The sequence below is a fragment of the Pseudomonas sp. NFACC46-3 genome, assembly GCF_900114515.1.
In the GTDB taxonomy this organism is placed as follows: Bacteria; Pseudomonadota; Gammaproteobacteria; order Pseudomonadales; family Pseudomonadaceae; genus Aquipseudomonas; species Aquipseudomonas fluorescens_Q.
Genome location: NZ_FOTH01000001.1, coordinates 421,463 through 479,133 on the forward strand (window position 1 = coordinate 421,463; position 57,671 = coordinate 479,133).

The 57,671-nt window shown below is 60.0% G+C and carries 45 protein-coding genes and 6 pseudogenes (1 of these 51 cut by a window edge); 19 read left to right on the forward strand and 32 right to left on the reverse strand.

What is annotated here, in order from left to right; translation table 11 throughout:
- The 5 genes from BM300_RS01735 to BM300_RS01755 form a co-directional block, all read left to right on the forward strand.
- Positions 1-987: the 3' portion of a thiamine pyrophosphate-binding protein gene (locus BM300_RS01735; RefSeq protein WP_092461825.1), read on the forward strand. It extends 705 nt beyond the left edge of the window; 987 of the gene's 1,692 nt are visible here — the last part of the coding sequence; its start codon lies beyond the left edge, outside the window; its stop codon occupies positions 985-987.
- A gap of 221 nt (positions 988-1,208) precedes the next feature.
- Entirely contained in the window at positions 1,209-2,009 is an 801-nt protein-coding gene (locus tag BM300_RS01740; protein ID WP_092142288.1) for a helix-turn-helix domain-containing protein, read from the forward strand.
- 57 nt (positions 2,010-2,066) lie between these two features.
- Positions 2,067-3,491 carry an NAD(P)/FAD-dependent oxidoreductase gene (locus tag BM300_RS01745; RefSeq protein WP_092461827.1) on the forward strand — a complete coding sequence of 475 codons (1,425 nt, stop codon included), beginning with the start codon at positions 2,067-2,069 and terminating at the stop codon, positions 3,489-3,491.
- Complete coding sequence (locus tag BM300_RS01750; protein WP_092142294.1) at positions 3,488-3,829, forward strand: cupin domain-containing protein; 342 nt, start codon at positions 3,488-3,490, stop codon at positions 3,827-3,829. Before BM300_RS01745 ends, BM300_RS01750 begins: the two co-directional genes overlap by 4 nt.
- Before the next feature lie 44 nt (positions 3,830-3,873).
- Positions 3,874-4,947 (forward strand): polyamine ABC transporter substrate-binding protein, encoded by a 1,074-nt coding sequence (locus tag BM300_RS01755; protein ID WP_092221699.1) that lies wholly within the window; start codon positions 3,874-3,876, stop codon positions 4,945-4,947.
- Positions 4,948-5,003: 56 nt separating this feature from the next.
- Here BM300_RS01755 and BM300_RS01760 read toward each other — a convergent pair whose 3' ends face one another.
- Both BM300_RS01760 and BM300_RS01765 read right to left on the reverse strand, forming a co-directional pair.
- Positions 5,004-6,065, reverse strand: coding sequence for an HD-GYP domain-containing protein (locus tag BM300_RS01760; RefSeq protein ID WP_092142299.1), 1,062 nt, complete (start codon positions 6,063-6,065; stop codon positions 5,004-5,006).
- Positions 6,050-8,950 (reverse strand): sensor histidine kinase, encoded by a 2,901-nt coding sequence (locus tag BM300_RS01765; protein WP_092461829.1) that lies wholly within the window; start codon positions 8,948-8,950, stop codon positions 6,050-6,052. Before BM300_RS01765 ends, BM300_RS01760 begins: the two co-directional genes overlap by 16 nt.
- A gap of 203 nt (positions 8,951-9,153) precedes the next feature.
- Between BM300_RS01765 and BM300_RS01770 the strand changes: the two genes are divergently transcribed.
- Entirely contained in the window at positions 9,154-12,150 is a 2,997-nt protein-coding gene (locus tag BM300_RS01770; RefSeq protein WP_256572642.1) for a sensor histidine kinase, read from the forward strand.
- Positions 12,147-12,776, forward strand: coding sequence for a response regulator (locus tag BM300_RS01775; RefSeq protein ID WP_092142311.1), 630 nt, complete (start codon positions 12,147-12,149; stop codon positions 12,774-12,776). The genes BM300_RS01770 and BM300_RS01775 overlap by 4 nt, the downstream gene beginning before the upstream one ends.
- Positions 12,777-12,791: 15 nt before the next feature.
- Here BM300_RS01775 and BM300_RS01780 read toward each other — a convergent pair whose 3' ends face one another.
- From BM300_RS01780 to BM300_RS01835, 13 genes and pseudogenes are all read right to left on the reverse strand, one after another.
- Positions 12,792-13,868 carry a protein-glutamate methylesterase/protein-glutamine glutaminase gene (locus BM300_RS01780; RefSeq protein ID WP_092142314.1) on the reverse strand — a complete coding sequence of 359 codons (1,077 nt, stop codon included), beginning with the start codon at positions 13,866-13,868 and terminating at the stop codon, positions 12,792-12,794.
- On the reverse strand, positions 13,865-14,317 hold the full coding sequence (locus BM300_RS01785) for a chemotaxis protein CheD (RefSeq protein WP_086936772.1): 453 nt from the start codon (positions 14,315-14,317) through the stop codon (positions 13,865-13,867). The genes BM300_RS01780 and BM300_RS01785 overlap by 4 nt, the downstream gene beginning before the upstream one ends.
- A gap of 61 nt (positions 14,318-14,378) precedes the next feature.
- Positions 14,379-15,182 (reverse strand): CheR family methyltransferase, encoded by an 804-nt coding sequence (locus BM300_RS01790; RefSeq protein WP_092142317.1) that lies wholly within the window; start codon positions 15,180-15,182, stop codon positions 14,379-14,381.
- Positions 15,179-15,703, reverse strand: a complete 525-nt coding sequence (locus tag BM300_RS01795; protein ID WP_063321781.1) for a chemotaxis protein CheW — start codon at positions 15,701-15,703, stop codon at positions 15,179-15,181. The genes BM300_RS01790 and BM300_RS01795 overlap by 4 nt, the downstream gene beginning before the upstream one ends.
- A gap of 75 nt (positions 15,704-15,778) precedes the next feature.
- The gene (locus BM300_RS01800) at positions 15,779-16,291 is read right to left on the reverse strand and encodes a chemotaxis protein CheW (RefSeq protein ID WP_063321782.1); all 513 of its coding nucleotides are present in this window, start codon (positions 16,289-16,291) and stop codon (positions 15,779-15,781) included.
- A 3-nt stretch (positions 16,292-16,294) separates the two neighbouring features.
- Positions 16,295-17,131 (reverse strand): annotated as a pseudogene (locus tag BM300_RS31580) (methyl-accepting chemotaxis protein); the annotation flags it as partial.
- A gap of 12 nt (positions 17,132-17,143) precedes the next feature.
- Positions 17,144-18,685, reverse strand: a pseudogene (locus tag BM300_RS31585) (methyl-accepting chemotaxis protein); the annotation flags it as partial.
- 21 nt (positions 18,686-18,706) lie between these two features.
- On the reverse strand, positions 18,707-20,836 hold the full coding sequence (locus BM300_RS01810; RefSeq protein ID WP_092461831.1) for a chemotaxis protein CheA: 2,130 nt from the start codon (positions 20,834-20,836) through the stop codon (positions 18,707-18,709).
- 16 nt (positions 20,837-20,852) lie between these two features.
- A complete protein-coding gene (locus BM300_RS01815; protein WP_092344600.1) occupies positions 20,853-21,170 on the reverse strand; it encodes an STAS domain-containing protein in 318 nt (105 codons plus the stop codon).
- 32 nt (positions 21,171-21,202) lie between these two features.
- Positions 21,203-21,571 carry a response regulator gene (locus BM300_RS01820; protein ID WP_013692986.1) on the reverse strand — a complete coding sequence of 123 codons (369 nt, stop codon included), beginning with the start codon at positions 21,569-21,571 and terminating at the stop codon, positions 21,203-21,205.
- A gap of 11 nt (positions 21,572-21,582) precedes the next feature.
- Positions 21,583-22,191 (reverse strand): annotated as a pseudogene (locus BM300_RS31590) (methyl-accepting chemotaxis protein); the annotation flags it as partial.
- 823 nt (positions 22,192-23,014) lie between these two features.
- The gene (locus tag BM300_RS01830; RefSeq protein ID WP_092461833.1) at positions 23,015-24,256 is read right to left on the reverse strand and encodes a cyclic di-GMP phosphodiesterase; all 1,242 of its coding nucleotides are present in this window, start codon (positions 24,254-24,256) and stop codon (positions 23,015-23,017) included.
- A gap of 194 nt (positions 24,257-24,450) precedes the next feature.
- Positions 24,451-26,442: a sigma-54 interaction domain-containing protein gene (locus tag BM300_RS01835; RefSeq protein ID WP_092461835.1), complete on the reverse strand. Its 1,992-nt coding sequence runs from the start codon at positions 26,440-26,442 to the stop codon at positions 24,451-24,453.
- A 194-nt stretch (positions 26,443-26,636) separates the two neighbouring features.
- On the opposite strand from BM300_RS01835, the gene BM300_RS01840 reads away from it, so the two are divergent.
- The 3 genes from BM300_RS01840 (at position 26,637) to BM300_RS01850 (ending at position 29,454) form a co-directional block, all read left to right on the forward strand.
- Positions 26,637-27,659, forward strand: a complete 1,023-nt coding sequence (locus tag BM300_RS01840) for a Gfo/Idh/MocA family oxidoreductase (protein WP_092461837.1) — start codon at positions 26,637-26,639, stop codon at positions 27,657-27,659.
- A complete protein-coding gene (locus tag BM300_RS01845) occupies positions 27,656-28,447 on the forward strand; it encodes a TIM barrel protein (protein ID WP_092461839.1) in 792 nt (263 codons plus the stop codon). Before BM300_RS01840 ends, BM300_RS01845 begins: the two co-directional genes overlap by 4 nt.
- Positions 28,448-28,527: 80 nt before the next feature.
- Entirely contained in the window at positions 28,528-29,454 is a 927-nt protein-coding gene (locus BM300_RS01850) for a sugar ABC transporter substrate-binding protein (RefSeq protein ID WP_092344590.1), read from the forward strand.
- Between the two features lie 96 nt (positions 29,455-29,550).
- On the opposite strand, the pseudogene BM300_RS01855 reads toward BM300_RS01850, so the two are convergent.
- The 3 genes and pseudogenes from BM300_RS01855 to gcvA all read right to left on the reverse strand — a co-directional run bounded on the left by BM300_RS01855 (position 29,551) and on the right by gcvA (position 32,146).
- Positions 29,551-30,310, reverse strand: a pseudogene (locus BM300_RS01855) (SDR family oxidoreductase).
- 34 nt (positions 30,311-30,344) lie between these two features.
- Complete coding sequence (locus BM300_RS01860; RefSeq protein ID WP_092142376.1) at positions 30,345-31,172, reverse strand: DMT family transporter; 828 nt, start codon at positions 31,170-31,172, stop codon at positions 30,345-30,347.
- Positions 31,173-31,240: 68 nt separating this feature from the next.
- Entirely contained in the window at positions 31,241-32,146 is a 906-nt protein-coding gene (gene gcvA, locus BM300_RS01865; RefSeq protein ID WP_092142379.1) for a transcriptional regulator GcvA, read from the reverse strand.
- A gap of 119 nt (positions 32,147-32,265) precedes the next feature.
- Between gcvA and BM300_RS01870 the strand changes: the two genes are divergently transcribed.
- Entirely contained in the window at positions 32,266-32,466 is a 201-nt protein-coding gene (locus BM300_RS01870; protein WP_256575028.1) for a DUF7737 domain-containing protein, read from the forward strand.
- Between the two features lie 54 nt (positions 32,467-32,520).
- Here the strand turns inward: BM300_RS01870 and BM300_RS01875 are convergent, their stop codons facing one another.
- Positions 32,521-33,435, reverse strand: a complete 915-nt coding sequence (locus BM300_RS01875) for a LysR substrate-binding domain-containing protein (RefSeq protein ID WP_092142397.1) — start codon at positions 33,433-33,435, stop codon at positions 32,521-32,523.
- A 185-nt stretch (positions 33,436-33,620) separates the two neighbouring features.
- Between BM300_RS01875 and BM300_RS01880 the strand changes: the two genes are divergently transcribed.
- The 7 genes from BM300_RS01880 to BM300_RS01910 all read left to right on the forward strand — a co-directional run bounded on the left by BM300_RS01880 (position 33,621) and on the right by BM300_RS01910 (position 41,679).
- Positions 33,621-35,141, forward strand: a complete 1,521-nt coding sequence (locus BM300_RS01880; RefSeq protein ID WP_092142400.1) for an ABC transporter substrate-binding protein — start codon at positions 33,621-33,623, stop codon at positions 35,139-35,141.
- A gap of 102 nt (positions 35,142-35,243) precedes the next feature.
- The gene (locus BM300_RS01885) at positions 35,244-36,161 is read left to right on the forward strand and encodes an ABC transporter permease (RefSeq protein WP_092461841.1); all 918 of its coding nucleotides are present in this window, start codon (positions 35,244-35,246) and stop codon (positions 36,159-36,161) included.
- Between the two features lie 9 nt (positions 36,162-36,170).
- Positions 36,171-37,073 (forward strand): ABC transporter permease, encoded by a 903-nt coding sequence (locus BM300_RS01890; protein ID WP_092344584.1) that lies wholly within the window; start codon positions 36,171-36,173, stop codon positions 37,071-37,073.
- Between the two features lie 31 nt (positions 37,074-37,104).
- A complete protein-coding gene (locus BM300_RS01895; RefSeq protein WP_092221666.1) occupies positions 37,105-38,121 on the forward strand; it encodes an ABC transporter ATP-binding protein in 1,017 nt (338 codons plus the stop codon).
- Positions 38,118-39,107, forward strand: a complete 990-nt coding sequence (locus BM300_RS01900) for an ABC transporter ATP-binding protein (RefSeq protein ID WP_092461843.1) — start codon at positions 38,118-38,120, stop codon at positions 39,105-39,107. The genes BM300_RS01895 and BM300_RS01900 overlap by 4 nt, the downstream gene beginning before the upstream one ends.
- Positions 39,104-40,528 (forward strand): M20 family metallopeptidase, encoded by a 1,425-nt coding sequence (locus tag BM300_RS01905; RefSeq protein ID WP_092461845.1) that lies wholly within the window; start codon positions 39,104-39,106, stop codon positions 40,526-40,528. The genes BM300_RS01900 and BM300_RS01905 overlap by 4 nt, the downstream gene beginning before the upstream one ends.
- A complete protein-coding gene (locus BM300_RS01910; protein ID WP_092461847.1) occupies positions 40,525-41,679 on the forward strand; it encodes a M20 family metallopeptidase in 1,155 nt (384 codons plus the stop codon). The genes BM300_RS01905 and BM300_RS01910 overlap by 4 nt, the downstream gene beginning before the upstream one ends.
- A gap of 375 nt (positions 41,680-42,054) precedes the next feature.
- Here BM300_RS01910 and mdeB read toward each other — a convergent pair whose 3' ends face one another.
- From mdeB to BM300_RS01930, 4 genes are all read right to left on the reverse strand, one after another.
- Complete coding sequence (mdeB, locus tag BM300_RS01915; RefSeq protein WP_092461849.1) at positions 42,055-44,751, reverse strand: alpha-ketoglutarate dehydrogenase; 2,697 nt, start codon at positions 44,749-44,751, stop codon at positions 42,055-42,057.
- Positions 44,748-45,170: a hypothetical protein gene (locus tag BM300_RS01920; protein WP_092142425.1), complete on the reverse strand. Its 423-nt coding sequence runs from the start codon at positions 45,168-45,170 to the stop codon at positions 44,748-44,750. The genes mdeB and BM300_RS01920 overlap by 4 nt, the downstream gene beginning before the upstream one ends.
- Positions 45,171-45,216: 46 nt before the next feature.
- Positions 45,217-45,675: a transketolase gene (locus BM300_RS01925; protein ID WP_092221658.1), complete on the reverse strand. Its 459-nt coding sequence runs from the start codon at positions 45,673-45,675 to the stop codon at positions 45,217-45,219.
- A gap of 124 nt (positions 45,676-45,799) precedes the next feature.
- Positions 45,800-46,816, reverse strand: a complete 1,017-nt coding sequence (locus BM300_RS01930) for a 1-aminocyclopropane-1-carboxylate deaminase (protein ID WP_072405082.1) — start codon at positions 46,814-46,816, stop codon at positions 45,800-45,802.
- 199 nt (positions 46,817-47,015) lie between these two features.
- On the opposite strand from BM300_RS01930, the gene BM300_RS01935 reads away from it, so the two are divergent.
- Positions 47,016-47,525: an Lrp/AsnC family transcriptional regulator gene (locus BM300_RS01935; protein WP_063321819.1), complete on the forward strand. Its 510-nt coding sequence runs from the start codon at positions 47,016-47,018 to the stop codon at positions 47,523-47,525.
- A 25-nt stretch (positions 47,526-47,550) separates the two neighbouring features.
- Here the strand turns inward: BM300_RS01935 and BM300_RS31595 are convergent, their stop codons facing one another.
- The 9 genes and pseudogenes from BM300_RS31595 to BM300_RS01970 all read right to left on the reverse strand — a co-directional run bounded on the left by BM300_RS31595 (position 47,551) and on the right by BM300_RS01970 (position 57,608).
- Positions 47,551-48,411, reverse strand: coding sequence for a sensor histidine kinase (locus tag BM300_RS31595; RefSeq protein WP_371914647.1), 861 nt, complete (start codon positions 48,409-48,411; stop codon positions 47,551-47,553).
- Positions 48,412-48,906, reverse strand: a pseudogene (locus BM300_RS31600) (response regulator transcription factor); the annotation flags it as partial. It abuts the gene before it with no gap.
- Positions 48,907-48,957: 51 nt separating this feature from the next.
- Positions 48,958-51,270: pseudogene (locus BM300_RS31605) on the reverse strand (ATP-binding protein); the annotation flags it as partial.
- 31 nt (positions 51,271-51,301) lie between these two features.
- Positions 51,302-52,474 (reverse strand): ABC transporter substrate-binding protein, encoded by a 1,173-nt coding sequence (locus BM300_RS01945; protein WP_092221654.1) that lies wholly within the window; start codon positions 52,472-52,474, stop codon positions 51,302-51,304.
- 427 nt (positions 52,475-52,901) lie between these two features.
- Positions 52,902-53,387, reverse strand: a complete 486-nt coding sequence (locus BM300_RS01950) for a P-loop nucleotide/nucleoside kinase family protein (protein WP_092461853.1) — start codon at positions 53,385-53,387, stop codon at positions 52,902-52,904.
- A gap of 132 nt (positions 53,388-53,519) precedes the next feature.
- On the reverse strand, positions 53,520-54,296 hold the full coding sequence (locus BM300_RS01955; RefSeq protein ID WP_092461855.1) for an EAL domain-containing protein: 777 nt from the start codon (positions 54,294-54,296) through the stop codon (positions 53,520-53,522).
- Positions 54,297-54,482: 186 nt separating this feature from the next.
- Complete coding sequence (locus BM300_RS01960) at positions 54,483-55,397, reverse strand: efflux RND transporter periplasmic adaptor subunit (RefSeq protein WP_092412205.1); 915 nt, start codon at positions 55,395-55,397, stop codon at positions 54,483-54,485.
- 2 nt (positions 55,398-55,399) lie between these two features.
- Positions 55,400-55,609, reverse strand: coding sequence for a DUF1656 domain-containing protein (locus tag BM300_RS01965; protein ID WP_092461857.1), 210 nt, complete (start codon positions 55,607-55,609; stop codon positions 55,400-55,402).
- Positions 55,599-57,608, reverse strand: a complete 2,010-nt coding sequence (locus BM300_RS01970; protein WP_256575781.1) for an FUSC family protein — start codon at positions 57,606-57,608, stop codon at positions 55,599-55,601. The genes BM300_RS01965 and BM300_RS01970 overlap by 11 nt, the downstream gene beginning before the upstream one ends.
- Between the last annotated feature and the right edge of the window lie 63 nt (positions 57,609-57,671).

A 57,671-nucleotide genomic window follows, 5' to 3' on the forward strand; every position in this document is an offset into this window, starting at 1 on the left:
GAAGCACTTGGCGCGCCGGTCTTCGGGCCATCCTGGCCCGGGCATATCCCCTTCCCCACCGCTCATCCTCAATGGCGCGGAGCCTTGCCACCCAAAGCTGCCGATATCCGCGAAACGTTCGCTGACTTCGATGCGGTCTTGCTTCTCGGCGGCCATTCGCTGATCAGTTACCAATACTCGCAAGGCCCGGCGATCCCCCCTCATTGCCGTCTCATTCAATTGACCGGCGATGGCCACCAACTGGGCAGAGTGCATGGAACGGCGCTGGGATTGATAGGCGACATCAAGCTGTCCTTGCAATTGTTGCTGCCATTACTGGATCAGGCACTGGCCCCGCACAGCCAGGCAATCGCGACGCTGCGAAATGTCGCTGCACGCGAGCGCGGTACCCGCCGAATCGAAGTGGCCGAGCGCGCGAAGCGCGAATTCAATGGGCCCGTGACAACGCCTTTCGTTGCGGCCCATGAAGCTGTCCGGGCAATCGGCCCTGATGTGTGGATCGTCGACGAAGCACCGGTCACCATCGCTCATGTGCGTGCTTGCCTGGATTCGCATTCGGCCCGCCAGTACCTGTTTACGCGCAGCGCCATCCTCGGCTGGGGCATGCCGGCGGCTGTCGGTACTTCCCTTGGCCTGGACCGCACCCCGGTGGTCTGCCTGGTCGGCGATGGCTCGGCGATGTATTCACCCCAAGCGCTTTGGACAGCGGCACACGAGCGTTTGCCCGTCACCTTTGTGGTCATGAACAATGGCGAATACAACATCCTGAAAAACTACGCGCGTAACCAGGCGCACTACCGAAGTGCCGGTACGAACCAGTTCATCGGCATGGACATCCGGGACCCGGCCATCGACTTCCAGGCCCTCGCCTCCTCCCTGGGGGTTACTTCGCGCAGGGTCGAGCGCGCCAGGGATATTGCTGAAGCGGTCGAGGATGGCATTCGCTCAGGTCGCCCCAACCTTATCGAATTACCGATTATGGCTTGAAGCTAACGGGCGTTCACCTTATTGCGGCCCTGCGTCAGGCGACCGTGATCGGCATCATGGGTGATGAGTTTGATTATCCGACGCCTTCATGCCGCCATGGAAATGCACGTGCACTTGCTTGCCTAGCCCTTGGCGGGCTCAGGTATGAGGCGGCTGTATTTGTTCAGTGAGCCACTGCAGGACTAGACTGGCGCCAGCCCAGTCTCTACGCCGGTCAACCAATGCCTCTCCCTCCGCCAGATACCGCCGAACAGACAACGTTGACCCGCGAAGTGGTGCTGCGTTACCACATGGCGTGGAAACGCCGCGATTTGGAGGCGATTCTGGCGATGTATCACCCGCAAGTGCAGTACAACGATTTCTTCCAGAACCGCAGCATGGGCCTGGCCGAGTTGCGCGCTTACATCACCAGCACGTTGCCGCGTCATCCCGATGAGTATCTTGAACACAACGACCGCATCCGTGCAGATGGCTGTACCGCATTCATCCAGTACCAGACAGCGCTGAAAGGCAGTGGCGAGCGGGTGGTTTTTCGCACCAGTGAAGCCATCACGGTATGTGATGGCCTGATCCTTCGTATAAACGAATATGCCTCACTGGTGCGCGACAGCGAGCCCCAGACTGGGCGCCACGCGCCCGCCATCAGTAAACTGGGTCTCTCGGCGCGTCAGCTGACGTTCATGGCGCGAGACTTGGCCGACTATTTTACGCGCCAGCAGCCCTTCCTCGACCCGGATCTGGACCTCGCACGGATTGCCAGCGCCACCGGGTACAGTCGCAATCAGCTGTCTTACCTGCTGAATCAAGTGCTGGGGCAAAGCTTCTATCGCTACGTGACCCAAGCCCGGTTGGCCTACCTGCTTGAGCGCCTCGTCAATCACGGTGAAAACGCGCCCATCGATGCCCTTGCGGCGAGTGCCGGATTCAACTCCACCTCGGCGTTCTACAAGGCCTTCCGCAGTCACACCGGTTGCACACCCAAGGCGTGGTTGAAAGCCAATTGCGCGCGTGCCCGCAGATAACACAGCCCCCGTCACAGCGCATTAATCTCTGTCGGCAATCAACCGATGGAGCATGGGATGTCTGGCTGGGGTGGTGTGAGTTTGTGGATGGAGCAACTCGGCGAGGCGCTGACGCCGCGCCCGGCGTTGCATCAGGATCTGCAAGCAGACGTTGTGATTATCGGCGCCGGTTACAGTGGCCTCTGGGCGGCCTATTACCTTAAACAGCAAGCACCGCACCTGAACATCGTCATCGTTGAAGCACAGATTGCCGGCTTCGGCGCCTCCGGTCGCAATGGCGGCTGGTTGATGGGCAACCTGCTGGGCGAAGACCGGCTCCTGGGCCCACTACCTGCCGCGCAACGTCACGCAGGCTACCAACTGCTGCATGCAATCCCCGACGAGGTGGCGCGCGTGTGCCACCTCGAAGGCATCGATTGCGAACTGCGCAAAGGCGGCGTGCTGTACTGCGCGGCGCGTTATCCCGAGCAAGAACGGCGCCTGCGCGAACAGCTCGATGCAGTCCGCGGGCAAGGCCTGGGTGAAGACGACTACCGCTGGTTGAGCCCCCGGGCCTTGCGTGAACAGTTAAATGTGGCCCAGGCGTACGGCGCCCTGTACTCACCTCACTGCGCGACCATCCAGCCTGCACGGTTGGTACGGGGTCTGGCCGAAGCCGTCGAACGGATGGGTGTACGCATTTACGAGCAAAGCCCAGTGCTCGACTGGAAGCCAGGCCTGGTCCGAACCGAGCACGGTCGGGTGAGCGCCGATTGGGTGGTGCCGGCGGTAGAAGGTTATGCCAGTACCCTGCCCCCGTTGAACAAGCATCAACTGGCCGCGCAAAGCCTGATCGTTGCGACTGAGCCGCTCCCGGCCGATGTATGGGCCGAAATCGGCCTGACCCGTGGCCAGGCGTTCAGCGAAAACAGCCGACAAGTCACCTACGGTCAGCGCAGCCGAGACGATCGCCTGGTGTTTGGCGCCCGCGGTGGTTATCGCTTTGGCGGTCGCCTGCGCAGTGACTTCAACCTCACTCAGGCCGAACGAGCATTGCGGCAACACCTGTTTAGTGAACTCTTTCCGATCTTGCGCAATGTGCGCCTGACCCATGCCTGGGGCGGCAATCTGGGGGTTGCCCGGTCCTTTCACCCGCACATGCTCGCCGACCGTCGCCAGCGGATCGCCCTGGCGGGTGGCTACGGAGGTGAAGGTGTAGGCGCCAGCAATCTGGGCGGCCGAACCGTGGCAGCGTTGATTCTTGGCCAGGACAACGAACTGACTCGCCAGCCCTGGGTGCTGGATGACCGTCCCCTGGCCTCGTTGCCACGATGGGAGCCCGAGCCTCTGCGCTGGCTGGGTTACAACGCCATTATCCAGAGCTTCGTTCACGAGGATCAGGTATTGGCCAACCTCCATGCGCCACGCTGGCGTCGCCGAATGGCTGAAGGGCTGGCCGGTTGCATGGAACGTCTGATGAAGTCCAAGGAGCCGTTTGCATGAAGATCGATCATTTTCGCGACACCGCCCGTTTGCCGCTCGGTGAGCCTGGCGCTGTTGGTGTACCGCTGGGCGAGCCGCTTTCACAGGTTGCCACGGCATGCGTCGAGCGCGACGACGGCGTCGAGGCCGGCGTGTGGGAATGCACCCCCGGCCGCTGGCGGCGCCAGATTGTGCAACAGGAGTTCTGCCATTTCATTCAGGGGCGTTGCACCTTCACCCCGGACGGTGGTGAGGCCCTACATATCCAGGCCGGCGACGCGTTGATGTTCCCTGCGAACACGGCGGGAATCTGGGATGTACAAGAAACCGTTCGCAAGAGCTACGTACTGATTTTCTGAACTGCCTTCATCCATAACGCCTAGAACAAAGGTTGAGGTCTCGCATGTTGAAGTCGATCTTTCCGTTACTGTTGATCGCGTCTACCGCTCAGGCAGCAGACACCGTCAGGATCTACAACTGGAGCAGCTACATCGCTCCAGATACCCTGCAAAACTTTACCACCCAGACCGGGCACCAGACCCAATATGACCTGTACGACAGCAACGAGGTGCTCGACGCCAAACTGATGGCCGGCCATTCAGGCTATGACGTGGTGTTTCCGTCCAACCACTTCATGGCCCGGCAGATCACGGCCGGCGCACTCAAACCGCTGGACCGCAGCAAGCTCCCGAACTGGCACAACCTCAACCCGACGCTGATGAAGGTTCTGGAGGCCAATGACCCTGGTAACCGCTACGGTTTTCCCTACCTGTGGGGCAGCACCGGCATCGGCTACAACGTGGCCAAGGTCAAGGCGGTCCTGGGCGATGTACCGATAGACTCGTGGGACATTGTGTTCAAGCCGGAAAACATGAAGAAACTCGCCCGATGCGGCGTGGCGATGCTCGACAATGGTCCCGAGATCCTTCCCATCGCCTTGAACTACCTTGGCCTGCCGCATCACAGCAAGGACAAGGCCGACTACGAGAAGGCGCAGGCCTTGCTACTCAAGGTGCGCCCCTATGTGAGTTACTTCCACAACTCCAAGTACACCAGTGACCTTGCGACGGGTGACGTGTGTCTGGTCGTAGGATTTTCCGGCGATGTGATGCAGGCCGCAGCGCGAGCCAATGAGGCCGGGAATGGCCAGCAGATCGCCTACGCCATCCCCAAGGAAGGCTCACCGATGTGGTTCGACATGGTCGCCATGCCCGCCGATGCGCCGAATGAAGGCGCCGGCTACGAATTTCTCAACTACCTGCTGGACCCCAGGGTCATGGCTGGCATCAGCAATCATGTGCACTATGCCAACGGCAACACTGCCGCCGAGGGGCTGGTCGACAAGGCCATCCGCAACGACCCGATGGTGTACCCGCCTGACAGCGTGATGAAAAAACTCTTTGTACTGGAGGCAATGCCATTAGAGAACGACCGGCTGCGCACACGGGTCTGGAGCCGGATTAAAAGCGGGCAATGAAACCTGTCGCCGATGAAGCAGACACCCGGATCATCGGCGACATCTCCCGGGTCTCATCAGCCCTCTCGCGCATCGGGCAGGCGCAAGCGATCTATTTCGTCAAAGAGATTACAAAAGACGTCCACCAGGAAAGGATCGAACTGGGTACCGGCTTGATCAGTGATGAAACGCCTTGAGCACTCGACATCCCAAGCCTGCTTATAGGCTCGAGGCATTCTTATGGCGTCATACACATCGCATATCGACACAATCCTTGCCGATAACGGGATTTCCTTGCCCCGCAATCCCTTTGGATAGCCGGTGCCATCCCAACGCTCATGATGCGACAGGGCAATTTCCGCTGCCAGGTCCGTCAACGGCGAACCCTCTGGGTCATGCAGGATTTCATAACCAATGCGGGCATGCTCCTGCATGATCACCCGCTCCTGCGGCGTCAATGCTCCAGGCTTTTGCAGAATGGCATCTACAATGCCAATTTTTCCAACGTCGTGCATCGGTGCAGCCATCCTCATGAGGTCACACCATTGAGCGGGCATGCCGATAGCCTTGGCCAACAAAGCCGCGGACTCGCCAATACGGATAATATGCTGCCCCGTGTCGTCATCACGATAGCTGGCTGCTCGACTCAAGCTGCTGCTGATCGCCTTGTAGCTGGAAGCCAGCTGGGCCGTGCGCAGCTCCACTTTGCGCTCGAGTTCAGCATTGACGTCGCGCAGCAGCTTGGCCGCCTGCGCCAGCTCCAGGCAATTACGCACCCTGAGCAACACTTCAGGAAGATCAATGGGTTTGGAGATGAAGTCGTTGGCGCCCCTTTCCAATCCTTTGCGCCTGTTCTGCTGATCACTCAAGGCCGTCACGATGATGACCGGTGACTCCGTGCGGTCACGTGTATTGAGGCGATCAAGGATCTCGAAGCCGTCGGGTGCGGGCATGTCCAGGTCCAACAACAGCAGGTCCCAGGCGTTCGCAAGCAACCAGTCCAGTCCTTTGGCAGAGTCGCTGAATGTGGTGATGTTCTGCAGGCCCACGGCTCGCAAGCATGAATCCAGAAGCCGGAGATTGGTGGCCACATCGTCGATAATGACGATCCTGCTTTGCGAATTTACTTTGGCAAACATACATCCGCCCTCCCCGTGGCGAGCGTCAAGACCAGACTACGAATACTCTGCCTCTCCAATGGAGAAGCGACGATGGCCTGGCATTCAAGGTGGCCAACCGAAGCGTGATCGACGGCCGCACGGACCACGATGATCGACATTGCAGTCGTTGGGATACTCGTGCGCAAGCCGCTGAAAAAAGTGTTCAGCACGGGTACAGGGTCGGTAGTGGCGACGATCAATACGCTGACCGCCGTGGCATCAAGCACGAGACTGGCATCGGCCAAGGTATTGACCCGATCCAACTCAAAATCGCCGATCAACGCCTCTCGAACCACGTCACCATCCTGAGGGTCGTTACTCACCAACAGGACGCGTGGCAAGGCTATCGTCGACACTTTGGACGCGTTCCCCGGCACAGGAAGCGCCGCCGAGCACATGTCGATCCAGAAAGTCGTCCCCCCTTCGACGTCGCTTTCGAAGCCCATGGTGCCGTGCATCAGGAGCGCCAGGTCTCGGCACAACACCAAGCCAATGCCAGTTCCCGGGATGGACGAGTTCTCTTTTCCCAAACGCTGGAAGGGCCTGAAAAGCTCGCCCTGCAAAGCCGGGGAAATGCCCATCCCGGTATCTGTCACATAAAGACGAAGCCTGGCTCCGTCCTCGACAACCGAAGCCCCCAGAGTGACGTCTCCACCGGGCCGGTTGTACTTGATTGCATTGGATAACAGATTGATCAGGACCTGCTTGAGGCGGCGCTTATCCGCCCAGACATGCCATGTATCCAGAGGAGCATTGATGTGCAAGGTCTGGCCATGCGCTGCGACTTGCTGCTGGACCAGGTCAGCGCAGCTGGATAACAGGCTTGCCACGTGTACGGGCTTGAGATCGAGCAGGGGTTTCTCGGCCTGCAAGCTGGAGAGATCAAGCAGATCGTCCACCAACTGCATGAGGTGCTCACTGGCTTTGATGATCTCCTGCAGGTTGGCCGTCTCTTCCAATGCCGGGGCAGGCGACTGCATGAGCCCCAACTGGGCAAACCCGTAGATCGCATTCAATGGCGTCCGCAGCTCATGGCTCATGCTGGAGATGAATTTGGACTTGGCGGTACTGGCGGCCTCTGCCTCCAGGGTTTTCTCCCGCAGATCCAACTGGGTCTGCTTGAGTGTCGTGATGTCGACACACGCCACGACCACGACACTGGAATCCTCCAGCCGGGAGGATTCCAGCGTACGGCCCCGGCAAAGGATCCAGATCAGCTTTCCATGCACGTCCCTGATCCGGAACTCCACTTCCGGCGCCACGCTTGCACTGCCCCTGGCCTCTTCCAGGAACTGGGTGAAGGTTTGCCGATCCTCAATGGGAATGCTCTGCAGCAATGTCGCCATGGGCACTTCATTGGCGGCAAAACCGAAGCGCTGGCACAGGGCACCCTTGAGAATAAAACGCTGCCGTTTCGGGTAGTACTCCCAGAGCCCTTCGGCAAAACTCTCCATGACCAACTCCAGACGTTGCTGTGTGGAGCTGCGAATGAACTCGGCCTGGGCCAGCTGCCTGCCCATCCCCAGTGCCTGGTTGGACATTGACCACAGTTCGGTGATATCGGAAGGACTTGCCGCTGGTTGCCAGTTACCCCGGCCGATCTCTCGCATCATGCGTGAGACCCCTTGCACCGGTGTGCTCAACTGGCGACTGAGGTCACGCGTACGCCACCACATGAAGGCAAAGAACAAGGCATAGAACACCACCAGCCCCGCGATCAACAAGTACCCCACATCGCGGTAATGACTGGCCAGCAGATTGGTTTCCTGCATGGCCGCGGCTTCGTCCACTACCGCCAACAAGAGCCAGCCGGTGGTGGGGATCCCACTCCAGGCGACCAGATGAGGCCGTCCATTCAACGTCAGCGCAACGATGCCCTCTGGATGGCCCGGCAAGTTCTTATTGAGACTGGCGAGGTCCGGATAACGAGTGAGGTTCAAATCCGGCGATTGCAAGCGCTCGTGATCGACAGGCTCTCCAGCGGGCTGGTTCTCGGCGGCTCGCAGGGAAAAATCACGTTGCCCCGCCTTGGGCACGGCCATGATATCGAGCTTATTGTTGACCAGCATCAGGTAGCCACCCCAAGGCATCTTCAACTGCTCGATTTGCTTCAAGATCCCGTCGACCGTTACATCGACCCCGGCTACGCCCTCCAGGAAGTCGCCGCTGTAGACCGGCGCAATGGCAGACATCATCCACCCCTGGCCGGCGGGATCCAGGTAGACATCCGTCCAGACTACTTTTTTATCAGGATTATGTTTTGCATCGGCCAAGTAGTAGAAGTTGTATTGGGTGATGTCCATATCATGTGGGTACTGCTCAAGCGTATTAAACCAGGGATAAATCCGGTTATAGCTGTCCCACGTATTGAAATAGATGCTGGCAATCAGAGGATCCCCGTCCTTCAACTGCTTCATCATGAAGTCCTGGTTCGCCAGCAGCGATATCTTGTAGAGGTCCTGCTTTTGCAGCGGGGTGACATTCGAATAATACGAGGCGGACGCCCCGTCGTTCGCTGCGCTGTAGCGGACACCATCGGCACTTACTGCAAGCGATGCCGCCACGGGAGGCTGGTTTTCGGTGAGTTCATGCTCAGTGGACTTGGCATAAAGACTGATCGCTTTGTGAACCTGCTCCAATTGTCCTTGCACCAACAGCGCATTCTGCTGAACCGATACCTGTATGTCGCGAGTTGCACTTTGATGCAGGTGCTCGATCTGGGAATTTCGAATGGACTGGTTCGTGATGAAGTAAGTGGTGATCAGCACGCCTTCTACCAAGACGAGCGGCAACAGGCTGGTACTGGCAAATGCCCGCCAGATCCATCTGCGCAAACTGACCCTCTTCTTTGAAGCTGCTTGCATAGGCACGCTCGTTGCGCTGGCCACACGCTCGATATCACAATGACATCATTGTGGTCTCATCCTTGATATCTGTCCAAGGGAACCCTGCTCCTTTCGTCCGCGGACAAAAAACCGTGAGCAGCCTTATGACCATAGTCGAACACTGGATTTTGCTCTCAAGACTTTAAGCTATGCTCAAGAGCGGGTTACCAGAGGATGGACGAATGGATTCAGCCATTGCGGTAGCAACACCGGACACGCAGGGTGCGGATGACGTGGGTGTCTTGTTGCTGGATGCCCAGGGGGCCCTGCTCATTATGGACGACTGCGCCAGCGGATTGCTGGGGCTAAGCGAGACCGCCGCATTCCTGGTTCCCTTGCCTTCCCTGTTTTCCCTCAAGCCGCTGATGTTTGAACAGCACATCACCCATGCCCGACTCAAGGGTAGCTGGCATTTCCAGGGCATGTCGGCCGGTGGCGACACGCTGAGTGTGAAGCTCGACTACAAAGCGCAACAATCCACCTACCTGGTAAAGATCCACCGCGCCGAACACATCCATCTTGCCGAACAGGATTATCGCTTGGCGTTCGACTCCGCCGGCACGGGCCTGGCCTTGTTGCGGATGAGCGGTGAATGGATCGCGGCCAATCGAATGCTGTGCCAGATGCTTGGCTACACCGAAGAAGAACTTCGCGCCACCTCTTTCCAGCGTTTGACGCATCCGGACGACGCCGACCTCAATAAGGAAGAATTGCACAGGCTCATCCAGGGACACCGCGCAAGCCTGACACTGGAAAAACGCTACATCCGTAAGGACGGCAGCACGCTGTGGGCACGCCTGACCGTGGGCATCGCCCGTAACGCTGATGCTGAAGCACTTTACTTCGTATCGCAGCTGGAAGACATCAGTGAACATCTCGCCTTGCGCCAGGCATTGTTCAATAACGAACAGAAGTACCTCTCACTGGCCAAAAGCTCACAAAACATCATCCTTCGCTACAACCGGCTAGGACAACAGATCTATGCCAATCCAGAGCTTGAACGCGCCCGAGGTTTTCCCAACACTCATATCACCGAACGCGCCTCGACGCCCAATCAGCTCGACGAGTACTTTCGCACGCAGGTGGAACTCACGTTATCAACCGGCGTAGCGAACACGTTTCTGCTGGAAAACAAGGACTCGCATTCACGTCGTTCCATGGATTTCCTGTGCAACCTGACCCCGGAGCATGACGAAACAGGCAAGCTGTGCGGGGTGCTGGTCACCGCCCAGGATATCAGTGCGTTGCGCCGGCAGGAGCGCGCCGAGAATGCGCGCTCGGCCATTTTCCAGAAGATGGTCACCCACGACTCTCTCCTGGAGGTGCTGCCCCTGCTCGGCGCCTACCTGGATATTCTGACACCCGAGTTTCACAACGCCATGGCGTTCAAGGCTATCCCTGGCGACGACTCCCCTGGCGCGCCGCCTACGGATACGCCCTCGATTGCAACCTGCCTGGCCGAAGATCTCGATCGACATCCCGAGCTGTTCGAACACCATCGTTTCATCGCCGATTTGAGAAGCGATGCCTCGGGCTTCGCTTTCAGCCAGCCCGCCTTGCAGGCAGGCTACCGGGGTTGCTGGGTAGAACCGGTGATCAATAAGACCGGCGTCACGCTGGGCGCCATCCTGTTGTTCGTCGGTGACGACACCCCACTGAGCGAGCAGGACCGCAAGCATGCGCAAATGGCCAGTCATATCGCTGCCATCGCCTGGGAACGCTGCTCAGCCCACAGCCACCTGGCCCAAAGCGAACGTCGTTACCGCGAAGTCTTCGACCATTCACAAGACATGCTTTGCCTGCTCGCGGTGGATGCCGACCAGCAACTCAGTTGCCTGGAGGCCAATCCGAAGCTGTGCGAGATGCTCGCCAAGAGCCATTCGGACATGATCGGCCAACCGTTGGGCCAATGCTTGGAGCAAGAAGCCGCAAGTATTGTCGAGGCTATCTGTCTGCACTGCATTGCCGTGGGCGCGCCCATCGAACTGGATGCGCATCTGCCTTGCGGTCAGCGCTCACTCGTTGTGCATTTCAATCTGGTGCCCGTCGCCGATTCAAATGGGCACTTGCATCGCCTGGTATGCATTGCTCGCAACATCACCGATATCCGGGAAGCGCAGCGCAACGAACTGGCCCGGCAGCAGGAAATCGGCACACTGGTTGAGAACTCTCCAGATGGTATTGCACGCCTGAGTCGAACGGGTGAACTGTTGTTCATCAATCCGGCGCTGGAAACCTGGTTGGATCGCCCGCAAATCGACTTGCTGCACAAGGACCTGCTCGAAATTCTGCCGAAAAACCTGCAGAGCCAATTGTTCCATGCAGCCGTCATCGAAGCCGTGGAAAAGGGCCAGCCCCTGGAGCATGAGTATGTGCTCACCGAGCAGCATCGACTGCAACGCGTCTATCACATCAGCCTCGTTCCCGAGCAGGACATCCAGGGGAAAATTGCCACCGTGCTGGCGGTCGTTCGCGATATATCACAGCTGCGCCTGGCCGAACTGCGCCTGGCATCGCTCAACAAGCAACTGCGCCAATTGATGTCCAGCCGCGAAAGTGCGCGGGAAGAGGAACGCAAGCTGATCGCCCAGGAGATCCACGATGAGCTCGGGCAACATCTGACCGCAATCCGCATGGGCACTTCGCTGCTGCGCTTCCAGTACGGCGAACAACTGCCCCAGCTCAGTGAACAAGTCGCACGCCTGCTGCAACTGATCGACCAGACGGTGCAGGTGGTGAGAAATATTTCCACCAGCCTGCGCCCTTCCATCCTCAACATGGGTATCGCCGCGTCCCTGGAATGGCTGACCGACACCTTCAAGCAGCAATGGGGCATCGACTGCAACCTGCAGATTCATCCGCCGACAATTCGCCTGGACGATGCCAGCGCAACCGCCGCATTTAGAATCGCCCAGGAGTCGCTGACCAACATTGCCCGGCACGCCGAAGCCACCCGGGTCAATATCACGTTTGAGCAAGGCGACAATGGCTGGTCGCTGGAAATCGCCGACAACGGCAAAGGCTTCGAGCAACGTGAACAATCGTCCAGGACCCTCGGCTTGCTGGGCATGCGCGAACGGGGCCTGACTTTGGGAGGGACCACCACCATCTCCAGCAGCATCGGCAGCGGTACTACCGTTCAATTGCGCGTACCTGTCTCAAGGAGTCACGACTCATGATCCGTTTAATGGTGGCCGACGATCACACGATCATGCGCGAAGGCCTCAAGCAATTGTTCGCGCTGGTAAAGGATATCGCCGTAGTGGCGGAGGCGGAAAATGGTGCCCAGGTCCTGGAGTTGCTGCGCCACACAGACATCGACGTGCTACTGCTCGACATGACCATGCCCGGTTCAAGTGGCGAGGATCTGATCGGCCGTATCCACGCCCATTACCCCAAGCTGCCGATGCTCATCTTGAGCATGCACAATGAAGCCCACATCGCCCAACGTGCGCTACGCGCCGGCGCCTCGGGCTACATGACCAAGGACCGCGACCCGGAAGCGCTGCTGGCAGCGATCCGCAAGGTGAGCACCGGCGCGCGCTATCTCGATCCACAACTGGCCGAGCAGATCGCCCTTCAGAGCAGCGGCGTAACGCCCGAAAACGCTTCGCAGAGCCTGACCTCGCGTGAATTCCAGATCCTGCGCATGCTGGCTCAAGGGCTGAGCGTCAACCAAATCGCCGAACAACTGGTGATCAGCAATAAAACCGTCAGCACCCACAAGACTCGGCTGATGGAGAAGATGTGCTTTGCCACCAGCACAGACCTGGTGCGCTACGCCTTGAACGAAGGACTGGTCTGAAACGACGGCACGATCTCAGGGCTGATGTCCGCGAACGCCAAGGATGGCCGAAGCAATCTGCTCCAGTGGCAACTCGCGCTCGACCGCGCCCAGCTTGAAGGCCTCGCGTGGCATGCCATACACCACACAAGAGTCTTCATCCTGCCCCAGGGTCCTGGCGCCGGCATCGCGCATTTCCTTGAGGCCACGAGCACCATCATCGCCCATGCCCGTCATGATGATTCCAAGGGCATTGCTGCCGGCGCTGCGTGCGACCGAACGGAACAGGACATCCACCGAGGGTCGATGTCGGCTGACGGGAGGTCCCTGGACAATATCCACCTGGTACTGGGCACCGCTGCGCTTGACCAGCATATGGGTGCCACCCGGTGCGATCAGCGCCCGCCCGGGAATGATGCGATCACCCTGTACCGCCTCGCGAACCTCGATTTCGCAAACGTGATTGAGGCGCTCGGCGAATGCGGCGGTAAATTTCTCTGGCATGTGCTGCACCACGACAATGCCCGGACACACCCGCGGCAATCCTTGGAGTACCTGTTCCAGGGCCTGGGTGCCGCCGGTGGAAGTACCGATGGCAACGATACTTTCAGTCGTGCGCACCATGGCCACGGACGCAGGGGGCAGAATCGAGTCGGCACTGAGCCGGGGCGGTACGTCGACAGGCGCCCGGGCGCCCGCTACCCGCCGCAGGTTGGCCTTTGCCGCGGCCCTGACGGCCTGGATCAGATCGTCCGCACTTTCGGTCAGGAACTGTCGAAGGTTGGATTGCGGCTTGGTGACGATACTGACGGCACCAGCCGCCAGTGCCTGCAAGGTGGTCTTGGCGCCCTTCTCGGTCAGCGTCGAACAGATCACCACCGGCGTAGGCTTCTGCGCCATCAGTTTTTTCAGGAAGGTAATGCCGTCCATTCGTGGCATCTCGACGTCCAACACGATGACGTCAGGCCATTGCCTGCTCATCTTCTCCATGGCGTACACCGGATCGGCGGCGACGTCGATAACCTGGATTCCACTGGCCTGGTTCAGGGCTGCACTCAGCACCTGGCGCACCACGGCGGAATCATCCACGATCAAGACCTTGATATCCGTCATATGGCTTTACTCTTGGGCGACTCGAATACTTTGCGTACCGAGTCGGCATGATTGAGTTGAAGGCATCCAGTGCCTACATCGAACACCAGGTGGCGATACCCCTGGCCACCGACGTGATAGGCCCGGCACTGCAACCCATGGTCCTGGATCAGGCTCCTGGCGGCATTGACGTTCTGTTGGCCGATCCCGGTAGCGTCACCGCGATACACCCCGGGAAACATGTCAGCCCCGCCAAAAAGACTCACTTCAAACTGCTCGGGCCGAGCGCCCGCCTGATGAATGCACTCGAACAACAGCAACAACGCATCCGTCGCGTAACGACCGTTCAGGTGTCCCGCGCCGCGCCCGCCCCGACGAGGCAACATGAAATGACACATGCCGCCCAACAAGCGTTGCGGATGCCAAAACACCAGGGCGACACAAGACCCCAGCACGGTACATAAGCGCATTTGGCGTCCTCCGAACGCCACATCACCGGGCTGCAGGAAATATTCGGTCACCTGAACCATCTCAAGCGTCCGGTTTGCGGTAGATAGAGGGTTTGACCAACTGCAATTCATCGCTGATGCCATTCAGGCTTTCCGAATGGCTCACGATGAAGTAGCCGCCTGGCCGCAGGTGTTTGCTCAAGCGCCTCACCACTTCAGACTTGGTCTGGTTATCGAAATAGATCATCACATTGCGCAGGAAGATCACGTCGAACTGCCCTACCGAAGGCAGCGCATTGTTCAAGTTGATCGAAGTGAAGGTAATCCGTGACGCCAACGCGCGGTCGACCATGAAAATGCCGTTGTTGCTGCCCACACCCCTCAGGCAGTACCTGTTCAACAACGCCTCGGGAATGCCGCGGATACCGTCCAGTGGGTAGCGTCCGCTTTGGGCTTTTTCCAACACCCGGCTACTGATATCGGAAGCGAGGATCTCCCATGGCCGGGTGCCCAGGCTGTCGGCCAGCACCATGGCCAGGGTGTAGGGTTCTTCCCCCGTGGAACAGGCACCACTCCAGATACGTACCGGGGCATTGCCACGAAGTTCGGGAAGTACCACGTCGCGCAGAAACTCAAAATGCTTGGGTTCGCGGAAAAAGTAGGTTTCGTTGGTGGTCAGCAAGTCCACTGCCATTTGCAACTCGGTCCGGTCCTTCATCAACAAGCGGTAATAGCTGCCGTAGGTGGTCAAGTTGAAAAACTGCAAGCGCTTGGCCAGGCGGCCGCTGACCAGCTGTTTCTTGGCAACGGATAGGCTGATCCCGGCGATTTCATGAATCATTGCTCGAAACTGCTGGAACTCGTTGTCGGAGAGCACGACGTTCATGGTCTTAGCCCGTCGGCGTTGATGTTCGAAGGGAGCAGCGCCGACCAGTCCTCGCTACTGAGCATGTGCTCGATGTCCAGTAACAAGACGAAACGGTCACTGAGCTTGCCGATTCCCACCACAAATGCAGGACTAAGGCGGCCCTGGAGTGCCGGTGCCGGCTCGATCTGCTCGGCCGGTATCTCCAGCACTTCGCTGACTGCATCCACGATGATGCCCACCAGGCCTGCGCCGCCGCTGCCGTGGACCTCCAGCATGACGATGCAGGTACGTGGGTTTTCCAGGGTCTGGACGCCCCCAAAACACAGCCCGAGGTCCAGCACAGGAATGGCCGCTCCGCGCAGATTGGTGATGCCGCGAACCTTCGCTGGCGCCATCGGCAACGGCGTAATCGGTCCGTATTCGACAATTTCCCGTACGCACAGGGTGCCTACCGCGAACATCTCCTGGCCCACGCTGAAGGTCAGGTACTGTGGCGCTGCCGTCCCCGGGGCAGGCAGGCGCGAGGCAGATATGGACATGGTTCACTCCTAGGGATCCACCGTAGACGGCAGCATCCATCTCAAGACAACGTAGGCATGCCTGAGCGCTACAACTCAGTGCAACTGGCGAGCGATCTCACTGACACACAACACCTGGTCGATCTGAAGCACAGTCAGGAACGCACCTCGCACCTTGACCATCCCTCGAATGAAGTCTTCACGGATCCGGTTTCCGATCGCCGGAGCGGCCTTGATGTCGGCCAACTCGATTTCGATCACCTCGCTCACCGAGTCGACCACGATACCCAGCACTTGCGGCTCGTCTTCCTGAACCAGTTCCAGGATAACGATGCAGGTTCTGTTGCCTTGCTGCGTGGCGCCCTTGCTGAAGCGCGCCTGCAGATCGATCACCGGCACCACCGAACCGCGCAGATTGATCACTCCGCGGATAAAATCCGGCATCATCGGTACGCTCGTAACCTGGCCGTACTCGATGATTTCTCGCACGCACAAGGTATCGATCGCATAGACCTCCCTGGCGGATACAAACGTCAGGAATTGCAGGAATTCGCTGTCACACGGATTCTGCTGCGCATGCTCGAAATGGCTCAAGACTGCAGGTTCCATGTCTCAACTCCCGAAGCGAATGAAACCGCCTTCCTGGGCATGCTCACTGCTTTGCATGCCGCCCAGACTGGAGGAAGCGGCCCGTGGAACGGCGGAAACCGCAACCCGACCCTGCAAGGTGAAAAAGCCCATCAACTCTTGCAACTGCTCGGCCTGGCTACTCATTTCCTCGGCGGTAGCAGCCAGCTCTTCGGACGCAGAGGCGTTTTGTTGAGTGATCTGGCTCATCTGCGACATGGCGGTATTGATCTGCTCCGAGCCGATGGACTGCTCTTCGGATGCAGCGGCAATCTCCTGAACCAAATCAGAGGTCTTGGTAATCGAAGGCACGATTTCATCAAGCAAGTTGCCGGCCCGCTCAGCCAGGGCAACACTGTTTTTGGCCACCTGGCCGATTTCCTGTGCCGCGACCTGGCTGCGTTCGGCGAGCTTGCGCACCTCAGCGGCGACAACCGCGAAGCCCTTGCCATGCTCGCCGGCACGGGCCGCTTCGATGGCCGCGTTGAGCGCCAGCAGGTTCGTCTGGTAGGCAATCGAATCAACGATTCCTATCTTCTCGGCGATGGTTTTCATGGCCGAGACGGTGTCCTTGACGGCCTGTCCACCTTCGCTTGCCTCCTTGCTCGCCTTGCCGGCCATGCCATCGGTCACTTTGGCATTCTCGGTGTTCTGGGAAATCGACGCCGACATCTGTTCCATCGACGCCGACGTCTCTTCAACCGACGCCGCCTGTACCGAAGCCGACTGGCTGATGCTTTGGGCCGTGGCGGAAATCTCTTCCGAGGCACTGGACAGCGAATCGGCGGAACTGCGCACCTCGCCAATGATCTGCGAAAGCTTGCTCACCGTTTCATTGACCGCGTGCTTCAGGTCTTGCAGGCTGCCCTGGTAATCACCTTTGACGCTGCGGGTCAGGTCACCACCGGACAGGGCCACCATGACCTCCATCGCCTCGTTGAGAGGGGCAACGATGGAGTCCAGCGTGCTATTGATCCCCGCCACGATGCGGCGGAAATCCCCTTGATGGCGAGTACTGTCCGCACGGGTATCGAGCCGACCGACTACCGCATTCTCGCTGAGCATCTGGGTGTCTTCGATCAGCGCCTGGACGTTGCGGCGCAGTTGCTCGATGTTGTCGTTGATAAAGGCTTTTTTGCCCGGGAACTGGGCCAGGGGTGCCGACAGGTCACCTTCGCCGAAGGAACGTATGCAAGCCATGGCCTGTTTCTTCACGCTGATGTGACCATTGACCATGTCGTTGATGCCCTGGGCAATCTGACGGTACGAGCCTTGGAATCGCTGTACGTCGATCTGCACATCAATGTCGCCTTTCTCGTGCTCGTCCGACATGTGATGCATCTCTTCGATCAACGCCGTGATGGTGCTGCGAAGATGCTCGATGGTGACGTTAATAAAGGCTTTCTTGCCGGGGAACGCTTGCAGGGACGCCTGCAGGTCGCCCTCACTGATCGACTTGATGCAGGCCATGGCTTGCTTCTTGACGCTGATATGCCCACTGACCATATCGTTGATGCCTTGGGCCATCAGTCCATAGCTGCCAGCAAAGCGTGCCGCATCGATCTGCACGTCGATGTCGCCTTTGTCGTGCTCTGCGGACATGTGATTCATTTCGCTGATCAGTTGGTTCAAGGTCCCGCTCAGCCGGTCCAGGGAGCCCATCAGCCCGGTACGTTCAGGGCCATTGTTGCCGCCCTGCACATCCAGTTGCCCGGCCACCAACCGCTCGGCCACCCGCCGGAGATCATCGGGCTCGCCACCCAATGTGTGGAGCAGCCGGCGTACCAGGAAGAAACCGAGCAAGCAGATGACCAGCAAGGTGGCGCCGCCGACCAACGCGATGCTGTAGATCGCCGTCTGTTCGGTCGATGCCGCGACCGCCGCATTCTTGCGCCCCAGGTCCAGGTTGTACTGACGGATATCGTTCAAGGCGGAAGTGACCTTTTCGCGCGTCACCTCCAGGTCGAGCAGCAGACTACGGGCTTCAGGGACGGCATTCTTGAGGGCATTATCGAAACGTTCCGTGCCTCGGTTGTATTCATTGACCGTGCTGCGCAAGGCGCTGAGCAGCGTCGCATCATGATCATCGGAGACGAACTCTTTCTGGTAGCGATCCAGCGCCTGGAGCACCGTTTCCTTGTCGCTTTGCTGGGGACTTCCGGCGGTTCCGGACAGACTCTGCCATTGCCGGCTGTGGCTGTCCGCCAGGGCCAGGGCCACGTGATCCAGCAACTGCAGGCTGGGCACTGTGTTGACTTGCGCATAGCTGGCCGTGCTCCTGACCCCGCCCATCAGGTAAAGACTGAGGCTGACCAGAATCAGGATGCCCAACAGGGCTGAGGCGACCAGCAGCGAGATATTTTTTTTGACGGTCATGATGCTGTACTCCAGGGAGAACTATTGAGTCAATTCAGGGCTGAGGGTCATACCGTGTTTCTGCCGGCTGGCGACTTGCCCGAGTAGTTTGGGAATATCCAGGATCAACGCTACTGCTCCGTTCCCCAGGATGGTGAAGCCGCCCAATCCATGGGCCGTACCGAAAATCTTGCCCAGCGGCTTGATCACCGTCTGGAACTCTCCCAGCAATTGATCGACGACCAGGCCCACCCGCATCCCCGCGTAATGCACGACCACGATGTTTTCACGGCCATGGTTAGGCTCGTCGATGGCAAACATCTCGCGCAGGCGCAGGACTGGAAGAACCGAGCCTCGCAAGTCCAGGAAGTCCTGACTGCTGCCGTCGTCGGTCGACAGCTCGATGCACTCCTCGACCAGGTCCAGCGGCACGACATAAGAGGCATTGCCTACCCCGATCAGAAAGCCATCGATGATGGCCAGGGTCAGCGGCAGGCGGATACGCACCGTGGTGCCTACGCCCTCTTCGCTTTCCAGATTGACCGAGCCGCGCAGGGCAACGATGTTCCGTTTGACGACATCCATTCCCACACCGCGTCCGGACAGGTTGCTGACCTGGTCGGCAGTGGAAAAGCCGGGCTCGAAAATCAGATTGAGAACCTCGCCATCGGTCAGCGATTGCCCTTCGGCGACGAGACCGCGTTCCATCGCCTTGGCCAGGATGCGTTGCTTGTTCAGGCCACCACCGTCGTCGCTGACTTCAATGACGATGCTGTTGGCCTCGTGATAAGCGTTGAGGCGAACTGTGCCCTGCTCCGGCTTGCCACGGTCTCGGCGCAATTGGGAAGATTCGATGCCGTGGTCCATGGCGTTGCGCACCAGGTGGGTCAGGGGATCGCCAATGCGTTCGACTACCGTTTTGTCCAGCTCGGTCTCGGCGCCGAGTACTTGCAAGGCAATGTCCTTGCCCAGTTCCTTGGAGACATCGCGCACCACCCGCTGGAAGCGGTTGAATGTGCCGCCGATCTGCACCATCCGCAGGGTCAGGGCGCAGTCGCGCACCTCCTCGACAAGACGCGAGAGCGAGCTGGTCGCTTCAATCAACTCGCCAATGCCGCTTTGGATGGCCCCCAGATTGGCGCCAGCGCCGGCGATGATCAGCTCGCCCACCAGGTTGATCAATTGATCCAGTTTTCCGGCGTCGACCCGAATCAGATTACCTTCGGCCGGACGGGCCTCTTTTGCCCCCCGACTCTTGGTGACGTCCTCGCGGGCTGCCTGGTCTGGTGCCACGGGGGCAACCGCAATGGCTGTCGACTCGCCAGAAGAAGGACTGGCCAGCCAGGCCTCACGGGTGACGGAACCACAGGCGATGAAGGCCTCGACCATGGCATCGGGCTCGGCGTCGAGACGACCGATCAAAGCCCGCAAGCCGGTCAGGTCACCGTTGCACGGCAACACGCAGATCTGACTGCCCTCACGAACGAAGTCGAAGGCCCCTTCAATGGTGGCCTGGTCGGCGTCACTGACAAACCCCAGCTCAAATCCCAGGTAACACGTTTCCGGATCCATCGCCGAGATATCCGGCATGCCCTCGGTGATGCACACGACCGCGCTGATCTGGCCGAAACTGTTGAGGTAACGCAACAACGACAGCGGGTCCATACCGTTGCGCAAAACGTCGGGACACAGGCGAAGGGAGATATGCCAATGCATGACGCAAGTCGATTGCAGCGGTTCGAACGTTGCCAGGGACTGCACCGGTTCTGGACTGGGTTCCAGGTAGCGGTTGAGACGCTCGACCAATGCCGCTCCCAGCCGCTCGTGCTCTGCGGTCATGCCTTGCAGGTCACCGTGGCTGGCCAGCAATTCAATCAGCGTGCACAAGTGGTCCCGCACGTCCAGGAACAAGGCACTCAGCGATTCGTCCACCCGCAGTTCATGTCCACGGACCCGATCCAGCACGCTTTCTGCCACATGGGTAAAGGCAACGATCGGCGTGAAGCCAAACAGGCCGGCAGAACCTTTGATGGTATGGGCGACGCGAAACAGGGCGTTGATGGTGTCGACATCATCCGGCGCCTGTTCGATCTGCAGCAACGCCTCCTCCATCAGCAGCAAAAGCTCCTGGCTTTCGGCGATGAACGTTCGTAGCACGTCATCCAGATTCATGGGTGAACTCATGGCTTCAACCTCTCTGCTGAAGGGCCGGAGCCGACTGGTCGAAAAAGCTGTGCAACCCACTCATGTCCAGTGCATCAAGCACCGCCGTACTGTGGTTGCTCAGCAGCAGGTTGGAACCCTGGCGCAGCGACTCCTGTTTGATCAGCACCAACAACTGGAGCCCGGCGGTATCCATTTCGTCCACGCCGCCCAGATCCATTTCGACTTCCTGAGCCAACGGAAACAGCTCCAGCAACAGGTCTTTGCGTTCGGCTGCGGTGTAAATGGTCAGCGGCCCTTCGAGAACCAGAATCCGACGCAGACAAGCCGTGGTGTTTGTCATGACAACCTCCTTTCCAGGGACTCTGGGCGGTGCTACGGCATGATCAGTTTGGAGACGGCACCGAGCATCTGCGCCGGTTGGAAGGGCTTGACCATCCAAGCCTTGGCACCGACGGCCTGGCCCTGTTGCTTCATGGCCTCTCCGGTTTCGGTGGTCAGCATGATCACGGGCGTGAACTTGTAGGCCGGCAGTTGTTTAGCGGCCTTGATGAAGCTCAGGCCATCCATGTTCGGCATGTTCACGTCACTTACAATCAGGTGGATCTTGCGTCCGTCGAGCTTGGTCAGGGCGTCACGACCGTCAACACCTTCGATGACCTCGTATCCGGCGCCCTTCAAGGTGATGCTCACCACTTGGCGAATGGAAGCAGAGTCATCGACAATCAGGATGGTTTTGCTCATGGGGAAACTCCCTAGAAAAAAGTGATCTCGGATGAAGTACTGCTCACCACAGGCTTACCGTGATGGATCGCATGCTGTTCAGGCATGGTGTAGGTGCTTGCCAATTGCTCAAGCCAGGCATCCGCGATGATCGGGGCCGGTGTGCCGCCGGCGAGCGCGAATTGCTGGCGTTCGACGATATGCTCGTGCAGCTTGCCAAGGTCGTTGTTGACCAGGGAAAGCATCTGGCCGACTCGATCCTGGAACTGCAGGGCGACCAGTACCCCCGATATCTCGGTGGCAACGTTTTCACTCTGCTGCTGAAGACTGCTGCTGGTATCGACGATGGCCTGGGCGTTGTGCCGGAAGTGCTCGATCACCTGGGACACCAATTGCTCTGAATGAGCCAGGGTTTGCGAATCCTGCTGCGCCTGGTGCTGGGATAGCTCGACGGTGCGAGAGATGGCAGCGTTGACGGCATTGACCGTTTCGCTGATTTTCTGCCCCGTCCCCCCGGATAAACTGGACAGCTTGCGTACCTCATCCGCCACTACCGCGAAGCCGCGTCCGGCATCCCCTGCCCGCGCCGCTTCAATAGCGGCGTTGAGTGCCAACAGATTGGTCTGCTGGGCAATATCACCGACGAACTTGGCCATCTCCTGCAATTGAGAGGTGAAATCGGAAAGGAGCATTACCTCCTTGAGTTGCGACTCCTTGCGCAAAAGCGCATCGCGAAGGGCAACCATGATCGAGTCCAGGTCCCGCTGGCCGACTTCAAGAATTTCCAGCAACCGCGCGCCCGAACTCTGGTCCGCGCCGTGGGAAGCAGAAGCACTGATGTCCCCCGACAGCGTCGCGAAGCGGCTACTCAGCTTGAGGATCGACTCCTCGCTGAGGATGCGCGCTGCATCGATCTGGTGGCTCCAGATCGGCAGTACCTGCGCGCATACCTCGCCCAATCCTTCATCCGGCGAAGCGGTCAGCGCAACGTGAAGTGGCTGAGCGTCGCCTTGCTCTGCGTGCGGCCGATTGCTCAATAAACGCAGGCTCCACACCCCCATCAGCAACGCGCCGAGCAAGACCAGTGCACAACTGGCTGCATTGCGCAGACTGAAGTCCGTGCTGACCAGAATCGCGACACACCCGAGCACTCCCGTCAGTCCCGCGGGGAGCATCAAGATCAGGGGGGAAGAAATTGCCTGTCCTTTCACCTTCATCTCTCCAGTTCAGTGCGGATCCGACGGGACCCCGCGCAAGACATCCACCCTTGGGATGCCTGGTTTTGTTGACTTGGAGAGATAATGGCCAAGTGGTGGCGGCGAAACTATCGGAGCATCCTGATTTACACCTAAGGATTGCGGTTGGTGCGGTAGGAGAATTCCTACCCGAAGGTGACAGCCCCCCAAAACGACAGCAAAAAAAACCAGCGACAGGCGCTGGTAAACAAACTGGGACTCGCACGCGTCAGCCAAATCGCGACTCGCTGCCCTGCCCCGTGGCCACCCAGAGCGCTTCAAGACTCTTGAAGCCCCAGGTCTTCTCCGACTCAATGCTGACGATGCTGTCCTGCCCACAGGCCAGATCAATACATTCGGGAGGCAGCGGCACACGACTCGACGCCGAGTAGAAAACCTTCACCCTGGGCGTGAGCAAATAATCGGCGTGTTGCTCCATTACCACCGCCAACCTGCCACTTTGAAGGCGAACCAAAGCACCAACCGGATAGATACCAATGCATTTGACGAAGGCGTGAAACACTTTCTGATCGAAATGCCCGCTCCATCCCGCCATTTTTCGAATTGATTCGGCGGGGCCCCAGCGATCCCGATAAGGACGGTCAGACGTCACGGCGTCATACACATCACAGACAGCGGCCATGCGCGCGAATAGACTGATCTGGGTGCCACATAACTTATGGGGATAGCCACTGCCGTCGACCTTCTCATGGTGATGCAAGCAAACGTCCTGCACACGGGAGGTGAAATGCCTGCTGCCCGCCAGCATCCTGGCACCCGCCTCAGGGTGCGTGCGCATCGTCATGTGTTCGGTGTCATTCAAGGGCAATGGTTTCGCCAGGATGGCCGTGGGTATCACCATCTTGCCCACGTCATGCAGCAAGCCCGCCAGCCCGGCTTCTTGTACCAGCAGCGGCGGTAAATCCAACTGACGTGCCAAACCAATCATCAACCCACAGACGGCTACCGAATGCATGTAGGTATATTCATCGACGGTCTTGAGGCGCACCAGGCTGAGCAGTGCATCAGGATGACGTAACAGCGAGTCGGAGATTTCACCCACCATGTCCGTGACTCGATCCAGTTGAACGATCCGGCCCATGCGCAAATCGCCGAACATCTCCATGACAGCCGCCTTGGAACTGGAGCAAAGGTTGACCGCCCTCAACAACTCTTCGCTCATTGCCACCCTCGGACGCGGTCCGGGTACTTCGGTGCACGATCGGGTCGGCAAGCGCGGGGACTGCTGAGCCTGCACAGTGGGTTCAGCAGGCGCAGAGGCTTGTATGTCCACCCCCTTGGACAGGTCGATCCATGCACCATCAATGTCCGAGGCAATGACTTTCTCCAGCCCCTCCTCATTCTGAATCAGGAAGCCTTTGCTCCAGAACGGACGCTCTACGCAGGAACCGGACAGCTCCTGGACATACATTCCTACGCAAAGATCGGTCACACCGATATATTTCAACACGATGCAGATCCTCCTCTGTCCGCAACCGCTCACCCTGAACTGCCCGAGGCGCGGTTGTCTTGGATAGGCACCAGGATGCCACCCGAGCCCTTGAACAATAGCCAGGTGCTATCAAACAAATAATCGGAGCAGTCTTATTTAGGACTAGGGATTACAGAGGGTCGCGTAGGGATTTTCCTACAATGCGTCACCCACTAAGAACGGAACGCATCAACCTTGAGCCCAAACCGACTCATCTTGTTGTACAACCCGCCACGCGACACATTCAGCCGTTGAGCAGCCAGGCGGATGTTTCCGCGCGTGTCTTTAAGGGCGGCGATAATGGCATTCATCTCATGGGTGCCCAGGTCCGGCGCCATCCGCGGCCCAGGGGCACTTCCCCATGTCGATGGGCGCCCTCGCTGCCTGATTTCCAGGGCAAGATCGCTCGGCTCGATCAGTTCAGTCATCGCCAGGTTGGTCGCCCGCTCAATGACATTTTCCAGCTCACGGACATTGCCTGGCCAGTGATAGGCGCCAAGCATGTCCAGCGCCGCGGGCGAAAGGTCCTGCATCGACTTGCGTAGCGACCGCGCGCACCGCGCGAGAAAATGCCGCGCGAGCAACGGTACATCTTCGCGGCGCATCCGCAGTGGCGGCACCGTCAGGTTCAGCACGTTGAGCCGGTAGTAAAGGTCCTCACGAAAGGCGCCTTCGGCCACGGCCTGGCTCAGGTTGCGATGGGTGGCGGCGATGATGCGCACGTTGACCCGCAGCGATTTTTTCGCCCCCACCCGTGTCACCTCGCCTTCCTGCAGGACACGCAATAGGCTGACCTGCGCATCAAAGGACATGTCACCGATTTCATCCAGGAAGATCGTCCCACCATCGGCCAATTCGAACTTGCCTGCCGACCCACCACGCGCCGCGCCGGTGAAAGCACCTTCGACATGTCCAAACAGTTCGCTCTGCACCAGTTCACGGGGAATGGCGCCGCAATTAACCGCCACAAAAGGCCCGCCACAACGGTCACTGGCATTATGGATGGCCTGGGCGAACAGCTCCTTGCCAGTGCCGCTCTCACCGAGGATCAGCGTGGTCGAATCACTGCGACTGGCAACCCGCGCCAGGTGCAGTGCATCCTCAATCGCCTGTGAACGGCCGAGGATGGTTTCGAAGGTGTAGCTGGCCTGGGTGCCAATGATCCGCCGGGTGATTTCCCGGATGCGTCGGTTCTCGCGCAACGACACAATCCGCCCGCCTTGCTCCAGCGGGCAGACCGACACCAGGCAGGCCAGATGGCTGCGGTCAGGCAATTCAAAGGTGCAGTCCAGGTCGCGCACGCCGTCCCCGCCCGCGAGCAGGACTGCATCGGTCAATTCGCTCTGGCCCAGGCTCTTGAACGGACTGCCGAGCAGGTCATGGCCGACGCGGAACAGTTGTCGAGCGTAATGGTTGAGGGCCTTGATGCGGCCCTGCTCATCCAAAACCACCAAGCCCTCGTTGAGCACCTCAAGGACTGTCTGTTGTTCTTCCAGCAAGGCTTGCAGCGCCATCTGCCTGGAGACCGCCTCGGCCGCAGCCTGGACGGTGCCCAACGTATGGAAATGAAACCAGCCGGGCTCTGCCGTCAAGGTCAACATACCCAGCGTCCGGCCTTGGGCATCGCGGATTGGCGCGGCGGCGCAATGCATCCGGCGCTGGCGCAGGCCAAGCCCGAAGTTCTCCTCGGCCAGCACATACACCAAACGGTCTTCGACAATCGCCAGCCCGGTGCAGTTGGTGCCCTGTACCGACTCCAGCAATCGACTGCCGATGGGTGTGAGGTCCAGGCCACAGAAATACAACGTCGTGCCTTCGGCATCGGTCAGGTTGATATGGCCCCTGGGGTTATAGGCGAGCAAACCGCGCATGACTTGCGCCGCAGCGGCGATCAGCACCCGGTTGGCGGCCAGTGTCGCGGTCAGGTCGGCAGGCGCGACAAAACGGTACTCGCCGTCTTCTGGGTCGAGGCCGGCATGGACGCTGCGCAACCAGGATTCCCAAATCACCCGACGGATCCCCGCAGGCCGTTCGATAGCCCCCTGCAAACACGCGCGCCAAGCCTCATCCAGCGCAGTGCCTGGCCCTTGGTTCAACGACGCGGGGCCCAGCGTGGTGAGGTAGTCACGGTCTTCGGCGCTCAATGCTGCAGGTTGCTGGTTCATTATTCGGCCCCATGTCCATATTTTCGACATGTCAGTATAGACATGTCATTTAAATGAACATGATTTTGAATAAAACCAAATAAATCCCCTTTAATATCAATAAGTTAATTATTGGCACAGCGCTTGCTCCCTGCTTGCACAGACGAGGACATTCTTACCGCCGAGTCGCTAAAACAATAAAGGGAGTCATGTTCATGAGCACATCCAAGACCCTTCGCCTTGGCCTCATCGGCGCCGGCCGCATGGGCAGTTTTCACGGCCTGACCGCCGCCCGGCACATCCCCGGCGCCTGCCTCGCCGCCATCGCCGACCCTACGCCCGGCCAAGCCGCACGCTTGGCGGCAGAACTGGACGTGCAGAAGGTCTATACCGACCCACAGCAATTACTCGATGACCCGGACATCGACGCCGTGCTGATCGCCGCCCCGGCACGCAGCCATGCCGAGTTGGTGATCAGTGCGGCCCGGGCCGGCAAAGGCGTGTTCTGCGAAAAACCGATGGCCATCACCCTCGACGAGGCCGACCGCGCCATCGCCGCCGCTGGCGATGCTCGGGTGACGCTACAAGTCGGCTTCAACCGCCGCTTCGCCAGAAGCTTCCGCACCGCCCACCTGGACGTGGTCGCCGGCCGGATCGGTACACCACAACTGCTGCGCTCGTTGACCCGCGACCCAGCGCTGAACAACCCGGCTGCGTCACCACAATGGGTGATCTTCCTGGAAACCCTGATCCATGACTTCGACACCCTGCGCTACCTGAATCCGGGCGCCGAGGCGGTTGAGGTTTTTGTGATGGCCGATGCCCTGATCGCACCGGCCTACAAGGCCAAAGGGTTTCTCGACACTGCGGTGGTCACGATCCGTTTCGATAACGGCGCCATTGCCACGGCCGAGGCCAATTTCCAGGCCGTGTATGGCTACGACGTCCGCGGCGAAGTATTCGGCAGCGCTGGCATGCTGACCATGGGCAACGTCAACGACTCTGACTTGCTGCGGTACCTGGCCAATGGGGTCCAGGCCGACACCCAGCGCATGGACACCGACCTGCTGCGGGATGCCTATGTGGCCGAGCTCAACCACTTCGCCAACTGCGTGCGCAGTGGAGAAAAACCCTTGGCCAGCGGTGAAGACGCGCGGGCGGCACTGGCCATTGCCCGTGCCTGTATCGAATCCTTCCAACAGGGCAAAGCGGTGCGCGTGCAAGGAGCCCGGTCATGAGTTTCATCCCGTTCAAACTGGCGATCAGCGCCGAAATGGTCTTCCTCGACCTGCCCTTCATCGAGCGTGTCAAACGCATTCATGCCCTGGGCTTCAGCGTCGAGATATGGAACTGGACGACCAAGGACATCCAAGCCCTCGTAGCGAGTGGCGCGGACTTCACCTCCATGACCGGCTACATCTCAGGCAACCTGACCGATCCCGAGGGCATCCAGCAACTGCTCGACAGCGCCCAGGAATCCTTGGCGGTCGCCGCTCAATTGGGCTGCCCCAGCCTGAACCTGCATGGCACCGGCCTGGGTGACCAGGGCCTGCCGGTCAAACCCGTGGCCCAGACCACCGGGCGCATGTGGTTGAACGCCTGCAAGACGCTGGAAAAAATTGCCCGCCTGAGCGAAGACGCGGGTCGGGTGTTCCTGCTGGAAAATCTCAACACCGCAGTCGACCACCCGGGTACGCCGTTCGCCCGCGCTGACGATACCCTGGCGCTGATCGAAGCCGTGGGCAGCCCGCACCTGAAGATGAACCTGGACCTCTATCACGCACAGATCGGCGAAGGAAACCTGATCGAACTGATCCAGCGCGCCGGCAGCGCCATCGGCGAAATCCAGGTCGCCGATGTGCCGGGACGCATGGAGCCCGGCACCGGTGAAATCCACTATCCCGCCATTGCCAGGGCCTTGTTCGGAATGGGATACAGCGGTGTCGTCGGCCTCGAAGGCTGGGCCAGCGGTGACAGCGAGGTCGCGCTGGAGCGTTTCCGGCAGGCTTTCACGCTTGATGGATAAAGCCGCGCCGTGTTCAAGACGTGCGGCAGATTTTCATCTCTTGGTGACGTACAACTCATAACAACAAAAGGACAATCATCATGCGTCGTTGCACACTGCTTTTCGCCACCCTGCTATTGCTGTTCAGCCAATGGGCCGCCGCCGACTACCGCATCGGCGTCAGCATCGCCAGGGTCGACGACAACTTCATGACCTACGTGCGTAACGGCCTGGACGAGGCCGCGAAAAAGGAAAACGTGCAGATCCAGTTCGAGGACGCCCAAGGCGATGTGGTGCGCCAACTCAACCAGGTCCAGGGCTTTATCAACCAGAAAGTGGACGCGGTCATTGTCCTGCCGGTGGACACCTCCGCCACGGCCAATATCACCCGCGCCGCGGTCGAAGCGAAGACGCCGCTGGTCTACGTCAACCGTCACCCGGACGAGCGCACCTTGCCCAAGGGCGTCGTCACGGTCGCGTCCAATGACATCGAGGCCGGACAGCTGCAGATGCGCTACCTGGCCGAAAAGCTCGGCGGCAAGGGCAACCTCGCGATCATCATGGGCGACCTGGCGCAAAATGCCACCCACGACCGCACCGAAGGCGTCAAACAGGTGCTCAAGGACTATCCCGGCATCAAGATCGTCGAACAGCAAAGTGCCGAGTGGCAGCGCAACAAAGGGATGGACCTGACCAGCAACTGGCTGCTGGCGGGCAGTCGGTTCGACGCCATCGTCGCCAACAACGACGAGATGGCCATCGGTGCAGCCATGGCCTTGCAGCAGGCCGGCAAAGCCAAGGGCGAAGTCGCCATCGTCGGGATCGACGGCTTGCCCGACGGCCTCGCGGCGATCAAGCGCGGGATGCTGGTCGCCTCGGTCTTCCAGGACCCCAAGGCCCAGGCGAGCAGCGCGGTACAAGCAGCGCTCAAGATGATCAAAGGAGAGCCGGTGGAAACGGACGTCTGGGTGCCCTTTCAGTTGATCAAGCCTGAGCAATTGGCGGTGTTTGAGCAACATTACAAGTAGCGACAGGCCCCTCATTTCGCCGCGATCCCGACAAGGGATTAGCGGCGACTTGCAAGCCCAAATCCTATTCTCTGCAGGACGACCTCGCTAGCCGGTCTACTTCCCTCCGGTCACATCCAGAAAGGTGCCCGTCACAAACGAAGCCTCCGGCCCCGCCAACCAGAGAATGGCCCGCCACCTCCTCCGGCCGGCCGCCACGCCCCATCGGGATCGTCTCCTTCACCCGGTCGACTCTGCCCGGCTCTCCGCCACTGGCATGCATCTGGGTATAGATATGCCCGGGGCGAACGCAGTTGACACGAATACCCTCCCGGGCCACTTCCTTGGCATAACCGGTCGTGAAGGTTTCAACCGCCCCCTTGGACGCTGCGTAGTCCACGTATTCATTCGGGCTACCGAGGCGGGCTGACGCCGAAGAGATATTGATGACGGCACCGCCACGCCCGCCATAACGGTAGGCCATGCGCCGGGTCGCGTGTTGCGCGCAGAGCATCGGGCCCAAGGTGTTGACCGCAAAGATTCGCTGCATGCGCTCGAAGCCAAGATCTTCCAAGCGAGATTGGCGTGCCAATATCGAAGCGTTGTTGACCAGCACATCGATTCGTCCGAAGCGCAGGTCAAGGGTGGCGAAGAGTTCGGCGACCTGGGCTGGGTCGGCGTTATCGGCACGTACCGCCAAGGCACGGCTCCCCTTGGCCTCGACTTGCGCTGCCACCGCCAACGCCGACGCCTCATCGGCGATGTAGGTCAGCACGACGTTGTAACCTTGCTCAGCGGCCAGCAGGGCCGTCGCCGCCCCGATCCCGCGCCCGCCTCCGGTGATCAGGATCACGGGTTTTTGCGAACGGTCATTCATGGTCAATCCTCACAGCCCAATGAAAAAAGTGGCGTCAACCGATAACCAGCGTACCGAGCGCGATGACGGCGCAAGCCAACAGCTTGCGCAAGGTCAATGCTTCGCCAAGAAAGGCGTACCCGATCAAAGCGGCGAACATGACGCTGGTTTCCCGCAGGGCGGACACCGCCCCCATCGGGGCATGGGCCATGGCATAGATCACGACGCCGTAGGCCAGCAATGAAACCAACCCGCCAGCGAAGGCTGCGGCGATACCTGGCCGCCAGGCAAAGAGACTGCTGGCATCTCGCAGTCCGATATAAACCAGGGGCATCATCACGCCCCACAACAGGCACATCCAGGCGGTGTAGGCCATTGGCGCCCCGGAGAGGCGAACACCCATGCCATCGACGACGCTGTAAGCGGCAATGAAAAAACCGGTTCCCAGTGCGTAGCGCAAGTCAGGTAACGCCCGCCGGCGCCCGGTATAAGCCAGCGAGAGGATTCCGGTCGACACCAACGCAATACCTAGCAGTCCACTCGGCGCCACCCGCTCGCCCGCGAACAGCGAAGCGGCCAGGACGATCAGGATCGGGGATACACCGCGGGCGATTGGATAGGTCTGGCCCAGGTCGCCGGACTTGTAACTGCGCACTAGGAACAGGTTGTAACCCACGTGCAATACAGCGGAGAGTCCGACGCAGAACCAGCTGGCACGGGCGGGCGGCGCCAGCAGCGCCGCCACGATGACGCTCGCCAAGGCTATCGCCACGCACATGATGGTCATGGACCACAAACGGTCGGTGCCCCCACGCAGCATGGCATTCCAGCTGGCGTGCAGCAGCGCGGCGAACAAGACGAGGCAGATGATGTGTAAAGGCATGCATCATCCTAGACCGATCGAGTAGCGCCAAAAAAGCAAAGTCTCTTCATCCCGACATGAAGAAAACCTCATGCATAAGCGTGCTGCGCGTCCAGGGCCTGGGTAACCAGCCAACGACGAAAGTGGGTGATATGAGGCTGGGTCTCGATCCCCTTGGGGCATACGAAGTAATACGCCAGGGGCGATGCACACGGCAGTTCGAAAAGCCTTTCAAGACGGCCGTCATTGAGTTCGGCTTCGACATGCCCGCTGCGTGCCAGCGCGATCCCTTGTCCCAGGAGTGCCGCCTCGATGGTCATATTGGTATCTGCGTAGCGAATGCTTTCCTTCAAGCTCGTGACCTCGACGCCCACCTGGGCAAACCACTGCTCCCATTTCGGCACCAACGCTGCACCATCGCGCGTAAGCAGCGGATAGCGCAGCAATTCGGCGGCCGTTTGAGGCGTACCAAAGCGTGCAAGCAACGTCGGGCTGGCAACCGGGAAAATCTGCTCGCGGAACAGAAACTCTGAAAACAGCGGAGGAAAATGCCCGTTGCCCAGGCGGATAGCCACGTCCGGGTCTGTCGTCGAGAAATTAATGGGGCTATCGGTACTGTCCAAGGTAAGCAGAATTTCCGGATGCGCTTGCGCCAGATCAGGCAGCCTGGGCAGCAACCACTTCAAGGCGAAAGAATAGGTCGTGCTCACGCTCAGCCGCTGCCGCCCGTTCTGCTCGCGCAGATCGGCCAAGGTGGCCTCGAGCTTCATGAAGAACTCCCGCACGATGGGCGCAAGCGCTGCGCCTGCCGAGGTCAGATGCTGCGAGTTACCGCGATGAAACAGTTGCAATCCCCAGAGCTGTTCCAAATGCTTGAGCTGGTGGCTCACTGCGCTCTGTGTGACATGCAACTCCTCTGCTGCCGCGGTGAACGTGGCGTGCCGCGTAGCGGCTTCAAAGGCGCGCAGGCTCGAAGAAGGAGGGAGGTTTCGCATGATGGTCCCTTCTATGAGTAAACGCTCATGCTAGCGCCTTTGCGTCTGTCGTTGTAGGCAAGCTGAGCAGCGACGGGCTTGCTCGCGCTGGCGGCCAGCGTGCGAACTACCGCATTCATTTGGGTAGCGCGGCCATCCACATCGAACCTGGCAACTATCTGTGCATCGTGCCCGCAGGCAGCAGCGTCACGGAGTTCTACCTGCCGTTCGCCGACACCGACAGGAAAATGGCCGAGGTGCTGAGCAAGATGTTTCTGTTGCTGGATGACATGAACATCACCGATAGCCTGATCCTGGAGCAAATACAGCGCGGCGGCTGATGGTCAAGAAAATCGAATGACGTCATTCAAGCATTGAAAACACACTCACCCGGCTCAGAGCTTGGCTTTCGCCAGATCCGCAATCAGAAAATCCCTGAATGCACAAACCGCTGCCGGTAAATTGCGTCCAGCCATGCTTTGCAGTTCGATGCGCCGCGCATGCATGCCTTCATCGAGGATCGGCAAACATTGCAGTGCCTTGTCCGCCACCTGCTTGTGCAAGGTCATTTCGCTGGCCAGGCTGATCCCCCCCTCTTCGCGGACGAAGCTATAGAGCGAGGCAACGTAATTAGTGGTCAACACCGGGTCGAACAACAGCCCCTGTACACCGCAACAGATGTCGAACAGTTGCCGTATCGTGGTGTCGGCCTTGGGTAACGCAATGGGCCAGGGTTGCAGCTCAGCGAGGCTGACCGCTTCACGCCCGGCCAAAGGATGAGCGTTGGAGACCACGGCAAAAATCGCCCCGCTCAGGACATGTTCGACCTTGATTTCCTTTTGCGGCGTCAGGCTGAAGGTCATCGCCAGATCGGCTTCACCGGAACGCACCTTCTCGGTCGCTTCGGCAGGCGCACAGACCTCCAAGGTGAAATGAATACCCTGATACTCACGCCGGAACGCGCTGATGGTCCTGGGCATGTATTCCAGTGCAAAGCCTTCCGAGCAGGCCACATGCACATGACCTCGTTGCAAGCCATGCAGCTCGGTAATTTCCAGCACCACCTGCTCGGCCTCAAGCTGCGACTTGCGCGCATAAGCCGCCAGTCGTGCCCCCGCCTCGCTCAGCACCATGCCCCGGGCACGACGCTCGAACAGGCTGGCATCCAGGGCCAATTCAAGCTTGGCAATCTGCCGGCTCACCGCTGACGCCGCGACATTCAGCCGTACCGAGGCTTCGCTGATCGATCCGCATCGCGCCACTTCAAGAAAATAGCGCAGTGCCGTGGACTGCACACCATACAGCTGCATCGGCGCCCCCAAGGTTTGCCTTTTCGGCAAAGGAAGTATCGAAATATTATTCTTGTGGCATTGATAGCCTTTCCCTACATTCGTGTCCAGATCAAAAAAAATACAGCCTGATCTTTTTACCCCCTTTCCGCTTTTGCGATTCGCTGCCCTTTGATTCAACCACTCTCGCCAACGGAGACGACGGCATGGGCATCAAAGGTTTCGCCTGCACTATTGCGCTGATGGGCTTCATCAGCAGTTTTCCGGCTCATGCCGGTAAAGCCAACGACACCCTGGTTTACGCTTCCGACAGTGAGCCTGAAAACATCAGCCCCTATCACAACGATCTACGCGAAGGCGTGATTCTCGGGCGGCTGATCTGGGACAACCTGATCTACCGCGACCCCAAAAGCGGCCAATACCAACCCATGTTGGCCACTGGCTGGAAACAGGTCGACGACACCACCATCGATTTTGAGCTGCGTAAAGGCGTCAAATTTCACAACGGCGACGCCTTCACCGCCGACGACGTGGTGTTCACCCTCAACTACGTGGTGTCGCCCGAAGCGAAAGTCGTGACCGTGCAAAACGTCGACTGGATCAAGAGCGCCGAAAAAACCGGTGACTACAGCGTCCGCCTGTATTTGAAGAAGCCTTTCCCTCCGGCCCTGGAATACCTGTCCAACGCCGTTCCGATGTTCCCCAAGCAGTATTTCGAGAAGGTCGGCCTGGCCGAATTCAGTCGCAAGCCAATCGGTACCGGGCCGTACAAAGCCGTGTCGGTGGTGGCTGGCGAAGGCGTGACGATGGAGATCAACAAGGACTACTTTCCGGACAGCCCACAAGGCAAGCCCCATATCGGCCACCTCAAGTTCCGGGTGATCCCGGATGCGGAAACCCGCCTGGCCGAGTTGATGACCGACGGTGTCGACTGGACTTGGCGCGTGACCCCGGATCAGGCAGTCGACCTTAAAGGTATGCAGAGCCTGACCGTGACCAGCGGCGAAACCATGCGCATCGGTTTCCTGATTCTGGATGCCCGGGGCACCTCCACTGAAAACTCGCCCATGAAAAACCTCAAGGTGCGTCAGGCCATCAACCATGCGATCAACCGCAATGCGCTGGCCACGCAATTGGTCGGTGGCGAAGCCAAGCCCTTGCAGGTGGCCTGTTATCCAGGCCAGTTCGGCTGCGATACCACCGCGGCCACGGTCTACGACTATGACCCGGCCAAGGCCAAGGCGCTGCTTGCCGAAGCCGGTTACCCCAATGGCTTCGAGACCGAAATCTTCGCTTATCGCGACCGTGATTACGTCGAAGCCATCATCGGCAACCTGCGCGCCGTGGGCATCAACGCCAAGCTGCGCTTCTTGAAGTACGCCGCCCTGCGCGATCAGCAGCGTGGCGGCAAGGTGCCCATGTCGTTTCAGGCCTGGGGCTCGTTCTCGATCCTCGACACCTCGGCGTCGGCCGGCACCTGGTTCAAGGGCAATCCGGACGACAACATCAAGGATCCGCAAGTCCAGGGCTGGCTGCAGACCGCCGATAACGCCCTCGACCCGCAAGTGCGCAAGGAGAACTACCGCAAGGCGCTGCAGCGCATCAGCGAACAGGCGTACTGGGCGCCGATGTTCAACTACTCGATGAACTACGCCTACACCGCCGACCTCGCGTTCACGCCGTACCCGGACGAGCTGCCGCGTTTCGTTCAGTCCAGTTGGAAATAATCCGCACCCAGCGGATTGATCGAGAGGTGCCGTGGCTTGCGGACCAACCCGCACCACGGACACCACCTGACATGTCATCCATTGGATACGAGGAAACTTGCCATGCTTGGATTCCTTCTGCGCCGGCTGGGCATTGCTATTTGCGTGGCCATTACCGTGTCGGTGATCAGCTTTTCTCTGTTGCACCTGTCCGGCGACCTGGCCACGGCCATTGGCGGACCGGAAGCCACCAGCGAACAGATCGAACAGATCCGCGTGCAATACGGCTTGAACAAACCGCTACCGACCCAGTACTTCAACTGGCTGGGCGATTTGCTGCGGCTGGACCTGGGTAACTCTTTTTTCTTTCAGGAATCGGTCTACAACCTCGTCGTCAGCCGCTTGCCGATTACCCTCGGGTTAGGTGCCCTTGCGCTGGGCATCGCCTTGCTGGTGGCAATCCCACTGGGGGTGCTGGCCGCGGTCAAGCGCGACACCTGGATCGACCGACTGGCCTTGAGCATCGCGGTGCTGGGCCAGGCGATGCCAAGTTTCTGGTTCGCGCTGATGTTGATCGTGGTGTTCGCGGTGACGCTCAAGTGGCTGCCGGTGTCCGGCAATTCGACCCTGCTGCACTTCGTCATGCCGGCCATTGCCTTGGGCTACTACGCGACGCCGGCCATCATGCGCCTGACCCGCGCCGGCATGCTTGATGTGCTCAATTCCGATTACATCCGCACCGCCCGCGCCAAGGGCCTGCGCCCTGCCCGCGTGTTGTTCAAGCACGCACTGCGCAACGCCTTGATTCCGGTCGTCGCCCTGGCGGCGGTGGAGTTCGGTTTCATGCTCGGCGGTTCAGTGGTGATCGAAACCGTGTTCTCCCTGCAAGGCATCGGACAACTCGCCTGGGACGCCATCGCCCGTGACGACTTTCCGGTGGTACAGGCCGTGGTCCTGCTGATTGCGGTGATCTACATCATCCTCACCCTGCTGGCCGATGTGCTCAACGCACTGCTCGACCCGCGCATCCGCGAGCGCTAGGAGGCTTACATGAGCACCCCCACGACCCTCGCGATCAATGACTACCTGCCACCCCCGAGCAGCCTGAGCCGAGTCCTTGGCAAGAGCTTTCGTCATCGTGGTTTCGCCATCGGCGCGGTGTTGTTGCTGATCATCTTCGCCGGTGCACTCTTCGCCCCGTGGCTGGCACCTTACGACCCTTATGCGCAAGACGTGATGCTGCGCATGAAACCGCCGGTGTGGATGGCCAACGGCACCTGGGAATACATCCTCGGCACCGACAAGCTGGGCCGTGATTACCTGTCGCGCTTGCTCTACGGCGCACGGATTTCGCTGTTCATCGGCATCGCGGCGGCGCTGATTTCCGGCTTTATCGGCACCGTCATGGGGCTGTTGGCGGGTTACTACGGCGGCAAGGTCGATGCATTTATCAGCTACCTGATCACCACCCGGCTGGCGATGCCGGTGGTGATGGTCGCGCTGGCCTCGGCCTCCTTGATGGGCGGCTCGCTGAAAGTGGTCATCGTGCTGCTCGGCTGCCTGTTATGGGATCGCTTCGCGGTGGTGGTCAGGGCTTCGGTGCAACAGATTCGCGATGCTGAATATGTGGCCTCGGCCCAGGCGCTTGGCTGCTCGACCCTGCGCATTCTGGTCAGTGAAATCCTGCCCAATCTGGTCGGCGCGCTGATCGTCGTCGCGACGCTGGAAATGGCCCACGCGATCCTGCTGGAGTCGGCCCTGTCGTTCCTCGGGGTTGGCGTGCAACCGCCGACGCCGTCCTGGGGTTTGATGATCGCTGAAGGCAAACCCTACATGTTCTTTTCCCCGTGGGTCATCGCCATTCCCGGCGTCGCCCTGATGATACTGGTGCTGGGCATCAATCTGGTCGGCGATGGCCTGCGCGATCTGATCCTGCCCGACGGCCGCAACTGATAGACGGCCTTACTAATAGAGGGTACCGGACATGGCACTACTCCATGTTGAAAACCTGCGCGTGGACATCCCCATGGGCAACAGCCCGACGCCGGATGACATGCTGCATGCCGTGCGCGGTCTGGATTTTGAAGTCGAGCGCGGTGAAATGCTGTGTATCGTCGGCGAATCCGGCTGCGGTAAATCCCTGACCTCGCTGGCGCTGATGGACCTGTTGCCACGCAAGGCCAGACGCACCGCGTCCCGGCTGACGCTGGACGGCATCGACATGCTCGGCCAGAGCGAGCGGCGCATGTGCGACCTGCGCGGCAACCGTCTGGCGATGATCTTCCAGGAACCGATGACCTCGCTGAACCCGGCCTACAGCATTGGCGATCAGCTCAGCGAAGTACTGACCCAGCATCGCAAGGTGTCGCGCAAGGATGCCCTGGCGCGCGCCGCGCAGATGCTGGAGAAAGTCGGTATCAGCAATGCCACCGAACGCTTGCGCCAGTACCCGCATCAACTGTCTGGCGGTTTGCGCCAGCGGGTGATCATCGCCATGGCGTTGATGTGCGAGCCGGACCTGATCATCGCTGATGAACCCACCACGGCCCTAGACGTGACCATCCAGGCGCAGATCCTGCGCTTGATCCGCGACATTCAGAAAGAGTTCGGCCTGGCGGTGATTTTCATCACCCACGACCTTGGGCTGGTGGCACGGATCGCCGATCGGGTCGCAGTGATGTATGCCGGGGAAATCGTCGAAACCGCCCCGGCCCTGCAACTGTTCGAGAATCCGCAGCATCCGTACACCCGTGGTCTGCTGGCCAGTATCCCAATCCCTGGCCGGACCAAACCGGGTGAGGCCCTGGGTTCGATTCCAGGGCTGGTACCGAGCCTGGTGGGCGAACAGCAAGGTTGTGCGTTCCGCAATCGTTGCGCCCAGGCGATAACGGCCTGCGCGCAAGACATCCCCGAAATCGAACAGGACGGCCACATGGCGCGCTGCCTGTTCGCCGCACCGGCCCCGGCGCCGATTCGCCTTCAAGAGAGGGCTCGGTCATGAAAAAAGACATTGCCTTGGAGCTGTGCGACATCCGTCGCGAGTTTCGGATCAACAAGGGCTTTTTCAAACCCGCCGCTACCCTGAAAGCCGTGGATGGCGTTTCCCTGCGCCTGATGCGTGGCGAGACCCTCGGCCTGGTAGGCGAGTCCGGTTGCGGGAAAAGTACCCTGGCAAAGCTATTGCTCGGTCTGTTGGCGCCAACCAGCGGCGATGTGCTGATCAATGGCAAACATCTGGCAGCGACGGATCGCAAGGCAATGTCCCGGCACATCCAGCCGATATTCCAGGACCCGTATTCCTCGCTGAACCCACGCAAGACACTGCGCGAAATCATTACCCTGCCGCTGATCGTGCATGACATCGGCAGCCCGGCCGAACGGCGCAAGAAGACTGAAGAGATGCTTGATGTGGTCGGCCTGCCCAAACGGGTCATCGACAGCTATCCGAGCCAACTGTCCGGCGGCCAGCGGCAACGGGTGGCCATTGCCCGAGCGTTGATCATGCGCCCTGACGTGTTGATCTGCGACGAACCCACCTCGGCACTGGACGTTTCGGTGCAGGCGCAGATTCTCAACCTGCTGCAAGACCTCAAGCGCGAATTCGGCCTGACTTATCTACTGATCAGCCATAACCTGGCGGTCATCGAACACCTCGCCGACCGGGTAGCGGTGATGTACCTGGGGCGCATCGTCGAAGAACGTACGCGCGAATCGTTGTTCGCCAAACCCGGCCATCCCTACACCCGCGCCTTGCTGGATTCGGTGCTCACGCCCGATCCGCGCCTGGGCATTCCCGAAATCGGCCTGCACGGCACCTTTCCCAATCCGATGTCACCGCCCTCCGGTTGCGCCTTCCATCCACGCTGCCCGAGCTGCTTGGCTCCCTGCAAAACGGCCTACCCGGCCAATGATCCGATTATCGGCGGCAACGTGCGTTGCCACCTCCACGACAGTCCCGCCCAAACACTGGAGCTTGTCCACTCATGAGTCGTTCACTGGCCATCAGCAACACCACCGAGCAATTCGATAACGGCGCATTTTTCAACCTGCTCGAACGCAGCGTCGCCTTGCACACCGAAAGCCAGGCAACGGACAGCCGGCCCGAGTTGTATCGCTACCTCCATGACTTCATTACCCCGCATGTCGAGGCGATGGGCTTCAGCGTCAAGATCTATGACAACCCAGTGGCAGAGCGCGGCCCCTTCATGATCGCCACGCGCATTGAACATCCGGAACTGCCGACCGTGCTCAGCTATGGTCACGGTGATGTGGTACGCGGCTATGACGCGCAATGGCGTGAAGGCCTGTCGCCGTGGCAAGTCATTGCCGAAGGCGATCGCTGGTACGGCCGCGGCACGGCGGATAACAAAGGCCAGCACCTGATCAACCTGACCGCGCTGGAGCAAACGCTCAAGGCTCGCGACGGCAAGCTGGGTTTCAACGTCAAACTGCTGCTGGAAATGGGCGAAGAAGAAGGCTCGCCGGGCTTGAATGCATTCTGTGCCGCCCATAGTAAAGAGCTCGCCGCGGATGTTTTCATCGCCTCGGACGGCCCGCGCCTGGCGGCCTCACGACCGACGATTTTTCTCGGTTCACGCGGAGTGTTCAACTTCGAGCTGGTGGTCAATCTGCGCGAAGGCGCTCATCACTCCGGCAACTGGGGCGGATTGCTGGCCAACCCAGGCATCATCCTGGCCAATGCCATCGCGAGCATGGTCGATGAACACGGTCGGGTGAAAGTGGCGGGCCTGATGCCTGAATCACTGCCTGAGCCGGTTCGCCAGGCACTGGCCGATATTGACGTCGGTGGCGGACCGGGCGATCCGGACATCGACGCCAACTGGGGTAACCCGGAGCTATCCCTGAGCGAAAAAGTGTTCGGCTGGAACACCCTCGATGTCATCGCCTTCAAGACCGGCAACCCGGACGCCCCCGTGCATGCGATCCCCGGCAAGGCCAATGCCCACTGCCATATCCGTTTCGTGGTGAACAGCGACTACACGACCTTTATCCCGGCGGTGCGTGCCCACCTGGATGCCCATGGTTTCAGCAATGTCGAGGTCAAGCAAAGCCGCATCGACGTGATGCATGCCACTCGGCTGGACCCGCAAAGCCCATGGGTCAATTGGGCGCTCAGCTCCTTGGCACAGACCACCGGCAAAAAACCTGCACTGCTGCCAAACCTCGGTGGCTCGCTGCCCAACGATGTGTTCGCCGACGTGCTCGGCCTGCCAACCTTGTGGGTGCCACACTCGTACCCGGCCTGCTCGCAACATGCGCCGAACGAGCACTTGCTGGCACCGGTGGTCAAGGAAAGCCTGCAAATCATGGCCGGGCTGTTCTGGGACTTGGGCAACGACGCAGCACGCCTGACCCAGGAACATCAGTTGCGGGAGCAGGCGCAATGAGTGCCACTGCACAACAGGCGCTGGACTGGCTGGCTGACCAGCGCCCAGCCATGGAAGCGCTGCTGCAGCGCATCGTCGATACCGACTCCAACAGCTACGACAAGGCCGGCGTCGACGCCGTGGGCGCGCTGCTCGCGGCTGAACTGGAAGCCGACGGCATCCTGCTCAAGCGCATGCCGGTCGAGGGTTTTGGCGACGTGCTACTCGCCGAAGTGCCAGGCGAACCTGGCAAGCCAGTGCTGTTGCTGGGCCATCGCGACACGGTGTTCCCCAAAGGCACCACCACGACGCGCGGCTACAGCCGCGACGCCAACCTCGCCTATGGCCCCGGTGTCGCCGACATGAAAGGCGGCCTGGTGCTCAATTGCTTCGCCCTCAAGGCACTCAAGCGCGCCGGTTCGTTGCCCTATCCGGTGCAGGTCCTGTACACCGGTGACGAAGAAATCGGCTCCGGCAGCGCCAGAACCCATATCGAAAACGCCGCCCGTGCCGCCCGCGCCGTGCTCAATACCGAACCCGGTCGGGCCAGCGGCAACGTGGTCAGCGCCCGCAAAGGCGGCGCCACGCTGATCATCGAAGTCAGCGGGCGCGCGGCGCATGCCGGGGTCAATCATGCCGACGGCGCCAGCGCCATCGAGGCCCTGGCACGCAAGATCGTCAAGCTCCATGCCTTGACCGATTACTCGGCAGGCATCACCACTAACGTTGGCCTGATATCCGGAGGCACGTCCAGCAACACCGTCGCGCCTAGCGCCTGCGCGCGGCTGGACGTGCGCTTCATCGAACTCAAGCACTGGGATCAAATCCTTACCGCAATCCTGGCCATCGTCGCCGAAGAAGAACTGATCGGCACCCACGCCATCCTCAAGGAAGCGACCACCTTTCTGCCGATGGAGGCCCGTTACAGCGAACGATTGCTGCACATCTACCAACAAAAAGCCCTGGCGCTGGGTTTCAGCGTCGAAGGCGAGTTCACCGGCGGTTGTGCCGACTCCGGATTCACCGCCAGCCTGGGCATCCCAACCCTGTGTGGCCTCGGGCCGGTGGGGGGCAAGGTCCACACCGATCGTGAATACCTGGAGCTGGACACGCTGGTGCCTCGCGCCCAAGCATTGGTGGCGACCATCCTGGCTGTTGGCGAGAGCAGTTGAGATAAGGTGGCGTCGAGATCAAAGTCCAAAGCAAGAACAAGAGCAGGACACACGTCCAACCTCTATGTAGCTGAACCATCGCCATCGCGAGCAAGCTCGCTCCCACATGAATTCGCGGGTGTTCACAGCATCCGCACACGACACAAAAACCTGTGGGAGCGAGCTTGCTCGCGATGAGGCCAGCAAGCCCGACATCCCTGTGACTGAACCACCGCTATCGCGAGCAAGCTCGCTCCCACATGGATTCGCGGGTGTTCACAGCATCCGCACACGACACAAAAACCTGTGGGAGCGAGCTCGCTCGCGATGAGGCCAGCAAGCCCGACATCCCTGTGACTGAACCACCTTCTTCGTTCCAACAGGATGAAGCCGGCCTCAAGCGTCCCAAGGGGCCACGGCGTCAACGTCAATGGCGTAGCGTTCAATGGCCTCGGCACAAACACAGGCGTCCAGACGCCCCTCATGCACCAGGGAGGTCAGCGCACTCAGGACGATCTGGTGGCGGTCCACTTCGAAGAACCTGCGCAGTTGGCTGCGGGTATCGCTGCGGCCAAACCCGTCGGTGCCGAGTACGGTGTAATGGCCATCGAGATAACTGGCGATCAACTGGGGCAAGGCGCGCACGTAGTCGGTACAGGCAATGATGGGCGTCGAGTCGTGGAGGCATTCCTGAACATGACTGCATCTGGCGGGTTGCCCGGGATGCAGTCGATTCCAGCGCTCCACTTCACGCGCATCCCGGGCCAACTCGGTGAAGCTGGTCACGCTCCAGACCTGGCTGGCGATCCCCCAATCGCTCGCCAGCAACTCGGCGGCGGCCATCACTTCGCGCAGGATGGCGCCGGAACCCAACAACCGGACACGTCCACGCGCATCCTCGACTTCATGCCGGGCAAACAGGTACATGCCCTGGATAATGGCCTGTTCGACACCTTCAGGAAGGTTGGGCTGCGGGTAGTTCTCGTTCATCAGGGTAACGTAGTAAAACTCGTCCACCTGGCGTTCCAGCATCTGGCGCATGCCGTGATCCAGGATCACCGCGAATTCACCCGCGAACGCGGGATCATAGGCGCGACAGTTGGGCACCATCGACGCCATCACGTGACTGTTACCGTCCTGGTGCTGCAAGCCTTCGCCCCCCAGGGTTGTCCGCCCCGCGGTAGCGCCCAGCAGAAAACCACGAGCCCGTTGATCCGCCGCCGCCCAGATCAGGTCGCCGATGCGCTGGAAGCCGAACATCGAGTAGTAGATGTAGAACGGCAGCATCGGCAAGCCATGCACCGAATAGCTGGTCGCCGCTGCCACCCAGGAACTGATCGCCCCCGCCTCGCTGATGCCCTCTTCGAGAATCTGCCCGTCCAAGGCTTCCCGATAACTGAGGATCGAACCGATGTCTTCCGGCTCATAACGCTGCCCCACGCTGGAGTAGATGCCGATCTGCTTGAACAGGCTGGCCATGCCGAACGTACGCGCTTCATCCGCCACGATCGGTACGATGCGCGGCCCCAGTTGCTTGTCCCGGAGCAAGCCGCTGAGCATCCGCACGAAGGCCATGGTGGTGGACATTTCCTTGCCTTGGGCGGCGATGGCAAACCCGGCGTAGCTGTTTACGTCAGGCACGGCCAATGACTCGCAGGTCGAAGATCGCGCAGGCAGGTAACCGCCCAATGCCCGGCGCCGTGCATGCAAGTAGCGCATTTCCGCGCTGTCGTCGCTCGGCTTGAAGAAGCTCAGCGAGGTGGCCTGCTCATCGGTCAATGGCAGGTTGAAACGGTTGCGGAACGCGATCAACGCCTCGCTGTTGAGTTTCTTCTGCTGGTGCACGGTCATCTTGCCCTGCCCGGCGTCACCCATGCCGAAGCCCTTCTTGGTCTGGGCCAGGATGACCGTCGGTTTCTTGCCCTCGAGCATTGCGCTTTGATACGCGGCAAAGATCTTCACCAGGTCATGACCACCGCGCTTGAGGCGGTCGATCTGTTCGTCGGTCAGGCCTTCGGCCAAATGCGCCAGGGCTTCGTCCTGGCCGAAGAAATGCTCACGGTTGAAGCGCCCATCCTTGGCCGCGAACGTCTGGAACTGGCCATCGACCGTGGCCGACAAGGCCCGGACCAACACGCCGTCCTTATCTCGGGCAAACAATCTGTCCCAGTCGGAACCCCAGACCAGCTTGATCACGTTCCAGCCCGCACCGCCGAACAACGCCTCGAGCTCGTCGATGATGCGGCCGTTGCCACGCACCGGGCCGTCCAGGCGCTGCAGGTTGCAATTGACCACCCAGACCAGGTTATCCAGCCCTTCGCGCGCCGCCAGGGTCAGCGCCGACATGCTTTCCGGCTCATCCATTTCACCGTCCCCAAACACGCCCCAGACGGTGCGCCCCGAGGTCTTTTGCAGGCCGCGGTGCTCCAGGTACCGCATGAAACGCGCCTGGTAGATCGAGCTGATCGGACCGATCCCCATGGAGCCCGTCGGGAACTGCCAGAAGTCCGGCATCAACCAGGGATGCGGATAACTCGACAACCCCCGGGCGCCATTGGCGCGTGCGCCGATCTCTTGTCGATAGTACTGCAGATCCTTTTCTTCCAGGCGTCCCTCGAGGAAAGCCCGGGCATAGACGCCTGGCGCCGAGTGAGGTTGGTAGAACACCAGATCACCGCCGCCGGTTGGGGTGCGCGCCTTGAAGAAGTGATTGAAGCCCACTTCAAACAAATCCGCCGCACTGGCATAACTGGCGATGTGTCCGCCCAATTCGCCATAGGCGTGATTGGCCCGGGCAACCATCGCCAGGGCATTCCAGCGCATGATCGATGCCAGACGCTCCTCCATGGCCAGATCCCCGGGAAACGCCGGTTGCTGCTCAACGCTGATGGTATTGATGTAAGGGGTACCATGGCTGGGTCGCCAGCCGATGTCCGAAGTGCTTGCCACGGCCAGCAGCATGTCGAGGATCTGTTTGGCCCGGCCCGTGCCGCCGTGGGCGGCGACCGACAGCAAGGCCTCACGCCACTCGGCCATTTCTTCATCCTCGACAGCCCGGGCCGGCCACTGGGCATGGGGATTGGACAGGTTCATAGGCAACTCCTGCTGGTGTCGGGTATCGCTTCAAGGTGGCGCGAGTGGCTCACTCGGGCGAGGCGTTTTACCTGTTCTACCGCCGCAATGACGGAGCGTTCGCCCGCCTCGTCCGGTGCGACCGGATAGAGGCATGGCTGATCAATGGAAAGGTCGTGCAAGAAGCGCTCATCCAGTTCACCGAGCACCACAAAACAGTAGTCACTCTTGGCCACTTGCACGCCAACCAGCTTGCCATTCACGGTATTCACCGTATCGACATGGATCAGCGCAACATTGTCAAAACAGCTGAACCCCTGATGGATCAAAGCGATATGGTCGCTATCGAGTCCGCTCACGATGACCACGATACGCGTACAACTGGAAGGCTCGCGCATCCACTTCATTGCATGGATACGACCCTCGGCGGTTCGGCTCATAAGCGTTGCCTTTCTGGTTTCAACTGGCGAATTGACGAGGACTGGGTTAAATGACGCCACGCGCCTGCAGCACGCTTTTGGCCAGGCTCCGGGTCGCCGATAACACTTCTTCCACCTGTCGATCCATCGCCGCAGTGGATGAGGCTATCGTTCCCAGTTCGAGGACGCGCAGCGGATGGCCGCAGACGGATCCCAGCCAGGTCAGGCCAGGCACCGTGCCGACTTCCAGTAAAAAGCTGCCGTGTGGGACGCAGCGCAACAGTTGGCGGGCATAACACGCGTCGCCCCCGGTAGACGGCTCCGGACTGGACCCGACCCGCAACCAGTCGACCAACAACGCCTCGGATTGCGTGACGGCCAGATAAGCCACCTGGTCCCAGTCATCTATCGTCACGTGCAGCTTGTCGATCATGTATTTGGGTAACGCGGCGCTGGTCACGATGACCACTCCGGCATCCGCCGAAGGCTCCTTGATCCAGACTGCGGATTGCGATATCCCATGCATGGCGGTACTCCCGGCGGTTGGGTTGCAGCGGCTTGCTCCGAGCGGCGATCCTGACATTCAACATTGATGCCGACTAAGCCACCGCCTCGTGAGCAAGCGCTCGCCTACAGGTCAATGGCGTGAATCAGCCGTTGCGGAACAGGAAGCTGTAGGCATTCAGCGCCGGCGCCCCGCCCAAGTGCGCGTAAAGCACTTTCGAGCCTTCGGGGAACTCGCCACGGCGGACCATTTCAATCATCCCGTGCATGGATTTTCCTTCGTACACCGGATCGGTCAGCACACCTTCCAGGCTGCCGCACAGGCGAATCGCCTCCAGCGTGCCGTCGTTAGGCAAACCGTATTCCGGATAGGCAAACCGCGTATCGAGCACCACGTCCTCTTCGGTAATTTCGCGGCCCAACTCCACCAGTTCTGCGGTATGCCGGGCGATACGCAGAATCTGGGCCTTGGTTTTCTCTGGCTTGGCCGAAGCGTCGATGCCGATCACCTTCTTCGAACGGCCGTCCGCGGCGAAACCGACGACCATGCCGGCCTGGGTACTGCCGGTCACGGAACAGACCACGATGTAGTCGAACTTGAACCCCAGTTGTTTTTCCTGCTCGCGCACTTCCTCGGCAAAGCCGACGAACCCGAGGCCGCCATAGGGATGCTCGGAACAACCCGCCGGGATCGGGAACGGCTTGCCACCCTGCTCCACGACATCGCTCATGGCCTTTTCCCAACTTGGCCGGATACCAATATCGAAACCTGCCGCGTCCAGTCGAACGTCAGCCCCCATGATGCGCGACATCTCGATGTTGCCCACCCGGTCATACACCGCGTCGGAATAGTTCACCCAGTTTTCCTGCACCAGCACGCACTTCATGCCCAAGTGGGCAGCGACGGCAGCGACCTGGCGGGTCTGGTTCGACTGGATGCCGCCGATGGAGACCAGCGTATCGCAGCCTTGCTCGATCGCTTCGGGAATCAGGTACTCGAGCTTGCGGGTCTTGTTCCCTCCGAAAGCCAGGCCACTGTTGCAATCTTCACGCTTGGCATACAGCTCGACCTTGCCACCCAGGTGTTCACTGAGACGCTTCAAGGGCGTGATGGGAGAAGGACCGAAGGTCAACGGATAACGTTTAAAACGATTCAGGTTCATGACTCTGCTCCTCGATTATTGAATATCCAAGCGCCAGGCCGAGAAGCAAAGGGCTGCATTCCAGGCTCTTCCACGGGGGCTTCGATGAGTTCAATACTAAGAAGAAATCGAAAAATATGTATTGCAAATTATTAGCAACTAAAGAAACATAATTTTCAGAAAAAACCATCAAACATACTTTTACTGCGTAGAAATACATATGAGCGCAATAAACACTCGCAAGAAGCCGACCGAAACAGCCTCGACGCCGCAGCCGCTGGATCGAACCGACCGCGCCATTCTCAAGGCCCTGCAGCGAGATGCCTCCATCTCCAATGTGGCGCTGGCAGAGAAGGTCAAACTGAGCGCGCCAGCCTGCCTGCGACGCGTCGAACGCCTCAAGCAAGCCGGCCTGATCAAGCACATCGTCGCACTGCTGGACAATGAAGCGCTGGATGCGGGGATGGTGGTCTTGATCGGCGTGGTGCTGGACCGTTCCACACCGGAGTCCTTCGCCGCATTCGAGGCGGCCGCGCAAAAAGTGTCCGGCTGCATGGAATGCCATGTGGTGACCGGGGAGTTCGACTACTTCATGTTGATACGAACCAAGGACAGCAACAGCTTCAACCGGCTCCACGCGGAGCAACTACTTTACCTGCCCGGGGTTCGCCAGATTCGCTCGTTCATGGGGTTGCGCCAGGTCTTGTCGACCACCCACATTCCCCTTTGAGGCGCCAGTCAGTCCGGGCAGGTCTTCATTGCTTACTCAGCGAAGCATCAAGAGGAATATCGAGGGTAAAGGTTGCGCCCTGTCCAACCCCGTCGCTGTGCACGGTCAAGCTGCCACCCATTTCCTGCGCGGCCAGCGCGCAGCTGTGCAGGCCAAAACCGTGACCGTCTTTGCGCGTCGTGAAGCCATGGGTAAAAATACGCTTCAGGTGCTCAGGCGCAATCCCATTGCCGTTGTCGGCCACCGTGATACGCAATACTGACCCTTCAACGAGGGACACGCTGAACGTGACGCATGGGCTGCGATCGATCACGCCGTCCAACGCCTGCTTGGCATTGCCGATCAGGTTCACCAGAATCAGCAGCACCCGGTGCCGATCCAGCGCCAGCAGGGGCAAGTCGGCAATGTTCTTGACCATCGTCACCTCCTGGCGCGCCAGTAATCCAGCACTCATGCGCAAGGCATCGTCGATTAACTCTGCGACCGGCACTGTCTCGACAATACTGACGGCGACGGCATAGGACTGCTGGGCAGCGACAATGGTTTTGATGTGGTCAATGCCCTTGGTGAGTTGCCCAAGTTCTTCGATGATGCCCTGTTGCTCCTCCGTCACCACTTTCGCCAACCTGAGCAGGTAGTCGGGCAGCATCTTCCCTTTGTGGTCCCTGGTGAGAAAATCGCTCAGGTCATGGACGTGTTCGCTCAGCAGTTGAGCCACCTTGCCCAGCCCCTGGGCTTTGGAGGTGCGCATCTGGCTGCTGACCAGTTCTGCCGATACGTTCACGCTGTTGAGGACGTTGCCGACGTTGTGCAGCACAGTCGTGGCGATTTCGGCCATGCCCGCCTGACGAGATTTAGCATTCAGTTCGGTTTGCACCTGGCCCATTCGTAGCGCCGCGCGTACGCGAGCCTTGAGCTCCAGCGGCGAGAAGGGTTTGGCGATATAGTCATCGGCGCCACTCTCCAGCCCGGAGACGCAAGCCTCGCTACCGCCGCGGGCGGTCACCAGGATCACGGGCAAATGGGCGAAACCGGCGCTGGCCTTGATTCTGGCCGTCAAGCCAAAGCCGTCGAGCTTTGGCATCATCACATCCGAGACCACGACATCGATGGGCCGACGCTGCAGGAGTGCCCAGGCCTGCTCCCCATCAGTTGCGGTGGCGACGCTGTAGTCGTCGCACAACAGCTCGCGCAGATAGCTAAGCATTTCCGGGCTGTCGTCTACCACGAGCACTTTGGATCGCAAGGCGTGTTCCGAGTGCTGCTCGACCGCGTCTTCCATCGGCGCCCGGTCATTGCGACTGCCATGGCGGCCGTCGTCGAAATGCAGGTGGCGCTGCTCGGTTGTGCTTGCTGTGCTCAGTGACGATCGCTCGTGCATATGGCTGGTTTCGCCCGGTACAGTGTCTTGCTCGGCCCCCAGCGGGAGTCGAACAAAGAAGCACGAACCCCGTCCGGGCTCGCTATTGACGCCGACTTCGCCCCCCATCAATTTGACCAGATCCTTGACCAGGGCGAGACCGATGCCGGTGCCGCTGTAATGGCGCGTGGCGGAATTGTCGATCTGGGAAAAACGCTGGAACAGCAACGGCAGTTTGTCAGGCGCAATGCCAATCCCCGAGTCTTGCACCGCGAGCTCGAATCGCTCGCCATCAATCGCGGTCACTGCCACGTGCACGGTGCCGCCAGCGGGCGTGAACTTGATGGCATTGCTCACCAGGTTGAGGAGAATCTTCTCGAAGTGCCGGGGGTCCAGGAACACCGTGCCGAGCGCGGGATCGATACTGCAGGTCAAGGTGCAGCCTTTGCCCTCAGCCACCATGGCGGCATCCTCGGCCAGCACACCCACTGTCTTGTTCAAGTCCACGGGCATCGGACACAACTCGAACTTGCCCGCTTCGGCCTTGGAGAAATCGAGGATGTCGTTCACTCGGTTCATCAAGCGCAGCGCGTTGCGTTGGGCGCGGTCGACTTGCACATGCCAGTCCGCCGGCGGGGTGGTCGCCGCCCTGAGTTGCTCCAACGGAGCGAGAATGAGGGTCAGGGGGGTGCGCAGTTCGTGGCTGACCGTGGCCACGAAATCGCTCTTTGCCTGGTTAGCCGTCTCGGCCTGGTTGCGCGCCTGAATGAGTTCGATGGCCTGCGCCTCCAGCACCTCGGTCTGGTGGTGCAGCGCGTCGGTCCGTTCAGCGACCATTCTCTCCAAAGAGGCCTGGACTTGCTGTCGTTCGGCTTCGGCCTCGGCCTCCAACACCCGGATGCGCAGGGCATTCTCCTGGAACACCCGTACGGCGCGGGTCATGATGCCAATCTCGTCGCCGCGTTCGGCGCTGGCGATCTCGGCGTTCAGGTCGCCAGCCGCCAGCCGGCGCATGACCGAGGCCAGGGCCACGATGGGCTGCGCGACAAATCGCGATGTGCTCCAGGCGATGGCGCCGGCCAGCAGGATGGCGACGGTACCCGCAACGATCGTCGCAAGCATGCCGCGATCATTGTGGACCAAGGCGTCGGAGCGCGCTTGACCAGCGAAGCGCGCTACTAACAGTCCGGCGCTGCGTGCCTCGTTGCGAACCTGGTCGCGCGCGTCGCCCAAGGCATTGCTCGCCTGATGGAACCTGGCGAACGCCGCCCGGTAGCCGGCGATCTGTTCGCTGACTGTCAAGGGCGCCGTCTTGGCTTGCAACCCCACAGACGCAGGGAGAACCCGAGCGAGCCGGGAGAGCTCGTCCAGGATGTGGCCGACAGAGCCAGCGACCTCGGCCGACGGTGACAGGCGAAACGACAAGGTCTGCGCCTCCAGGGTGGCCACACGCTCGGCGAAACGCTTGGACAACGCGGCGGCATTTCGCAGTAAACCGGTTGCTGCCTGAATGTCGCTGGCGTCATGGTCAACATGCCCTTCCACTTCCTCCAACATTGTCTCGAGGCGCTCGGCCGCATCCCCGGCGGCGGCGAGATGCCGCAAAGCCTCGCCTCCCCGGAGCTTGGGCGCCTCGCCAAGATGCTCGACAGCCACGCTGGCAGCGTCGAGCGCCGTGGCCAACTGGTCCAGGGCCTCTCTCTCCTGCGGTGCCCCCATCAACTCGCGCAATTGTTCGACCACGGGGCGGAGTGCCGCGCTGGCGTTCCGTGCCGCGGTGGCAGCCGTCCCGTCACCAGTCACCAGCATCCTGGCCACGTTGGCGGTGATGATCCGTTCGCCGTTGCGCAGGATATCCAGGATGCGATGGGCGCTTTCGATGTTGCTCACCCGCGCCTCGTGCGCAGCGGTGCGGGACTCAAGCCCCTTCATCCCATCAGCGATGCCCTGTTCGACGAGGATCGTCGCCTCTCGCATCCGCCCGTAGTGGGCTGTCATGTTCTCCGTTTCGCCATCCATGGTCAGGGTCGCCGCCCGCAAGGCGGCGATTGCCGCGGCGAGTCTTTCCAGACTGCCTTTGAGCGATTGCGCCTCGGCCACCGGAATGGCGGTGAGGCCGGCGATAGCCGTCGCCACCATACCTTCGGCCTGGGACAGGCTTTCCTGGTCGCGGGTGGCGATGAAGTTTTCCACCCGCCCGGTGGCCCCGTTGACCGAGGCCAGAATTTCCGCGGAATGGCTGGCGGAATCCACCGCACGCACCATGCCTCGCAGGCCATAGAGGTTCACCAGCGATACCACCAGCATCAGGAACACCAGCGCGGCGACCGCCAGGCCAATCCTGACGGCGATGGGCCTGTCTGTGGAGGATTTGAATGTCAACATGGCGCCTCGCCTCCCCGCTCCACGCCTGCCACTACTGCTTCGTCACCTCCGGCAAAGGCGTCGGCGGCGCCGTATTGCTGATGGCCGCGTCAATCATCGCCGCAACGGAAGCCTGGTCATAGGAAGGATTGGCGGCGCCGCCCACCGGCATCGTGGCGAGCCAGGCGTCCAGGTCTTTCCCATCGATACGCACCAGCGGCACTTCGACGAACTTCGGCACCTGCTTGCCCGCCAGAATCTGCTGGGCCACCCAGAAACCCACCTGGGAGACGCTCGGGGAAGCGGAGACAGAGACGGTCTCGTAGCCATTGGCATCGCGCTCCTGTTTCCACAGGGCGAGTTCGTCCTGACGGTTCCCCATCACGATGATTGGCAAAGGGCGTCCCGCCGCCTTGAACGCCATGGCCGCGCCATAACCGTCGCCCCCCTGAGTCGCGACGGCATCAATACTGGGCAGCGACGGCAGCGCCAACGCCACCTCCTTGCGTGCGACAGAAGCCGTCCAGTTCCCGTATACCGTCTTGGCGAACTTCAGGCCCGGATAGTCGCTAGCGGCCTTGCGGATGCCGTCGCTGATGTTTTTATCGGTGGCATCGCCGGCAATGCCGCGAATCTCCAGCAGCGTTCCGTTCCCCTTGAGGCGCCCGGCGATATAGTCCATTTCCACGCGCCCCATGGCGGACCAGTTGTAGTCCACGGTATAGACGCAGGGTTCGGTGACCAGGCTGGCCATGACGACCACCACGATGCCAGCGTTGCAAGCATCGCGGATCACGCCGTTGAGAGCCGTGTCGGACGCGGCCAGGATGACGATGGCGTTGGCACCCTTGACGATCATGTCCTGGATATGGGCCGCTTGTTCCGAGGCCGAGTTATTGGCACTGACCACCGGAGCCTCGCGGATCAAGCCATCCTTTTGCGCCTGGACCGCAATCTCCTGCCAGTTGCGCACCATCACCTTGCGGAAATCGCTGCCCGCGTAGGAGTTGCTGAAGGCAATGCTATAGCTCGCGGTAGGGCCGCCGGCGATGCCACCGTCGGCAGCGTGGGCTGGATTGACAGCAACCAGCGCCAGCCCAGTCACGAAGCCGGCCAAGCGCCAGAAGATTTGGTGAGTGTTCGAAATACGCCGATGGACACGCGTTACCAGACTGCGCATTCGACCATTCAGGTAATAGAACCAGGCATGAAGAACCAGACACATACAGACTCCTTTCCTTAGTGGGCGACAAGTGAAACCAGCACATTGCCTGCAGTGGCAATGAGCATAGTCTCAACGTGCCCGCTTCGCGCGCGGCCATGGAAGGATTTCAGTCAACTGAATGCCTCACAACGCACCCGAGCCCTTTCCGAGAAGCGCAGAACACGCCGTCATAACGCAATTCACGTTTAGCAGGATTGAATGGCCTATGGCAGAAGGGTGATGCCAACCTGCCTGTACATTTTTTGAGCGCCCGTTAAAACGCCCTGCCTATCGGGCATCTGCTCGGTTATCCACAGACATACTCACGGATTTCTTGGATAACTGGATGGCATCGTGAAGCACGCCTGCCGTAGCGAACCTATGGATTCGATGCCCTGTATTTCGCGAGCTGCAAACCCACCTCTAATGCCCCGACACTTTCAACGGATCAAATTCGGTGTATGACAACATCCAGCCCTTCCGCCTGGTCGGGTGCACGAAAGTAGCTCGTGATCAGGTCGAATTCAGCATCAGTGGCTGCGAAGTCATGCTCGCCACGGGCATTCCTGTGGTGCAGCCTGCGACGGCAGGTGTCATCGTCCACCTCGACGTAGTGAACACGGTGAGGGACTTTCGCAGCGTCAGCCAGGCTGCGTAGCCAATGACGATCTGCCGGAGTGTTGGCAGGAAAATCGAGAACCACGGGAGCCCCCGTCGAGAGCATGTCGATGACCAGCGGCCCCAGGACATCCCGGATCCGCTGCGCATGCAGGATGTAGTCCGCTACCGATTTGATCTGATCAGGGTAGAGCCTTGAAAGCCAGTGATCTTCGCTCAACAAAATGGCTGAATGCTCAGCCTTTAACGATCGGGCCAGCGTGGATTTTCCCGAAGCGATTTTACCGCACAAGAGGTGGAGTACAGGTGTGGGCATGGGACGTGTCCTTATGTCGAGGTCCGATAATGGCCCATCGAATATCATGGGCACAATGCGGTGAATGGCGAATGGGCAACGGACTCGCAGTGTTCACACCCATCAGGAAACATAATGAAGGGCCTGGACACATCAACCCAAGTCAAAGCATCCAGCCGGGAGATGACCGACCTCGGGCCTTGCATACAAGTATCCCTGCATCAGCTCGATCCCCATGCCTAGAAGCGTCGAGCTTTCTTCACGCGTCTCGACACCTTCGGCGATGACCAGGATATCCAAGCGCCTGGCGACCAGGACGATGCCTTCGACGATCGCTTGTTTGACCGAATCTTGATCGATACCTCGGGTCAGTGCCATGTCAATCTTCAGCACCTGCGGCTGGAACATGGCCAGCAGGTTAAGGCCCGAATAGCCCGCGCCAAAATCGTCGACGGCGGTCATGAAACCTTGGCGCTCGTACTCCACGAAAATCGATTTGAGGTGCTCGGGGTCTACCACCTTCTCGCCTTCGGTCACTTCGAACATGAGCCTTTCTGGCGGAAAATGGGTCAGGCGCGCCGCTTCCAGGGTGGCCCGGATACATGTCTCCGGCCGGTATACGGCGTTGGGCAGGAAATTGATGCTCAGCAAGCAATCGGGAATCTCCAACAGGCCCAGCCTTGCGGCTTCCTCGATGGCTTTCACCCGGCAGGCCTGGTCGAATCGGTAGCGGTTGCTGTCGTTCACCAGCCCCAGGATGTGGCCAGCCGATTCGCCATCGACGCCTCTGACCAATGCCTCATAAGCAAACGCAGCGTGTGTCCGGACGTTGAAAATAGGCTGGAAGGCCATAGTGAAATCAAACCCCAACGCCTCGTGGTTGCGGCATTCGGCGCAGCCAAGCGATTGGAACGGAGGGCGTTTCGTCATGATCAATATTCCGTGGCGGTCGTGATACATTCCTGTGGTTACAAGGAACTGTAGCCGACACCACCAGAGTCGGCGCAGGCCGAAGTTTCTGAAACACTATCGGCCGGCCCCACCGCTCACCTTGATCGGTGCGACCTGTATCAGGCACTGCTGATCTCGAATGCTCAATGCAGCTTAACGGTAAGATCAATCAAGCTGCCTTGAGGCCTGCGAAGGAATCGACACTGGATGCAGAGCTGACGGGATAATCTCAACACTCGCTGTCATGCCTGCGGCCAATTCAACGCCTGCTGGCACTCTATCGATATGGATGCGAACCGGGATCCGCTGCGCAAGACGCACCCAGCTAAATGTCGCCGCCACATTTGGCAGGCCGAGATGACCAGGCGAATCGTTACTGTTCTCGATACCCCGTCCGATGCTTTCGACATGCCCCGACACAGGCAGATCAAAGCCCATCAGCATGATCCGCGCCGGCTTGCCAACGCGGATCTGCCGGATCTTCGTCTCCTCGAAATAACCAGTAACCCAGAAACTCGCCGCGTCGAGGACAGCAACCGTTGCCGAACCAGCCGTCGCATAGTCACCCGGGCGCAACCTCAGATTAGTGACATAGCCATCGACCGGCGAGCGGATCGTAGAGCGGGCGAGATTGAGTTTGGCGAGGTCCAGAGCCGCTAGCGCTGCTTGATAGGTGGCGCCCGCCACTGCGGCCGCGCCTCCTGTTTGCTGAACATCTTCTTGGGACACGATATCGCGGAGTTGGCCGCGCCGCCGCGCCGCCGCTTGGCGAACGAGCCTATCCTGACGCTTGGCTTCGACGTCGGCTTCGGCCGCCGCCAAGGCGAGCCGGTACCGCTGCGGGTCGATCACATACAGAACGTCACCCCGATGAACATACTGGTTATCAACAATCGGGACGGCACTGACAGTGCCGGAGACTTCCGGTGCGATTTGCACGACATCCGCGCTCACTCGCCCGTCGCGAGTCCAGGGCGTTCGCTCGTGATGGTTCCACGCCCCCAGCGCAATGAGCGTGGCGCCAGCAACGAGGCAAAGAGTCAGGGCATAGCGGCTGAGCAAGGATAGAACTGGCTTCAAGATTAGCGTCCGATTGATGGCAGGTGCTGCACGAGCAGACCGTAGATGAGCGCGAAAATGGCGAGTTCGACGAGCGGCCGGCGAGCGAATAGGCGGTAGATGCCCACCACGCAGAGAACGCGGATCATCGAGACGGTGGCAAAAATGGCGACGAATACCAGCGCCAGTAAACCGGGGATGAAGACGCCACCGACGTCGAGATCAACGATCATGAGGCGCGCTCGCCGTATGACGGGGACCTAGTGCAAATCCAAGGTCCATGAGCAGCTCGGCGATCCGCGAGCGGTCGTTGATCGAGCTGTCAGCGATCATCACCTGCAAGGTCTCGATACGCTGGTCAAAACCGATCGAGTCAACATGATCCGTAAGGTCCCTGGCGCTGAAGTGTGCCGCGATCGCGAAAAGCATTTCACCCAGTTTTTCGGCAATGTCGCCGTCGACCTGCGGGATCATCTTGCGCAGCGATCCAACAGCGTGGCCGACACGCAGATGGTGCAGGGTATCGTCGAGAACATCCGGATAGCCTTTGTTGGACACCCGTAGCCTTGGTAGCAGCAGCGCCGTGCGATCGATCATAAGGTTCGTCCAATACCGGTCATCGGGCACATCACCCAGCGCTCGACGGCTGACGCCCCTGCGACTCAATCGAAGCAGCCGACTGATCGCCGCGTCGACCGGGACGCTCTGGAACAAGGTCATGCTAACCGCCCCGAATCCGACCGCCGCAAAGAGCGCAACAACGGTATTGAGGGATGCCGCGAAGTCGCCGGCGTAGGTGGCGCGCAGCCCCGAAAGGATCGGAATGGTCAGGGTGATACCGAGCGCCATGAGCGTCGTCGGCGGACGCGCTTGCAGGGACCCCGCGAACAGGAACGCCGGTGCTAGCACCATAACAAGGAGAACAAAGTCCGTGACCTGAGGAAGAATGACGAAGCTGTAGGCAAAGCTGATGACCGCCCCATAGATCGAGCCGAGCATATATTTGATGACGTTAGGGACTGGCTCATCGACATTCCCGAACAGCGTGCAACATACGCCGAAAATGGATACGGCCGTCCCGCCCTCGGGCCAGGCCGACCAGATCCAGAAAGCGCAACTGATCAGGATGCCGACGATGGCACCCAACGCGGCCCGGCCCGCCATCCAGCGATCGCGGTGATAGATGTAGCCCTTCGCGGGCTTGGGCCAATGAAGCACTGTCGCCTCGTGTGATTGCTCGGCAGTCACGATGTGGCGCCCCAGGTTGTCGCAGTCTTGGAGCAGGCCGATCATTTCGCCAAGATAACCGGCGAGATTAGCGGCGAGCCTGGCGCCAGACGTTGCGGCGCCTACACCGCAACGTTTGTTGATCGCCTGCGCGCGGGCGATTAAACACATTGCAACGTCCTCCCGGTCGGCCGCCTCGACAGCTGGAATCCACGTCGCGATATCATCGAGCAAAGCGACCAGTTCATCGGGCGAGTTGTAGCCGCCCATACCCAGGGAATGGATCCGGTCCTCAATCTCCGCAGCGAGCGCAAGCAATCGCGCCAGCCGGTCATGGATCAGTTGTACCGACTCGTGCCGCGGCGCAGGGGCCGGTTCATAGGGCAGGTGCGATGCAAGCCCCTGAAGGGCAAGAAGATCCGCCGCGAGCTGGGTCCAGTCGCAACGATTCTCGCTCGGCGTTCCCTTCAAGGCGTCAGCTGCCAGCCGACGGGCGTCCCGCAGCGCTGCCAACAGCTTGCTGATGAACTGACCCGTCATACGTTTGGGCAGGATGTAGCGATGCACTAGAACGGCACACAGTATTCCGATGGAGATTTCCTGGACCCGCACGGAGGCTGTATCAAACACCGCGCCTGGATCGAGGACGCTGGGAAATCCGATCAGGCTCGCGGTATAACCAGCAAGGACGAAAGCATAGGCCCTTGGCGTGCGATCAAGCAGCGAGAAATAAAGACACAGGCCGATCCAGCAGGCGAGCACCACGCTGCATACGATAGGGTCATTCACGAAATTCGGAATGATTGCCACCGTTGCCGCCGCCCCGACGAGGGTTCCCACGAAGCGATAGACACCGCGACTGAGCGACGCCCCAGCAGAGGTTTGCGAGACAATGTAGACGGTCACTATTGCCCAGTAAGGATTGGCAAGTCCTATACGCAGCGAAACATAGTAGGCCAACATCGCTGCGGCAAAGCTCTTCGCCGAAAACAGCAACGCATCCACGTCGGCCCTCATTGCAGGGGTTTGCAGGAGGGACACCATCACGTGCGCTATGCCGACGCCGGC

What these genes read in the sequence shown, in the direction of transcription:
- BM300_RS01740 (WP_092142288.1), top strand. Translation starts at nt 1,209, where the DNA reads ATGCCTCTCCCTCCGCCAGATACCGCCGAACAGACAACGTTGACCCGC.
- BM300_RS01745 (WP_092461827.1), top strand. Translation starts at nt 2,067, where the DNA reads ATGTCTGGCTGGGGTGGTGTGAGTTTGTGGATGGAGCAACTCGGCGAG.
- BM300_RS01750 (WP_092142294.1), top strand. Translation starts at nt 3,488, where the DNA reads ATGAAGATCGATCATTTTCGCGACACCGCCCGTTTGCCGCTCGGTGAG.
- BM300_RS01755 (WP_092221699.1), top strand. Translation starts at nt 3,874, where the DNA reads ATGTTGAAGTCGATCTTTCCGTTACTGTTGATCGCGTCTACCGCTCAG.
- BM300_RS01760 (WP_092142299.1), bottom strand. Translation starts at nt 6,065, where the DNA reads ATGTTTGCCAAAGTAAATTCGCAAAGCAGGATCGTCATTATCGACGAT.
- BM300_RS01765 (WP_092461829.1), bottom strand. Translation starts at nt 8,950, where the DNA reads ATGCAAGCAGCTTCAAAGAAGAGGGTCAGTTTGCGCAGATGGATCTGG.
- BM300_RS01770 (WP_256572642.1), top strand. Translation starts at nt 9,154, where the DNA reads ATGGATTCAGCCATTGCGGTAGCAACACCGGACACGCAGGGTGCGGAT.
- BM300_RS01775 (WP_092142311.1), top strand. Translation starts at nt 12,147, where the DNA reads ATGATCCGTTTAATGGTGGCCGACGATCACACGATCATGCGCGAAGGC.
- BM300_RS01780 (WP_092142314.1), bottom strand. Translation starts at nt 13,868, where the DNA reads ATGACGGATATCAAGGTCTTGATCGTGGATGATTCCGCCGTGGTGCGC.
- BM300_RS01785 (WP_086936772.1), bottom strand. Translation starts at nt 14,317, where the DNA reads ATGCGCTTATGTACCGTGCTGGGGTCTTGTGTCGCCCTGGTGTTTTGG.
- BM300_RS01790 (WP_092142317.1), bottom strand. Translation starts at nt 15,182, where the DNA reads ATGAACGTCGTGCTCTCCGACAACGAGTTCCAGCAGTTTCGAGCAATG.
- BM300_RS01795 (WP_063321781.1), bottom strand. Translation starts at nt 15,703, where the DNA reads ATGTCCATATCTGCCTCGCGCCTGCCTGCCCCGGGGACGGCAGCGCCA.
- BM300_RS01800 (WP_063321782.1), bottom strand. Translation starts at nt 16,291, where the DNA reads ATGGAACCTGCAGTCTTGAGCCATTTCGAGCATGCGCAGCAGAATCCG.
- BM300_RS01810 (WP_092461831.1), bottom strand. Translation starts at nt 20,836, where the DNA reads ATGAATCTGGATGACGTGCTACGAACGTTCATCGCCGAAAGCCAGGAG.
- BM300_RS01815 (WP_092344600.1), bottom strand. Translation starts at nt 21,170, where the DNA reads ATGACAAACACCACGGCTTGTCTGCGTCGGATTCTGGTTCTCGAAGGG.
- BM300_RS01820 (WP_013692986.1), bottom strand. Translation starts at nt 21,571, where the DNA reads ATGAGCAAAACCATCCTGATTGTCGATGACTCTGCTTCCATTCGCCAA.
- BM300_RS01835 (WP_092461835.1), bottom strand. Translation starts at nt 26,442, where the DNA reads ATGAACCAGCAACCTGCAGCATTGAGCGCCGAAGACCGTGACTACCTC.
- BM300_RS01840 (WP_092461837.1), top strand. Translation starts at nt 26,637, where the DNA reads ATGAGCACATCCAAGACCCTTCGCCTTGGCCTCATCGGCGCCGGCCGC.
- BM300_RS01845 (WP_092461839.1), top strand. Translation starts at nt 27,656, where the DNA reads ATGAGTTTCATCCCGTTCAAACTGGCGATCAGCGCCGAAATGGTCTTC.
- BM300_RS01850 (WP_092344590.1), top strand. Translation starts at nt 28,528, where the DNA reads ATGCGTCGTTGCACACTGCTTTTCGCCACCCTGCTATTGCTGTTCAGC.
- BM300_RS01860 (WP_092142376.1), bottom strand. Translation starts at nt 31,172, where the DNA reads ATGCCTTTACACATCATCTGCCTCGTCTTGTTCGCCGCGCTGCTGCAC.
- gcvA (WP_092142379.1), bottom strand. Translation starts at nt 32,146, where the DNA reads ATGCGAAACCTCCCTCCTTCTTCGAGCCTGCGCGCCTTTGAAGCCGCT.
- BM300_RS01875 (WP_092142397.1), bottom strand. Translation starts at nt 33,435, where the DNA reads ATGCAGCTGTATGGTGTGCAGTCCACGGCACTGCGCTATTTTCTTGAA.
- BM300_RS01880 (WP_092142400.1), top strand. Translation starts at nt 33,621, where the DNA reads ATGGGCATCAAAGGTTTCGCCTGCACTATTGCGCTGATGGGCTTCATC.
- BM300_RS01885 (WP_092461841.1), top strand. Translation starts at nt 35,244, where the DNA reads ATGCTTGGATTCCTTCTGCGCCGGCTGGGCATTGCTATTTGCGTGGCC.
- BM300_RS01890 (WP_092344584.1), top strand. Translation starts at nt 36,171, where the DNA reads ATGAGCACCCCCACGACCCTCGCGATCAATGACTACCTGCCACCCCCG.
- BM300_RS01895 (WP_092221666.1), top strand. Translation starts at nt 37,105, where the DNA reads ATGGCACTACTCCATGTTGAAAACCTGCGCGTGGACATCCCCATGGGC.
- BM300_RS01900 (WP_092461843.1), top strand. Translation starts at nt 38,118, where the DNA reads ATGAAAAAAGACATTGCCTTGGAGCTGTGCGACATCCGTCGCGAGTTT.
- BM300_RS01905 (WP_092461845.1), top strand. Translation starts at nt 39,104, where the DNA reads ATGAGTCGTTCACTGGCCATCAGCAACACCACCGAGCAATTCGATAAC.
- BM300_RS01910 (WP_092461847.1), top strand. Translation starts at nt 40,525, where the DNA reads ATGAGTGCCACTGCACAACAGGCGCTGGACTGGCTGGCTGACCAGCGC.
- mdeB (WP_092461849.1), bottom strand. Translation starts at nt 44,751, where the DNA reads ATGAACCTGTCCAATCCCCATGCCCAGTGGCCGGCCCGGGCTGTCGAG.
- BM300_RS01920 (WP_092142425.1), bottom strand. Translation starts at nt 45,170, where the DNA reads ATGAGCCGAACCGCCGAGGGTCGTATCCATGCAATGAAGTGGATGCGC.
- BM300_RS01925 (WP_092221658.1), bottom strand. Translation starts at nt 45,675, where the DNA reads ATGCATGGGATATCGCAATCCGCAGTCTGGATCAAGGAGCCTTCGGCG.
- BM300_RS01930 (WP_072405082.1), bottom strand. Translation starts at nt 46,816, where the DNA reads ATGAACCTGAATCGTTTTAAACGTTATCCGTTGACCTTCGGTCCTTCT.
- BM300_RS01935 (WP_063321819.1), top strand. Translation starts at nt 47,016, where the DNA reads ATGAGCGCAATAAACACTCGCAAGAAGCCGACCGAAACAGCCTCGACG.
- BM300_RS31595 (WP_371914647.1), bottom strand. Translation starts at nt 48,411, where the DNA reads ATGGGCCAGGTGCAAACCGAACTGAATGCTAAATCTCGTCAGGCGGGC.
- BM300_RS01945 (WP_092221654.1), bottom strand. Translation starts at nt 52,474, where the DNA reads ATGTGTCTGGTTCTTCATGCCTGGTTCTATTACCTGAATGGTCGAATG.
- BM300_RS01950 (WP_092461853.1), bottom strand. Translation starts at nt 53,387, where the DNA reads ATGCCCACACCTGTACTCCACCTCTTGTGCGGTAAAATCGCTTCGGGA.
- BM300_RS01955 (WP_092461855.1), bottom strand. Translation starts at nt 54,296, where the DNA reads ATGACGAAACGCCCTCCGTTCCAATCGCTTGGCTGCGCCGAATGCCGC.
- BM300_RS01965 (WP_092461857.1), bottom strand. Translation starts at nt 55,609, where the DNA reads ATGATCGTTGATCTCGACGTCGGTGGCGTCTTCATCCCCGGTTTACTG.